Annotated in this window: 58 protein-coding genes and 2 tRNA genes (2 of these 60 running past the window's edge); 42 read left to right on the top strand and 18 right to left on the bottom strand. The window is 64.0% G+C overall.

All coding sequences use genetic code 11. The features are described from left to right. The 11 genes from DEM26_RS12925 to DEM26_RS12875 all read left to right on the top strand — a co-directional run. A protein-coding gene (locus DEM26_RS12925) for a helix-turn-helix transcriptional regulator (RefSeq protein WP_075775949.1) crosses the window boundary here: on the top strand, window positions 1-531 show its 3' portion. It extends 81 nt beyond the left edge of the window; 531 of the gene's 612 nt are visible here — the last part of the coding sequence; the start codon falls outside the window, past its left edge; it ends in the stop codon at window positions 529-531. Window positions 532-583: 52 nt separating this feature from the next. Next, entirely contained in the window at window positions 584-1,174 is a 591-nt protein-coding gene (locus DEM26_RS12920; RefSeq protein WP_075775950.1) for an acyl-homoserine-lactone synthase, read from the top strand. Window positions 1,175-1,261: 87 nt separating this feature from the next. Then, complete coding sequence (locus DEM26_RS12915; RefSeq protein ID WP_109172578.1) at window positions 1,262-2,578, top strand: replication-associated recombination protein A; 1,317 nt, start codon at window positions 1,262-1,264, stop codon at window positions 2,576-2,578. 44 nt (window positions 2,579-2,622) lie between these two features. Beyond that, entirely contained in the window at window positions 2,623-3,000 is a 378-nt protein-coding gene (crcB, locus tag DEM26_RS12910; RefSeq protein ID WP_075775952.1) for a fluoride efflux transporter CrcB, read from the top strand. Further along, window positions 2,997-4,037, top strand: coding sequence for an RluA family pseudouridine synthase (locus tag DEM26_RS12905; RefSeq protein ID WP_088720339.1), 1,041 nt, complete (start codon window positions 2,997-2,999; stop codon window positions 4,035-4,037). Before crcB ends, DEM26_RS12905 begins: the two co-directional genes overlap by 4 nt. Continuing rightward, window positions 4,034-4,699, top strand: coding sequence for an HAD-IA family hydrolase (locus tag DEM26_RS12900; RefSeq protein ID WP_109172577.1), 666 nt, complete (start codon window positions 4,034-4,036; stop codon window positions 4,697-4,699). The genes DEM26_RS12905 and DEM26_RS12900 overlap by 4 nt, the downstream gene beginning before the upstream one ends. After that, window positions 4,696-5,406, top strand: coding sequence for an ATP12 family chaperone protein (locus DEM26_RS12895; protein ID WP_109172576.1), 711 nt, complete (start codon window positions 4,696-4,698; stop codon window positions 5,404-5,406). The genes DEM26_RS12900 and DEM26_RS12895 overlap by 4 nt, the downstream gene beginning before the upstream one ends. A 218-nt stretch (window positions 5,407-5,624) precedes the next feature. After that, window positions 5,625-6,641 (top strand): amino acid ABC transporter substrate-binding protein, encoded by a 1,017-nt coding sequence (locus DEM26_RS12890; protein WP_075775956.1) that lies wholly within the window; start codon window positions 5,625-5,627, stop codon window positions 6,639-6,641. Between the two features lie 137 nt (window positions 6,642-6,778). Continuing rightward, window positions 6,779-8,041 carry an amino acid ABC transporter permease gene (locus DEM26_RS12885; RefSeq protein ID WP_075775957.1) on the top strand — a complete coding sequence of 421 codons (1,263 nt, stop codon included), beginning with the start codon at window positions 6,779-6,781 and terminating at the stop codon, window positions 8,039-8,041. Window position 8,042: 1 nt separating this feature from the next. After that, on the top strand, window positions 8,043-9,362 hold the full coding sequence (locus tag DEM26_RS12880) for an amino acid ABC transporter permease (protein WP_075775958.1): 1,320 nt from the start codon (window positions 8,043-8,045) through the stop codon (window positions 9,360-9,362). A gap of 16 nt (window positions 9,363-9,378) precedes the next feature. Continuing rightward, the gene (locus DEM26_RS12875; RefSeq protein ID WP_075775959.1) at window positions 9,379-10,170 is read left to right on the top strand and encodes an amino acid ABC transporter ATP-binding protein; all 792 of its coding nucleotides are present in this window, start codon (window positions 9,379-9,381) and stop codon (window positions 10,168-10,170) included. A gap of 131 nt (window positions 10,171-10,301) precedes the next feature. Here DEM26_RS12875 and DEM26_RS12870 read toward each other — a convergent pair whose 3' ends face one another. From DEM26_RS12870 to argB, 4 genes are all read right to left on the bottom strand, one after another. Further along, window positions 10,302-11,285, bottom strand: a complete 984-nt coding sequence (locus DEM26_RS12870) for a malate dehydrogenase (protein ID WP_075775960.1) — start codon at window positions 11,283-11,285, stop codon at window positions 10,302-10,304. A gap of 106 nt (window positions 11,286-11,391) precedes the next feature. Further along, entirely contained in the window at window positions 11,392-11,910 is a 519-nt protein-coding gene (locus tag DEM26_RS12865; protein ID WP_075775961.1) for a SixA phosphatase family protein, read from the bottom strand. After that, a complete protein-coding gene (locus tag DEM26_RS12860; RefSeq protein ID WP_233243099.1) occupies window positions 11,907-12,557 on the bottom strand; it encodes a ferredoxin in 651 nt (216 codons plus the stop codon). The genes DEM26_RS12865 and DEM26_RS12860 overlap by 4 nt, the downstream gene beginning before the upstream one ends. Next, entirely contained in the window at window positions 12,550-13,428 is an 879-nt protein-coding gene (gene argB / locus DEM26_RS12855; protein ID WP_075775963.1) for an acetylglutamate kinase, read from the bottom strand. Before argB ends, DEM26_RS12860 begins: the two co-directional genes overlap by 8 nt. Window positions 13,429-13,577: 149 nt before the next feature. Between argB and DEM26_RS12850 the strand changes: the two genes are divergently transcribed. Further along, the gene (locus tag DEM26_RS12850) at window positions 13,578-14,309 is read left to right on the top strand and encodes an SDR family NAD(P)-dependent oxidoreductase (RefSeq protein ID WP_075775964.1); all 732 of its coding nucleotides are present in this window, start codon (window positions 13,578-13,580) and stop codon (window positions 14,307-14,309) included. Between the two features lie 6 nt (window positions 14,310-14,315). Here the strand turns inward: DEM26_RS12850 and plsY are convergent, their stop codons facing one another. The 4 genes from plsY to DEM26_RS12830 are packed head-to-tail and all read right to left on the bottom strand — an operon-like array spanning window position 14,316 to window position 17,678. Next, a complete protein-coding gene (gene plsY / locus DEM26_RS12845) occupies window positions 14,316-14,924 on the bottom strand; it encodes a glycerol-3-phosphate 1-O-acyltransferase PlsY (protein WP_075775965.1) in 609 nt (202 codons plus the stop codon). Between the two features lie 19 nt (window positions 14,925-14,943). Further along, the gene (gene pyrC / locus DEM26_RS12840) at window positions 14,944-16,224 is read right to left on the bottom strand and encodes a dihydroorotase (protein WP_109172575.1); all 1,281 of its coding nucleotides are present in this window, start codon (window positions 16,222-16,224) and stop codon (window positions 14,944-14,946) included. A 10-nt stretch (window positions 16,225-16,234) separates the two neighbouring features. Continuing rightward, complete coding sequence (locus tag DEM26_RS12835; protein WP_077701094.1) at window positions 16,235-16,720, bottom strand: hypothetical protein; 486 nt, start codon at window positions 16,718-16,720, stop codon at window positions 16,235-16,237. After that, window positions 16,713-17,678, bottom strand: a complete 966-nt coding sequence (locus DEM26_RS12830; RefSeq protein WP_075775967.1) for an aspartate carbamoyltransferase catalytic subunit — start codon at window positions 17,676-17,678, stop codon at window positions 16,713-16,715. The genes DEM26_RS12835 and DEM26_RS12830 overlap by 8 nt, the downstream gene beginning before the upstream one ends. A gap of 98 nt (window positions 17,679-17,776) precedes the next feature. Between DEM26_RS12830 and DEM26_RS12825 the strand changes: the two genes are divergently transcribed. The 3 genes from DEM26_RS12825 to DEM26_RS12815 all read left to right on the top strand — a co-directional run bounded on the left by DEM26_RS12825 (window position 17,777) and on the right by DEM26_RS12815 (window position 23,594). Beyond that, window positions 17,777-18,601 (top strand): uracil-DNA glycosylase, encoded by an 825-nt coding sequence (locus DEM26_RS12825; protein ID WP_088720334.1) that lies wholly within the window; start codon window positions 17,777-17,779, stop codon window positions 18,599-18,601. Between the two features lie 162 nt (window positions 18,602-18,763). Then, on the top strand, window positions 18,764-20,224 hold the full coding sequence (locus tag DEM26_RS12820) for an efflux RND transporter periplasmic adaptor subunit (protein WP_109172574.1): 1,461 nt from the start codon (window positions 18,764-18,766) through the stop codon (window positions 20,222-20,224). 1 nt (window position 20,225) lies between these two features. Further along, window positions 20,226-23,594: an efflux RND transporter permease subunit gene (locus tag DEM26_RS12815; protein WP_109172573.1), complete on the top strand. Its 3,369-nt coding sequence runs from the start codon at window positions 20,226-20,228 to the stop codon at window positions 23,592-23,594. 24 nt (window positions 23,595-23,618) lie between these two features. On the opposite strand, the gene DEM26_RS12810 is transcribed toward DEM26_RS12815, so the two are convergent. Next, complete coding sequence (locus tag DEM26_RS12810) at window positions 23,619-24,476, bottom strand: protein-disulfide reductase DsbD domain-containing protein (RefSeq protein WP_109172572.1); 858 nt, start codon at window positions 24,474-24,476, stop codon at window positions 23,619-23,621. Window positions 24,477-24,650: 174 nt separating this feature from the next. Between DEM26_RS12810 and DEM26_RS12805 the strand changes: the two genes are divergently transcribed. Then, window positions 24,651-25,211 carry a YqgE/AlgH family protein gene (locus tag DEM26_RS12805; protein WP_075776024.1) on the top strand — a complete coding sequence of 187 codons (561 nt, stop codon included), beginning with the start codon at window positions 24,651-24,653 and terminating at the stop codon, window positions 25,209-25,211. 83 nt (window positions 25,212-25,294) lie between these two features. Here DEM26_RS12805 and DEM26_RS12800 read toward each other — a convergent pair whose 3' ends face one another. After that, window positions 25,295-26,257, bottom strand: a complete 963-nt coding sequence (locus DEM26_RS12800; protein WP_109172571.1) for an L-threonylcarbamoyladenylate synthase — start codon at window positions 26,255-26,257, stop codon at window positions 25,295-25,297. A gap of 114 nt (window positions 26,258-26,371) precedes the next feature. Here DEM26_RS12800 and DEM26_RS12795 point away from each other — a divergent pair, with 114 nt between their 5' ends. From DEM26_RS12795 to DEM26_RS12775, 5 genes are all read left to right on the top strand, one after another. Continuing rightward, window positions 26,372-28,063, top strand: coding sequence for an acyl-CoA dehydrogenase (locus DEM26_RS12795; RefSeq protein ID WP_109172570.1), 1,692 nt, complete (start codon window positions 26,372-26,374; stop codon window positions 28,061-28,063). Beyond that, entirely contained in the window at window positions 28,060-29,112 is a 1,053-nt protein-coding gene (locus DEM26_RS12790) for an MBL fold metallo-hydrolase (protein WP_109172569.1), read from the top strand. Before DEM26_RS12795 ends, DEM26_RS12790 begins: the two co-directional genes overlap by 4 nt. Continuing rightward, window positions 29,109-29,603, top strand: a complete 495-nt coding sequence (locus DEM26_RS12785; RefSeq protein WP_075775974.1) for a DUF6173 family protein — start codon at window positions 29,109-29,111, stop codon at window positions 29,601-29,603. The genes DEM26_RS12790 and DEM26_RS12785 overlap by 4 nt, the downstream gene beginning before the upstream one ends. A 62-nt stretch (window positions 29,604-29,665) precedes the next feature. Further along, window positions 29,666-29,800 carry an aa3-type cytochrome c oxidase subunit IV gene (locus tag DEM26_RS12780; RefSeq protein ID WP_075775975.1) on the top strand — a complete coding sequence of 45 codons (135 nt, stop codon included), beginning with the start codon at window positions 29,666-29,668 and terminating at the stop codon, window positions 29,798-29,800. A 46-nt stretch (window positions 29,801-29,846) separates the two neighbouring features. Beyond that, window positions 29,847-30,482 (top strand): hypothetical protein, encoded by a 636-nt coding sequence (locus DEM26_RS12775; protein WP_233243098.1) that lies wholly within the window; start codon window positions 29,847-29,849, stop codon window positions 30,480-30,482. Between the two features lie 5 nt (window positions 30,483-30,487). On the opposite strand, the gene DEM26_RS12770 is transcribed toward DEM26_RS12775, so the two are convergent. Further along, window positions 30,488-31,510 carry an AbrB family transcriptional regulator gene (locus DEM26_RS12770; RefSeq protein WP_369907842.1) on the bottom strand — a complete coding sequence of 341 codons (1,023 nt, stop codon included), beginning with the start codon at window positions 31,508-31,510 and terminating at the stop codon, window positions 30,488-30,490. A 312-nt stretch (window positions 31,511-31,822) separates the two neighbouring features. On the opposite strand from DEM26_RS12770, the gene DEM26_RS12765 reads away from it, so the two are divergent. The 4 genes from DEM26_RS12765 (at window position 31,823) to DEM26_RS12750 (ending at window position 36,024) form a co-directional block, all read left to right on the top strand. Beyond that, complete coding sequence (locus DEM26_RS12765) at window positions 31,823-32,773, top strand: TAXI family TRAP transporter solute-binding subunit (protein ID WP_075775976.1); 951 nt, start codon at window positions 31,823-31,825, stop codon at window positions 32,771-32,773. Between the two features lie 90 nt (window positions 32,774-32,863). After that, complete coding sequence (locus tag DEM26_RS12760; RefSeq protein WP_088720327.1) at window positions 32,864-34,945, top strand: TRAP transporter permease; 2,082 nt, start codon at window positions 32,864-32,866, stop codon at window positions 34,943-34,945. After that, window positions 34,942-35,307 carry a DUF1850 domain-containing protein gene (locus tag DEM26_RS12755; protein WP_088727937.1) on the top strand — a complete coding sequence of 122 codons (366 nt, stop codon included), beginning with the start codon at window positions 34,942-34,944 and terminating at the stop codon, window positions 35,305-35,307. The genes DEM26_RS12760 and DEM26_RS12755 overlap by 4 nt, the downstream gene beginning before the upstream one ends. Before the next feature lie 138 nt (window positions 35,308-35,445). After that, entirely contained in the window at window positions 35,446-36,024 is a 579-nt protein-coding gene (locus DEM26_RS12750) for a helix-turn-helix transcriptional regulator (protein ID WP_088720326.1), read from the top strand. On the opposite strand, the gene DEM26_RS12745 is transcribed toward DEM26_RS12750, so the two are convergent. From DEM26_RS12745 to DEM26_RS12720, 6 genes are all read right to left on the bottom strand, one after another. Beyond that, entirely contained in the window at window positions 36,011-37,225 is a 1,215-nt protein-coding gene (locus tag DEM26_RS12745) for a surface lipoprotein assembly modifier (RefSeq protein WP_109172568.1), read from the bottom strand. The genes DEM26_RS12750 and DEM26_RS12745 overlap by 14 nt on opposite strands. A gap of 46 nt (window positions 37,226-37,271) precedes the next feature. Then, window positions 37,272-37,964 carry a hypothetical protein gene (locus tag DEM26_RS20205; protein ID WP_146194461.1) on the bottom strand — a complete coding sequence of 231 codons (693 nt, stop codon included), beginning with the start codon at window positions 37,962-37,964 and terminating at the stop codon, window positions 37,272-37,274. A 405-nt stretch (window positions 37,965-38,369) separates the two neighbouring features. Beyond that, window positions 38,370-39,896 (bottom strand): ferredoxin--NADP reductase, encoded by a 1,527-nt coding sequence (locus tag DEM26_RS12735; protein ID WP_109172566.1) that lies wholly within the window; start codon window positions 39,894-39,896, stop codon window positions 38,370-38,372. Continuing rightward, window positions 39,893-40,639: an FAD:protein FMN transferase gene (locus DEM26_RS12730; protein WP_109172565.1), complete on the bottom strand. Its 747-nt coding sequence runs from the start codon at window positions 40,637-40,639 to the stop codon at window positions 39,893-39,895. The genes DEM26_RS12735 and DEM26_RS12730 overlap by 4 nt, the downstream gene beginning before the upstream one ends. A 7-nt stretch (window positions 40,640-40,646) precedes the next feature. Then, window positions 40,647-41,057, bottom strand: a complete 411-nt coding sequence (locus DEM26_RS12725; RefSeq protein ID WP_075775981.1) for an FMN-binding protein — start codon at window positions 41,055-41,057, stop codon at window positions 40,647-40,649. 307 nt (window positions 41,058-41,364) lie between these two features. Then, window positions 41,365-41,439: transfer RNA gene (locus tag DEM26_RS12720), tRNA-Thr, on the bottom strand. A gap of 118 nt (window positions 41,440-41,557) precedes the next feature. On the opposite strand from DEM26_RS12720, the gene DEM26_RS20580 reads away from it, so the two are divergent. The 14 genes from DEM26_RS20580 to DEM26_RS12655 all read left to right on the top strand — a co-directional run bounded on the left by DEM26_RS20580 (window position 41,558) and on the right by DEM26_RS12655 (window position 50,091). Continuing rightward, on the top strand, window positions 41,558-41,728 hold the full coding sequence (locus DEM26_RS20580) for a hypothetical protein (RefSeq protein WP_167733383.1): 171 nt from the start codon (window positions 41,558-41,560) through the stop codon (window positions 41,726-41,728). Between the two features lies 1 nt (window position 41,729). Continuing rightward, window positions 41,730-42,998 (top strand): UDP-N-acetylglucosamine 1-carboxyvinyltransferase, encoded by a 1,269-nt coding sequence (murA, locus tag DEM26_RS12715; RefSeq protein WP_075775987.1) that lies wholly within the window; start codon window positions 41,730-41,732, stop codon window positions 42,996-42,998. A 51-nt stretch (window positions 42,999-43,049) separates the two neighbouring features. Continuing rightward, window positions 43,050-43,529 carry a DUF2948 family protein gene (locus DEM26_RS12710; RefSeq protein WP_088720320.1) on the top strand — a complete coding sequence of 160 codons (480 nt, stop codon included), beginning with the start codon at window positions 43,050-43,052 and terminating at the stop codon, window positions 43,527-43,529. A 137-nt stretch (window positions 43,530-43,666) separates the two neighbouring features. Then, window positions 43,667-44,980 carry a histidinol dehydrogenase gene (hisD, locus tag DEM26_RS12705; RefSeq protein WP_109172564.1) on the top strand — a complete coding sequence of 438 codons (1,314 nt, stop codon included), beginning with the start codon at window positions 43,667-43,669 and terminating at the stop codon, window positions 44,978-44,980. After that, window positions 44,980-45,456: a UPF0262 family protein gene (locus DEM26_RS12700; RefSeq protein ID WP_075775990.1), complete on the top strand. Its 477-nt coding sequence runs from the start codon at window positions 44,980-44,982 to the stop codon at window positions 45,454-45,456. Before hisD ends, DEM26_RS12700 begins: the two co-directional genes overlap by 1 nt. Window positions 45,457-45,461: 5 nt before the next feature. Next, window positions 45,462-45,914, top strand: a complete 453-nt coding sequence (locus DEM26_RS12695) for an arsenate-mycothiol transferase ArsC (RefSeq protein ID WP_075775991.1) — start codon at window positions 45,462-45,464, stop codon at window positions 45,912-45,914. A gap of 4 nt (window positions 45,915-45,918) precedes the next feature. Continuing rightward, entirely contained in the window at window positions 45,919-46,326 is a 408-nt protein-coding gene (locus DEM26_RS12690) for a ketosteroid isomerase-related protein (RefSeq protein WP_075775992.1), read from the top strand. Further along, a complete protein-coding gene (locus tag DEM26_RS12685) occupies window positions 46,326-46,907 on the top strand; it encodes a GNAT family N-acetyltransferase (protein WP_109172563.1) in 582 nt (193 codons plus the stop codon). The genes DEM26_RS12690 and DEM26_RS12685 overlap by 1 nt, the downstream gene beginning before the upstream one ends. A gap of 8 nt (window positions 46,908-46,915) precedes the next feature. Continuing rightward, window positions 46,916-47,809, top strand: a complete 894-nt coding sequence (locus DEM26_RS12680; protein ID WP_109172658.1) for a carbon-nitrogen hydrolase family protein — start codon at window positions 46,916-46,918, stop codon at window positions 47,807-47,809. An 82-nt stretch (window positions 47,810-47,891) separates the two neighbouring features. After that, entirely contained in the window at window positions 47,892-48,110 is a 219-nt protein-coding gene (gene infA, locus DEM26_RS12675; RefSeq protein ID WP_010397442.1) for a translation initiation factor IF-1, read from the top strand. Beyond that, entirely contained in the window at window positions 48,107-48,676 is a 570-nt protein-coding gene (locus tag DEM26_RS12670; protein WP_075775994.1) for a Maf family protein, read from the top strand. Before infA ends, DEM26_RS12670 begins: the two co-directional genes overlap by 4 nt. Continuing rightward, window positions 48,676-49,728, top strand: a complete 1,053-nt coding sequence (locus DEM26_RS12665) for a ribonuclease E/G (RefSeq protein ID WP_109172562.1) — start codon at window positions 48,676-48,678, stop codon at window positions 49,726-49,728. The genes DEM26_RS12670 and DEM26_RS12665 overlap by 1 nt, the downstream gene beginning before the upstream one ends. Further along, a complete protein-coding gene (locus tag DEM26_RS12660) occupies window positions 49,725-49,916 on the top strand; it encodes a DNA gyrase inhibitor YacG (protein WP_088720315.1) in 192 nt (63 codons plus the stop codon). The genes DEM26_RS12665 and DEM26_RS12660 overlap by 4 nt, the downstream gene beginning before the upstream one ends. Window positions 49,917-50,015: 99 nt before the next feature. Continuing rightward, a tRNA-Phe gene (locus DEM26_RS12655) sits at window positions 50,016-50,091 on the top strand. Window positions 50,092-50,559: 468 nt separating this feature from the next. On the opposite strand, the gene DEM26_RS12645 is transcribed toward DEM26_RS12655, so the two are convergent. Further along, on the bottom strand, window positions 50,560-51,213 hold the full coding sequence (locus tag DEM26_RS12645; RefSeq protein WP_146194460.1) for a hypothetical protein: 654 nt from the start codon (window positions 51,211-51,213) through the stop codon (window positions 50,560-50,562). A gap of 177 nt (window positions 51,214-51,390) precedes the next feature. Here DEM26_RS12645 and DEM26_RS12640 point away from each other — a divergent pair, with 177 nt between their 5' ends. The 3 genes from DEM26_RS12640 to DEM26_RS12630 form a co-directional block, all read left to right on the top strand. Beyond that, window positions 51,391-52,743, top strand: a complete 1,353-nt coding sequence (locus DEM26_RS12640) for a sigma-54-dependent transcriptional regulator (RefSeq protein WP_109172560.1) — start codon at window positions 51,391-51,393, stop codon at window positions 52,741-52,743. A gap of 3 nt (window positions 52,744-52,746) precedes the next feature. Further along, entirely contained in the window at window positions 52,747-54,687 is a 1,941-nt protein-coding gene (locus DEM26_RS12635) for a sensor histidine kinase (RefSeq protein WP_075777246.1), read from the top strand. A 247-nt stretch (window positions 54,688-54,934) separates the two neighbouring features. After that, window positions 54,935-55,144, top strand: the 5' portion of a protein-coding gene (locus tag DEM26_RS12630; protein ID WP_075777247.1) for an OFA family MFS transporter. The gene runs 1,512 nt beyond the window's last position; 210 of the gene's 1,722 nt are visible here — the first part of the coding sequence; it begins with the start codon at window positions 54,935-54,937; its stop codon lies off the right edge, out of view.

The following is a 55,144-nucleotide window of genomic DNA, read 5'->3' as shown; positions in this document are numbered from 1 at the left end:
ATTCGTTTTACGGCGCCGCTGATGACGTTCCAGACTTACGACAAGGCTTGGCTCGATCATTACACCGCAAACGGCTATGTGCTCCGCGACCCAATGACTGCTTGGGGGTTTAGCGAGACCGGCGCAATCCGGTGGAGCGACCCGCGGCTACCCGATCCTTTCCGTCTCTTCGATGAGGCCAAGAAATACGGTCTTATCTACGGGGCGACAGTCTCATGCGGCCCGATCCGGTCCCGTACTATCGCAAGCATGGCGCGCGATGATCGGGAATTCGACCTTACCGAGATCGAGACCTTCGAGCTTATCGTGCGTGAAATGCACGATATGACTCAACCGCCTGAGGAACTCACGCGAGCTCAGATCGAAGCCCTGCGCTGTGTTGCTGGGGGTGACCGACACGCGGCGGCGGCCGCGAAACTTGGAATTTCGGAAAGCGCGCTCAAGGCGCGGCTGAATTCTGCGCGCGCAAGACTGATGGCTCGGACGACCGCCGAAGCTATTCAGCGCGCAAAGGATTTCCGCCTGTTATAGTGTTGTTGACCCTCCGCACGGCTGTACTGTGTTAAACCTGCAGGAGGAAGACATGCAGACCACTACGCTTTCGTTCACCAATTTCCATAATCATGGTGAGCTATTCGCAAACATGCTGCGCGCACGTCGCGAGCTCTTCATCGTCCAGAACAAATGGGACCTCCCTGAAGCGATGGGCATGGAATATGATCAGTATGACACCCCGGCGAGCCGCTGGGTGGTGGTCCATGACGAACTGGGCAAGGTGCTGGCAGGCAACCGTCTCACGCCCACGACGGCAACCTGCGGGATCTACAGCTACATGATCCGCGACGCGCAGCGTGGGCTACTCGCGACGATCCCGTCCGATCTTCTCTATGACGAAGCTCCGGTCAGCGAGACCGTGTGGGAAAGCTCGCGTCTCTTCGTGTCGCATGACGTTCCGATGGCGCTGCGCCGCAAGGTCCATGCGCGTCTCGTGCAGGAAATCGGCAATTCCGCCCGGCAACTCGGCGCAAGCTCCGCCCTTACTCTTCTGAACGCGAATTGGCCGCGTTGGGCGGGTCGGGTTGGAGTGGACATGACGGCGATGGGGCCGGTCATGGAGATCGACGGGATCAAGAACCAGGTCGTGTCGATGGACTTTTCCCAGAACCTTCATTGAAAGCGTGGGGGAGATCAGAGCTCCCGTGCGACCCCACACGCACGGGGGCTTTTCGTGAGCCGAGCTAATCACTAGGTTCACGCCATCATGGCCGACCTATTCGACACGCCCCCCGATCCCTCCGCGCCTGCGCCCGAAGCGCCGCGCCCGCTCGCCGATCGCATCCGCCCCAAAACGCTGGGTGAGGTGATCGGTCAGGAGCAGGTGCTTGGCCCCGATGGGCCGCTGGGTGCGATGCTGGCCGCGGGCTCGCTTGGCTCGCTGATCCTTTGGGGGCCGCCCGGCGTCGGCAAAACGACCATCGCGCGACTGCTGGCCGATGCCTCCGACCGCGCCTTCGTACAGATTTCCGCAATCTTCACCGGCGTGCCGGAACTGCGCAAAGTTTTCGAAGCTGCCAAGCTTCGGCGCGGGCAGGGCAGGGGCACGCTCCTCTTCGTCGACGAGATTCACCGTTTCAACAAGGCGCAGCAGGACAGCTTCCTGCCGCATATGGAAGACGGCACGATCATGCTGGTGGGGGCCACCACCGAGAATCCGAGCTTCGAGCTGAACGCCGCTGTGCTGAGCCGGGCGCAGGTCATGGTACTCGAGCGGCTCGCCCTCGCCGACCTGGAACGCCTCGCGCAGCGCGCCGAGAAGGCGCTCGGCCGTCCCCTGCCGCTGAGCGGCAAGGCGCGCGAGGCGCTGCTGGAGATGGCCGATGGCGACGGGCGCGCGCTTCTGAACCTGATCGAGCAGGTCGCGGCATGGAAAGTGACCGGCAATCTCGACACGGACGCGCTCTCGACCCGACTGATGCGCCGCGCGGCGAAATACGACAAATCGGGCGACGAGCATTACAACCTGATCTCGGCGCTCCATAAATCTGTGCGCGGATCGGACCCGGATGCCGCGCTCTATTGGTTCGCGCGGATGCTGGAGGGCGGCGAGGATCCGCGCTACCTCGCGCGGCGCTTCGTGCGCATGGCGGTGGAGGATATCGGGCTCGCCGATCCGCAGGCCCAGACGCATGCGCTGCACGCGTGGGAAATCTACGAGCGCATCGGCTCGCCCGAGGGGGAGTTGGCGCTGGCGCAGACGGTGATCTATCTCGCACTCGCGCCAAAATCCAACGCGGGCTACGTCGCCTACAAGGGCGCGCGGGCGCAGGCGCAGAAGACCGGCTCGGAGCCGCCGCCGAAGCATATTCTGAACGCCCCGACCAAGCTGATGTCGGAACAGGGCTACGGCGCGGGCTACGCCTATGACCACGACGCCGAGGATGGCTTCTCGGGGCAGAACTACTTCCCCGACACGATGAAGCGCCCGGTCCTCTACCAGCCGGTCGAGCGTGGCTTCGAGCGCGAGTTGAAAAAGCGGGTCGACTGGTTTGCCAAGCTGCGCGAACAGCGCAAATCTTGACATTCAGGCCCGTGACCGCTCTTACGGCGCCAAAGGAGACAGCGATGCTTTCTACGATCTTGCAGGTCGCGCTTGGCGGCGCGATGGGCGCATCGGGGCGGTACCTCGTGGGCGTCGGGATGATGCGCAGCTTCGGCCCGCAGCCCTTCCCGCTGGGCGTGATCACGGTGAACATCCTCGGCTCGTTCCTGATGGGCGCGCTCGTGGTATTCCTTGGTGACAAGCAGCTGACCCATTGGAACGCCTTCCTCGCGACCGGCTTTCTCGGGGGCTTTACGACCTTCTCCTCCTTCTCGCTCGAAGCCTATCGCTTGATCGAGAAGGGCGACGTCACATTGGCAGTCAGCTATATCGGACTGTCGGTCGGCGCGGGGCTTCTAGGCCTCGTCGCGGGCATTCTACTTATGAGGGCCATGCTATGAGCGGCGTCCAGCATATCACCGTCACCGAGGAAGAGGGCGAACAGCGCCTCGACCGGTTCCTGAAAAAGCGGTTTCCGCATCTGTCCCAAGGCATGATCGAGAAGTTTTGCCGCAAGGGCGACCTGCGCGTGGACAAGGGCCGGGTAAAGGCCAATTCGCGCGTCGCGCCGGGGCAGGAAATCCGCGTGCCGCCGATCCCCGATTCCGCGCCCGCGCCGAAGACCGAGGGCATCTCGGAGGCGGATGCGAAATTCATCCAGAGCTGCGTGCTGTGGAAGGATGAACACATCATCGCGCTCAACAAACCGCCGGGGCTGCCCTCGCAGGGCGGCTCGGGGCAGGGCAACCGTCATGTCGACGGGCTGAGCGAGGCGCTGAAATTCGGCTACAAGGACAAGCCGAAGCTGGTGCATCGCTTGGACAAGGACACCTCCGGCGTTCTGCTGCTCGCGCGCACCGACCGCGTCGCGCGCCGCCTGTCAGAGGCGTTCCGCGGTAAGACCACCCGCAAGATCTATTGGGCGGCCGTCGCAGGCGCACCCGAACCGAAGACCGGAACGATCCGCTTCGGCCTCGTGAAGGCGCCGGGTCATGGCCGAGGTGGCGAGGGCGAGAAGATGATCTGCGTGCATCCCGCGAAGGTCGACAAGACCGAGGGCGCCAAGCGCGCGACTACCGATTATTTCACGCTGCACATCCTCGGGCAGCGGGTCAGCTGGGTCGCGCTGGTGCCGATCACCGGGCGCACCCACCAGCTGCGCGCACATATGGCCGAGATCGGCAACCCGATCATCGGTGACGGCAAATACGGCGGCTCGGGTCAGGAGAATCTCGGCGATGGCTGGGGCGCGCAGCTGGGAGGAGAAATCTCCCGCAAGCTGCATTTGCACGCGCGCCAGATCAGCTTCGATCATCCGATCAGCGGCAAGCGGATCACCCTGACCGCGCCGCTGCCAGAACATATGAAACGGACATGGGACCTGCTGGACTGGCACGAGAAAGACGTGCCCGCCGACCCGTTCGAGGATCTGGCATGAAACTTGCGATCTTCGACGTCGACGGCACGATCTCGGACAGCCAGAATCATATCACCCACGCGATGACGCTCGGGTTCGAGGCGGCAGGCCTTCCCGCGCCGGCCGCGTCCGAAGTGCTCCAGATCGTGGGCCTGTCGCTGCCGCTCGCGGTGGCACGGCTCGCGCCCGAGCACGATGCCGAGACGCAGGCGCGCATCGTCGAGGGCTACAAGCAAAGTTACATGACCACCCGCGCCGCCTCTCCCGCACCGCTCTATCCCGGGGCGGAGGCGCTCCTGCGCAAGCTCGCCGCGCGCGATGACATGCTGCTGGCGGTCGCCACCGGGAAATCCCGCCGCGGGTTGCGCGCGCTGATCGAGCATCACGGGCTGGAAGGGCTGTTCGTCAGCCTGCAGACGGCGGACGATCACCCCTCCAAGCCGCACCCGTCGATGATCGGCGCGGCGCTGAGCGAGACCGGCGTGGACGCACGCGACGCGGTGATGATCGGCGATACTAGCTTCGACATGGCGATGGGCCGCAGCGCGGGCGTCGCGACGATCGGCGTGCGCTGGGGCTACCACGCGCCGCACCTGCTCGAAGCGGCGGGCGCGCATCAGATGGTCGATGATTTCGACTCGCTGCAAACGACACTTCTGGACCTGTGGGAGATGAGCGCATGAGCGAATGGGCGGCGAAACGGTTCTGGAAAGAAACCACCGTCACCGAGCGTCCGGAAGGGTTCGGCGTGGCGCTTGACGGGCGTGCGGTGAAGACGCCGGCGAAAGCCGCGCTGACCGTGCCGACCCGTGCCTATGCCGAGGCGATCGCCGCCGAATGGGACGCGCAAGAGGGCGCGATCCAGCCCCACAAGATGCCGGTCACCCGTTCGGCCAACGCCGCGATCGACAAGGTCGCGCGCCAGCATTCCGAGGTTGTCGCCCATGTCTGCGAATTCGGCGGCACCGATCTTCTGTGCTACCGCGCCGAGGCGCCGGCGGAGCTGGTCGATCTTCAGGCCGAGAAATGGGATCCGCTGTTGGAGTGGGCCGCGCAAACCTATGGCGCAGCGCTCAAGGTCACGACGGGTATCCTGCCGGTCGATCAGCCTGCGGACCATCTGGCACGGCTGGAAGCGGAAGTCGCAGCCCTCGATCCGTTCGCGCTCGCGGCGCTCCACGATCTCGTGGGCATCACCGGCTCGCTCGTTCTGGGGCTGGCGGTAGCCCGCGGTCGGCTCTCGGCGGAAGAGGCGTGGGCGCTCTCGCGGCTCGACGAGGATTGGCAGATCGCGCAATGGGGGGAGGACGAAGAGGCGGCCGAGATCGCCGAACACAAGCGCGAGGCGCTGTGTGACGCGGCTCGAATCTGGTCGCTCGCCGAAAGGTGACCGCCCGGGATTCTTACGCCGCTTACGGACCTGCCAAAAGCATCATCACTTGCCGATGATTTGCGCAGCTACCCTCACGAAATCCGGAAACTAGCCTTGACCTTCTTTGATCGGATGGACCAAACTTTCGTTACTCCGTGTCATGGGACACGATCGACCAGGTCCGTGAGGGACCAAGAACCGCTCTGTCAGAGCGGCGACAACAGGAAGAGGTAAAAATGAAGAAATCCGTCTTTTTCGGCGCGCTGACGGCTGCGACGCTGACTGCCGGTCTGGCTGGCGCGGCCACGCTCGATGACGTGAAATCGCGCGGAGAGCTGATCTGCGGCGTGAACACCGGTCTCGTCGGCTTCGCCGCGCCGGATGCCAACGGTAACTGGTCCGGCTTCGACGTCGCGGTCTGCCAGGCCGTCGCCGCCGCTGTGCTGGGCGACCCCTCGAAGGTTAAGTATGTTCCCACCTCGGGCCAGACGCGCTTCACCGCGCTCGGTTCGGGCGAAGTGGACCTGCTGGCACGTAACACCACCTGGACCTTCTCGCGCGACACCGACCTCAAGCTCCAGTTCACCGCGACCAACTACTACGACGGTCAGGGCTTCATGGTGCGCAAGGACTCGGGCGTGACCTCGGCCAAGGAACTCGACGGCGCGTCGATCTGTATCCAGACCGGCACCACGACCGAGCTGAACCTTGCCGACTACTTCAAGGCCAACAACATGTCCTATCAGCCGATCACGGTTGATTCGAATGCCGAAGGCGAACAACAGTTCCTCGCTGGCGCTTGTGACGCCTACACGACCGACGCGTCCGGCCTCGCTGCCACCCGCGCCGCTTTCGCGAACCCGTCGGATTACGTGATCCTGCCGGAAATCATCTCGAAAGAGCCGCTGGCTCCCGCCGTCCGTCAGGGCGACGATCAGTGGACCGACATCGTCCGCTGGACCGTCTTCGCGCTGATCGCGGCCGAAGAATACGGCGTGACCTCGGCCAATATCGACGAACTGGCCAAGGGCACCGACAACCCGGAAGTCAACCGCCTGCTCGGCACCGAGGGTGACCTCGGCGCGATGATCGGCCTCGACAAGACCTGGGCCGTCAACGCCATCAAGGCCAACGGCAACTACGGCGAGATCTTCGCTGCGACCATCGGCGAGCAGACCCCGATCGGTCTGGCCCGTGGCCTGAACGCACAATGGACCCAGGGCGGTCTGATGTACGCTCCTCCTTTCCGCTAAGGAGGGCCCGGCAGGGGCGCGGTTCAATCCGCGCCCCTGATCCGTTTTCAAGAGACCGTGCGTAGGGGAGACATCCCCGCAAGGGCCCGTAAGAATGGCCTGACAAAAACAGCGACGCGGCAACAGGGGAAATAAGAATGACAAGCGCGCCCGACGCGCCGGAGCAGGGCTTCCGGCTCAGCCAGCTTATCTATGACACGCGTTATCGCTCCCTGACGATCCAGGTGGTCGTCTTCATCCTCGTGATGGGCGGCGCGGCATGGCTGGTGGACAATGTGATCCAGAACCTCAACGATCTCGGGAAGGATTTCAATTTCTCCTTCCTCGGGCAGAGGGCCGGTTACGATATCGGCAATGCCATCATCCCGTATAACAACGACATGAGCCACGGCCGCGCGCTGCTGGTCGGTCTGATCAACACGCTCTGGGTGTCCTTCCTAGGCTGCGTCGCGGCGACGATCATCGGGATCTTCGTGGGCGTGCTGCGCCTCTCGAAGAACTGGCTCGTGGCGCGGCTGATGACCGTCTATGTCGAAGTCTTCCGCAACATCCCGGTGTTGCTCTGGATCCTCGTGGCGATCGCGCTGCTGACCGATGTGGCCCCGTCGCCCAACGCCTACAAGGTGAACCAGCAGACCGGCGAGGCGCAGGCGTCGATGATCCTCGACTCCGTCGCCTTCACCAACCGCTATACCGCGATCCCCGCGGTGCATTTCGACCGCTCGCTTGGATCGCTCGACACGGCGCTCGCGCCGATCTCGCTCGACTTCCTCGCGCTCGTGATCGTGCTGATCGCCTCGATCTGGGTGAACAAGCGGCTTATGACCCATGCCGCCAAAGTACAGGAGGCGACCGGGAAGAGGCCGACCACGTGGTGGAAGAGCATCCTCATCATTCTCGGGCCGGTGCTGATCCTCGCAATCGCGCTCGGCATCAATCCCGAAGAGCCGCAGATCAAGGGCTTCAACTTTACCGGCGGCACGAACGTGTCGAACTCCTTCGTGGCGCTCTGGCTGGGCCTGTCGCTCTATACGGCGGCCTTCATCGCCGAGATCGTCCGCGCCGGTATTCTCGCCATCTCGAAAGGCCAGACCGAGGCCGCCTTTGCGCTGGGTCTGCGGGCCAATCGCACGATGAGCCTCGTGATCCTGCCGCAGGCGCTGCGGGTCATCATCCCGCCGCTGATCTCGCAATATCTGAACCTGACGAAGAACTCCTCGCTCGCGATCGCCGTGGGCTACCTGGAACTGCGCGGCACGTTGGGCGGCATCACCCTGAACCAGACCGGGCGCGAGCTCGAGGCGATCACGCTGATGATGCTGATCTACCTCGCGATCTCGCTGACGATCTCGGGCGTGATGAACGTCTACAACAATCGCGTGAAGCTGAAGGAGCGGTGAGATGAGCGATACCGAAGCCCATTCCGTCGCCTATGTCCGCGACTCGATGCTGCCGCAGCAGCCAGCCCCCGCGGGGCAGTCCGGCGCGGTCCAATGGCTGCGCGAGAACCTGTTCTCGGGCTGGCTGAATACGCTGCTGACCCTTGTGGGCGTGGCGGTGATCTACACGCTGGTCATGCATTTCCTGCCGTGGTTCCTGCATGGCGTCTGGGACGCCAACTCGATCAAGGAGTGCCGCACGATCATCACCGACCGTTACGGCGAAGGCGCTACCGGCGCCTGCTGGGCGGTGATCCGCGAGCGGTGGCACCAGTTCATCTTCGGCTTCTACCCGCCGGAGCTCTACTGGCGTCCGATTCTCGCCTTCCTGCTGCTCTTCGTGGCGGTCGGCCCGCTTCTCTTCACCTGGGTGCCGCGTGCGCTGGCGTGGTTCACGCCGGTCTACCCGTTCCTCGCCGTCTGGCTGCTCTGGGGCGGCACCGGCTGGGCCCCGGTCATGGTGTTCGCGGGTTTCTTGCTGGGCGGGGCGATCTTGATGCTGCTCGCATCGCGCATCGGCTCCATCGCGGCCTTCTCGGTCGGTGCTTTCGTGACGATCCTCTATTTCCTCTTCGTGGTTGGCCCGCTGATCGGCGGTCTGCAGGCGATCCTCCCCTGGGGAATCGAGCCGGTGGAATCCGCCAAGTTCGGGGGCTTCCTGCTGGCGATCACGCTGGGCGTGGGCGGCATCATGATGTCGCTGCCGCTGGGGATCATCCTTGCACTCGGGCGTCAGTCGGACATGCCGCTGGTCAAGGCCTTCTCGGTGATCTTCATCGAGTTCATCCGCGGCGTCCCGCTGATCACGCTGCTGTTCGTAGCCTCGCTGCTGCTGAACTACTTCCTGCCGCCGGGCACGAATTTCGACATCATCCTGCGGGTGATGATCCTCGTGACCTTCTTCGCCGCGGCCTATATCGCCGAGGTGATCCGCGGCGGTCTCGCGGCGCTTCCGCGGGGCCAATACGAAGCGGCGGATGCGCTGGGTCTCGACTACTGGAAGGCGCAGCGGCTGATCATCCTGCCGCAGGCGCTGAAGATATCGATCCCGGGCATCGTCTCGACCTTCATCGGCATGTTCAAGGATACGACGCTGGTCGTGTTCGTGGGTCTCTTCGACCCGCTCAAGGGCATCCCGGACTTCATCCGCGCCGACTTCAACTGGAAAGGCATCTACTGGGAGCCCTTCATCTTCGTCGGTGCCATCTTCTTTATCCTGAACTTCGCAATGTCGCGCTACTCGATGTCTCTCGAGCGTCGACTGCAGCGTGATAACCATTAATCGGGGACTAGACACAATGACCGAACCGCATTTCGAACGTCAGGTCGACCGCAGCCACATGCAGGTCTCCGACGAGGTTGCGATCCAGATCGAGAACATGAACAAGTGGTATGGCCAGTTTCACGTGCTGCGCGACATCGATCTGACCGTGCAGCGCGGCGAGCGCATCGTCATCGCCGGGCCCTCCGGCTCGGGGAAATCGACGCTGATCCGCTGCATCAACCGGCTCGAGGAACACCAGCAGGGCAAGATCATCGTCGACGGAATCGAGTTGACCAACGACCTGAAGAACATCGACAAGATCCGCCGGGAAGTCGGCATGGTGTTCCAGCACTTCAACCTGTTCCCGCATCTCACGATCCTCGAGAACCTGACGCTGGCCCCGATCTGGGTGCGCAAGACGCCCAAGAAGGAAGCCGAAGCGACGGCGATGCATTACCTCGAGAAGGTGAAAATCCCCGAACAGGCGGACAAGTATCCCGGCCAGCTCTCGGGCGGCCAGCAGCAGCGTGTGGCGATCGCGCGTTCGCTGTGCATGAAGCCGCGCATCATGCTCTTCGACGAACCGACCTCGGCACTCGATCCGGAGATGATCAAGGAAGTGCTCGATACGATGATCGAGCTGGCCGAAGAGGGGATGACCATGCTCTGCGTGACCCACGAGATGGGCTTCGCGCAGGCGGTGGCGAACCGGGTGATCTTCATGGCCGACGGTCAGATCGTCGAGCAGAACAACCCGCATGACTTCTTCAACAACCCGAAATCCGAGCGGACCCAGCAGTTCCTGAGCCAGATCCTCGGGCACTGAGCCAAGGCTGCGGGCAGAGGCTGGGGGGGGCATACCCCCAGACCCCCATGGGATATTTCCGCCAAGGCGAAGAATTAAAAAGGGGGCGGCGCGAATACTCGTGCCGCCCCTGTTCTATATTCAGGTCTGATTTAAAGCAGGTCGGAAACCGCTTCGCGCTCTTCTTCCAGTTCGCCGACGGTGCGCGCCATCATCTCTTTCTGGAAGTCGTTGAACTCGAGCCCTTCGACGCGCTCGTAATGGCCATCCTTGCAGATCACCGGCAGACCGACCATCAGCCCCTCGGGGATGCCGTAGAGGCCGGTCGACGGCACGGCCATCGACACCCATTTGCCATCGGTGCCGTGGATCCAGTCATGCATGTGATCGATCGCGGCATTCGCGGCGGAGGCGGCTGAGGAGGCGCCGCGCGCTTCAATGATCGCCGCGCCGCGGGTGGCGACCTGCGGGATCAGCGTCTCGCGATACCAGGTCTCGTCGCCGATAATCTCGGAAAGCTTGCGGCCCTTCGCTTCGGCTTCGGTCCAATCGGCGAACATCGTGGGCGAGTGGTTGCCCCAGACCACGAAGCGCTCGATGTCGTCGACATGCAGATCGGCTTTCGACGCGAACTGGGTCAGCGCGCGGTTATGGTCGAGCCGGATCATCGCCGTGATGTTCTCGGTGGGGAAGTTCGGCGCGTTGGCCGCGAGGATCATCGCGTTGGTGTTGGCCGGATTGCCGACGACCACGCATTTCGCGTCGCGCTTGGCAGCCTTGTCGAGCGCTTCACCCTGCACGCGGAAGATCTCGGCATTGGCCGACAGCAGGTCGCGGCGCTCCATGCCTTTGGTGCGGGGGCGCGAGCCCACGAAGAACGCGGCATCGATATCGGTGAAGGCGGTCACCGGGTCATCGGTCACGACTGTCCCTGCGAGCAGCGGGAAAGCGCAGTCTTCCAGTTCCATCACGACGCCGCGCACCGCGTCGAGCGCCTGCGGCAGGTCGAGAAGCTGCAAGATCACCGGTTGATCGGGACCGTAGACATCCCCCTTGGCGATGCGAAACAGCAGCGCGTAGCAGATCTGACCGGCAGCCCCGGTGACGGCGATGCGTTTCGGCGTTTGAGCGGACATGGAAACCCTCCTGTGATGATTACGCCCGAGAGATAGGGCACCGGCGCGCGACTGGCCACAGAAAACCGTGTCCCGACGTCACGATCATGGGAGAGAAATGCCGCGATCAGCCGCGCCGGGTCGGCGTGAAGAAATCGAGCACCGATCCCTGTCCCGGCTGCACCTCGTCCCAGCTGTCGATCTGGAAATCGACGATCAGCGTGGCACAGGTGGGGAAACGGCGGAAATCGGGGTCGTGCAGGGCGCGCGCGGGCAGGCGATGGGCGAATTCCGCGATGCCCGGGTTGTGGCCCAGCATCATCACCGTCGGCGCGGAGGCGGTGCGCAGGACCTGCAGCATCATCTCGGGGGCGGCGTGGTAGAGGTCTTCGACATAGCTCACCTGCGGCCGCGTCTCGATCACCGCGCGTTCGACCCGGTCCCACGTCTCGCGGGTGCGGGTGGCCGAGGAGCAGAGCACCTCTTCCGGCTCCAACCCGCGCGAGGCGAGGAAATCGCCGAGTTCCAGCGCGGCGGCTCGGCCACGCCCATTCAGCGGGCGGTCACGATCCTCCATCGCCGGGTCATCCCAGCTGGATTTCGCATGACGGGTCAGGATCAGGCGGCGATAGCCGAGCGGGGTCATGGGTGAAACTGCCTCATATGCCATGCGGATTGCTGGGGCAGCCTGCCATAGCTTTCACCTGCCGGGCAAGCGCGTCTTGCAAGGCAGCCGAGATCGCGACAGGTCGCACCCTCGGGGCGGTCGAGATGCGCGTGACAGCTTGCCGTGTCGTAACCGTCCGCCGTGAGCGCGTCGACCGGGCAGGCGGTGGCGCAGGGCGCGGGGCAACCGAGGCAGGGATTGGCTGCGGCTGCGGGCAGCGGAAGCAAGCCGGGCAGGGCCAGCGCGCCCCGTACCGAGGCCCAGAGGCCCATATGCATATGGCACATCAGGTGGACCGGCGAGGCGAAGCTCTGTCCGCTTTTCAAGGCCCAGCTTACGAATGGCTGCCAGGGCGGACCGGTGAAGGGGAAAAGCGCGCGGGCTTCAAATTGCCGTGCGATGGCGCCGATCACCCGTGCCGACCAGCGATCCAGAGGATCGAGAACGTCCTCGGCGAATTCCGGCTGAGCGGTGACATGCGCCCAAAACCCCGGCTCGTCGGGGGAGATCAGCGCGATCGTCTCGCTGCCCTCATGCAGCAGCCCCGATACGAACAGCCGATGCGGGGCGAGCGCCTCCGCGAGCGGCTCGATCGCCGGAAAAGTCACCGGCGGCGTCTCACTCACCGCGCGGTTTCACGCGCGGCTCGGTCGAGCGGATCATCGAGCCCGCCCCATGTTCGGTGAAGAGTTCCAGCAGGCAGGCATTGGCAACGCGCCCGTCGACGATGACAACCGCGCGCACGCCCTCTTCGACCGCTTTCAGCGCGGTCTCGACCTTAGGGATCATACCGCCCGCGATGGTGCCATCGGCGATCATCGCTGTGACGTCTTCCGGCGTCAGCTGCGTCACCACTTCGCCGGCCTTGTTCTTGACGCCCGCTACGTCGGTCAGCAGGAGCAGGCGATCGGCGCGCAGCGCGCCCGCGATGGCGCCAGCCGCAGTGTCGCCATTGACATTGAATGTCTCGTTATCGGCCATACCGGTCGCGACCGGGGCGATCACCGGGATCATGCCCGCGTTGTAGAGGTCGCGGATCACCTGCACGTTCATCTCGACCGGACGACCGACGAAACCGAGTTCCGGGTCGTCCGCCTCGCAGACCATCAGGTCGTCGTCCTTGCCCGAGATGCCGACCGCACGACCGCCCTGATCGTTGATCGCCTGCACGATGCGCTTGTTGACGAGGCCCGAGAGGATCATCTCGACCACCTCGACGGTCGCCTTGTCGGTGACGCGCTTGCCGCGGACCCACTGGCTCTCGATGCCGAGCTTGCCCAGCATCTCGTTGATCATCGGCCCGCCGCCATGCACCACGACCGGGAAGATACCGACCTGGCGCATCAGCACGATATCGCGGGCGAAATCGGCCATCGCCTCTTCGTCGCCCATCGCGTTTCCGCCGAATTTCACCACGACCACGGCGCCGGAATAGCGTTGCAGGTAGGGCAGGGCTTCGGAGAGGGTGCGGGCGGTGGCAATCCAGTCACGATCCATGGTCTGCTTTCTCATCTGGCTGGTCCTCGGGCAGGGTGATCCCATCTTGCTAGACCGTTCGCGCCGGGTTTGGAAGGGTGCAATCGGGGCCGTTGCGCTCGGACCAAAACCGACTAGGGTCGGGAACGCGCTGACGGGGAGTTCGAGTGATGGACGATCGCAAAGTAATGCTGCTGACAGGGGCGAGCCGCGGGATCGGCCACGCCACGGTGAAACGTTTCGCAGCCGAGGGGTGGCGAGTGATTACCTGTTCGCGCCAACCGTTTCCCGAGCAATGCCCGTGGGGCGGCGGCCGCGAAGACCACATTCAGGTCGATCTCTCGAAGCCCGACGAGGTGATCGACGCGATCGCAGATATTCGCAGCCGGATCGACGGGCGGCTGCATGCCTTGGTGAACAATGCCGGGATTTCGCCCAAAGGGCCCGAGGGCGAGCGGCTCAATACGCTCGACACCGATCTGCGTACCTGGGGGCAGGTGTTCCACGTCAATTTCTTCGCCTCCATCGTGCTTGCGCGCGGGTTGGTCGAGGAACTGTCGGCGGCGCAGGGGGCTGTGGTCAACGTGACCTCCATCGCCGGGCTGCGGGTGCATCCTTTCGCGGGGGCGGCCTATTCCACGTCGAAGGCGGCACTGAAGGCGCTGACGCGCGAAATGGCGCATGATTTCGGGCCGCTCGGCGTGCGCGTGAACGCGATCGCGCCGGGCGAGATCGAAACCTCGATCCTCAGCCCCGGCACCGAGAAGATCGTCGAGAACCTGCCGTTGCGCAGGCTCGGCCAACCGTCGGAAGTGGCGGATGTGATCTGGTTCCTGTGCTCGGACGCGTCGAGCTACGTCACAGGCACCGAGATCGAGGTGAACGCGGGCCAGCACGTCTGAGGTGGCTCAGGTCTTCTTGCCGATCTTCGGCTCCGTGCCCATTGCAAGGCGTGCGATATTGGTGCGGTGGCGCCAGAAGATCAGCACCGACAGGCCCGCCGCCAGCATCATCAATTCGCGATAGCCGAGGAAATAGGCCAACGGTACCGTCGCCGCCGCCGAAACAAGTGCGGCGAGCGAAGAAATCCGCGTTACCACCGCGGTCACCAGCCAGACGGCGCAGGTCGCGAGACCCACAGGCCAGGCCAGCGCGATCATCGTGCCGAGGAAGGTCGCGACCCCTTTGCCGCCCTGAAAGCGCAGCCAGACCGGGTAGATATGACCGATGAAGGCCGCAGCGCCCGCCACCTGTGCGGCGGTTTCTCCCAGCACATAGCGCGCGATGAGAACCGCGATCGCGCCTTTGCCGCTGTCGAGGAGCAGGGTCGCGAGCGCCGCGCTCTTGCTTCCGGTGCGCAGGACGTTCGTCGCGCCGATATTCCCGGAGCCGATCTTGCGCAGGTCGCCCAGTTTGAAAAGCTTGGTGATAACGAGCCCAAAGGGCACGGATCCGAGCAGGTAGCCCAGTGCAGCCACCAGCCCGAGCCATGCGGACCCGTTCTCAATTCCCGGCATGTGCCTGCCCTCGCCTCATTTATGAGTCGTTATTGTTGCTATAAACCTGCACCCCTGCGACGAATGTGGCAAGCGTTTTGCCTTCCATTCGAGCAGTATCGAAGGGGGTATTCTTCGATTTTGAGCGCAATTTAAACCTGTCGAGCACGAACGGCGCGTCCGGATCGAAGAGCACAAGGTCTGCCGGAGCTCCCTCGGAAAGCCGCCCCTGCGGCAGTCCGAGCCGCTTTGCCGGGTTCAGCGACATCGCCCGGAACAGCTGCGGCAGGGTCAGCTGACCGGCATGATACAGGCGCATCGCAGCGGGCAGGATCGTCTCTAGCCCGACCGCGCCAGAGGCCGCTTCCTCGAAGGGCAGGCGCTTGGATTCCTCGTCGGCGGGCGTGTGGAGCGAGCAGATCACGTCGATCGTTCCGTCCGCCACCGCCTCGATCACCGCGAGCCGGTCTTCCTCGTCGCGCAGCGGCGGCGTCAGTTTGAAAAAGGTTCGGTAATCGCCCACGTCGAGCGCGTTCAGAGTCAGGTGGTGGATCGAGACCCCGGCGGTGACATCAAGCCCCGCCGCCTTCGCACGGCTCAGCGCGGGCAGGGCCTTCGCGGTGGTGATCTGGTCGGCATGATAGGCGAGGCCCGTCATCTCCACCAGCGCCAGATCGCGGTCGAGCCCCATCCGCTCGGCCATCGGGGACACGCCGGGAAGACCGCGCAGTGAGGCGAATTTGCCCGAGGTGACGGCGGCGCCTTTCGACAGGACCGGTTCCTGCGGATGGCCGATCACCAGAGCGCCCAGATGGGCCGCATAGGTGAAGGCGCGTTGCAGCACCTTGGTCTGATCCGAGACGCGCGTGACATCGGTGAAAGCCACCGCGCCGGCATCTTTCAGAAAGCCGATCTCGGTCATTTCCTGCCCGTCGCGGCCCTTGGTCAGCGCCGCCATATGGAGGATACGCACCGGCGCATCCGCTGCACGGCGGGTGACGAATTCCAGCGTCTCGGGATTATCGATGGCAGGCTGCGTGTCGGGACGGGCGATGATGGTGGTCACGCCCCCGGCTGCGGCCGCCAGCGCCGCCGTGCGGAAGCTTTCCATGTGACGCTCGCCCGGCTCACCGATCTTCACCCCCAGATCGACGATCCCCGGCGCGAGGCATTTGCCGCCGCAATCGATCACCTCGGCATCGGCGGGCGCGGACATGTCGCCGATCGCCGCGATCCGGTCGCCGTCGATCACCACGTTTCCGGTAGTTTCGGTCAGTGCCTCGGGGTCGATCAGGCGGGCGTTTTCGAGGAAAAGGGTCATGCTTCGTGCCTCACTTCGCCACCAGTTTGCGCGCGGCCCGCGCGCTCTCGATTTCGCGCACCACCGGGCCTGCATCGGCGAGGTGGCGGATCAGATGCTTGTCGCCGCTTTTCGTCACGACCTGCACGTCGCCCATCAGCGAGCGTACCGCGTCAATCTGCAGAAGCATCACCTGTTTGCCCTGTGGTCCGATCAGGCGGCGGTCGGTCAATTGCCAGCGCCGCGCGAAGGCCTCCGAGCGGAAATAGAGCCCGCGGGCAGCCATGCCGACCACGATGGCGAAGCTCGCGATCACCACCTGATCGGGTTTGCCGAGCCAGAACAGCACCGCCGAGACCAGCACCGCACCGATCACCGCCAGAACCGCATGGTCGGTCCAGTAGCGTTTCTTGTCCGCCGTGAAGACGGCCAGAACTTTCTCGCCCTCTTCCAGCGGCAATTCGCTTTCGGGGCCGGGGCGGTAGTTGAGAACCTCGTCGCGCTTGATCTCAGACATAGGTACCCTCCGTCAAAGCGCGCCCGCGCTCTGCCCGCAGGTTGCGCGCCAAGAGGTCCATCACCGCCATGCGCACCGCCACGCCCATCTCGACCTGTTCCTGAATGACCGAGCGGTTGATGTCGTCGGCGATGGTGCCGTCGATCTCCACGCCGCGGTTCATCGGGCCCGGATGCATGACGATCGCGTCTTCCTTGGCATAGGCGAGCTTCTCGGCATCCAGCCCGTAGCGGTGGAAATATTCGCGCTCCGACGGGATGAAGCCGCCATCCATCCGCTCTTTCTGAAGCCGCAGCATCATCACCACATCGGCGTCGCGCAGGCCTTCGCGCATGTCGTGATAGACTTCGCAGCCGAATTCGCCCACGCCCGAGGGCATCAGCGTCGGCGGCGCCACGAGGCGTACGCGGTTCTCCATCTTGCCCAGGAGGATCAGGTTGGAGCGCGCCACCCGGCTATGGGCGACATCGCCGCAGATCGCGACCGTGAGGCGCTTGATCCGGCCCTTCTCGCGCCGGATCGTCAGCGCATCCAGAAGTGCCTGCGTGGGGTGTTCATGCTTGCCGTCGCCCGCATTGATCACCGCGCATTCGACCTTCTGCGCCAACAGATCGACCGCGCCGGACGAGCCGTGCCGCACCACCAGCAGATCGGGATGCATCGCGTTCAGCGTCAGCGCGGTGTCGATCAGGGTTTCGCCCTTCTTCACCGAGGAGGTCTGCATCGACATGTTCATCACGTCCGCTCCGAGCCGCTTGCCCGCAAGCTCGAAACTCGATTGGGTCCGCGTCGAATTCTCGAAGAACATGTTGATCGCGGTCATCCCGGCCAACGCGTCGGTCTTTTTCACCGTGCGACGGTTCAGATCCACATATTGTTCGGCGAGGTCGAGAACGGTGAGGATATCCTCGGGGCTCAGATGTTCGATCCCCAGCAGGTGCCTTGGGCGAAAAGCCATTGCGCGATGCTCCGGTTAGACTGCGACGCTTATGGCAAACGGGGGGGCGGGCGTCCAGCCGCTTTACCGTCGCAGCGCCCATGAGGTAGGGTCGCGCAATGGAGACTCAGCCGACCCCGGAAATCGACTATCACGCTGCTCTGGCCGCCCTCGAATGGCAGCTGGAAATGGGCGTCGACACCGTCATCGGTGACACGCCGGTCGACTGCTATGCGCTGCCCGATAAATCCGCGCAGGCCAAGGCGAAGGCGCCCGAGGCGGCGCCCGTGGCGGACCGGGATTTGCCGCCGGTGGCGCAGATGGCAAAGATCGAGGGCCCCGATCCGGTCGTGGTCGCGCGTGATGCAGCGGGCAAGGCCGAGACGCTCGAAGCTCTGCGGGCCGCAATCGACGCCTATGAGATGTGTGATCTGAAGCTCGGCGCGCGCAATACGGTCTTTGCCGATGGCAAGCCTGCCGCGCGGGTGATGATCATCGGCGAGGCGCCGGGGCGCGAAGAGGACCAGAAGGGCCTGCCCTTCGTAGGCCGCGCCGGTCAACTGCTCGACAAGATGTTCGGCGCGATCGGTCTCTCGCGGCAATCGCCCGATGCCGAGGCGGCGCTCTATATTACCAATGTCCTGCCTTGGCGTCCGCCGGGCAATCGCGACCCCGCGCCTGCCGAGATCGCGCAGATGCTGCCATTCCTCGCCCGCCATGTCGATCTGGCCGATCCTGACCTGATCGTTCTGATGGGCAATGCGTCCTGTGCGGCGGCGCTGGGCAAACGCGGCATCCTGCGGCTGCGGGGCACATGGGCCGAGGCCTTCGGGCGGCCTGCGCTGCCGATGACCCACCCGGCCTACCTGCTGCGCAATCCGGCGGCGAAGCGCGAGGCATGGGCGGATCTGCTGCAAATCCGCGCCCGTCTCGATCAGGTGTAAACCGCGCCAAACGGTCGCGCTTTCGTGAAAAAGTGACGGACGCGGCCCCGTGACGCGTAGAGATAACCATTCCCTGCGCCTATTTCGGCAAGGTAACATGGAAATCGCGCGACCGTGGGCAATCGCGAGCGCCCGCGCCACTGATGACTGATCGGAGATGCCATGCGCTTTCTCACCCGCTCCCTGATGGGGCTGTTTCTTTTGGCGCTGACCGTCGGCCTGCTGGCGATGGGCGGCTTCTCGATCTTTCAGGCGATGCAGGCCCGCAATGCCGAGAGCGGGCGTGCGCCCACTGCGCGCGAAAGGATTTTTGCTGCCAATGTGATCCCGGTCACCTTCAAGACGATGTCGCCCGTGCTGACCGCCTATGGCGAGGTGCGCTCGACCCGCGAGCTGGAACTGCGCGCCTCGGCGGCAGGCACGATCGTCGAGCTTGCCCCCGATTTCGAGGATGGTGCGGAGGTTGAGAAGGGCGCGCTTCTGGTCAAGCTGGACCCGGCGGAGGCGCAGGCGGCACGCGACAGCGCGGCTGCGACCGTGGCCGAGGCCGAAGCCGCGCTTGCGCAGGCCGAGCGCGCTTTGACCATCGCGAGGGACGACGTGACGGCGGCGCAGCGGCAAGCCGATCTGCGGCTCAAGGCGCTCGACCGGCAGCGCTCGCTCTCGGAGCGGGGCGTCGGCTCTGCTGCCAATCTGGAGACTTCGGAACTGGCGGCCTCGGCGGCCGATCAGGCGGTGTTGAACCGCCGCTCGGCATTGTCGACTGCGCAGGCGCAGCTCGATACCGCGCGCACCTCGCTGACCCGCGCCAAGATCGGCCTGACCGAAGCCGACCGGAAACTGACCGATACCGAGATTCGCGCCGAATTTTCCGGGCGACTGGCCGAGGTGAACGCGGTCGCTGGTGGGCTGGTGTCGAATAACGAGATGCTGGGCAAGCTGATCGACCCCAACGCGCTGGAAATCGCCTTCCGCGTCTCCACCGCGCAATTTGCGCGCCTGATCGACGCGCGGGGCGCGCTGCGCGATCTTCCCGTGGGGGTGGAGCTGGTCGCGGGCGAAGAGACGCTGACCGCCAAGGCAGAGCTTTCGCGCGTGTCGGCGGCGGTCGATGACGGGGTGACGGGGCGCCTGCTGTTCGCGCGTGTCACCGACGGTCTGGGCAATCTGCGTCCGGGCGATTTCGTGACCGTCCGGCTGGAGGAGCCCGCGCTCGAGAATGTCGCCGAGATTCCCGCCGCGGCGGTCGATGCGGATGGCACGGTTCTCGTGCTCGGCCCGGAAGACCGTCTGGAAACCGCCGATGTCACCGTGCTGCGCCGTCAGGGCGACGCCGTCATCATCCGCGCCGAATTCGCGCCCGGCACCGAGATCGTCGCCGAGCGCACGCCGCTTCTGGGCCGTGGAATCAAGCTGCGTCCGATGCGCCCCAGTCAGTCGCAGGCGGCCGCCGGACCGGAGACGATCAATCTCGATCCCGAGCGCCGCGCCAAGCTGGTAAGCTTCGTCGAAACCAACAAAGTCATGCCCGATACTGCCAAGCAGCGGTTCCTTGCCGAGCTGAAGCAGGACGAGGTGCCCGTCGCCACCGTCGAGAAGCTCGAATCCCGGATCGGAGGCTGAGATGCGCTCCGACCTCGATCCGCGCGAATTGCCGCCCGCCCGCGGGCTGATCGGCCTCTTCACCCGCCACGCGACGCTGGCGAATATCGTGCTGGTCGTGATGATCTGCGCGGGGCTCGTTGCCCTGCCGCGGATGCGCGCGCAGTTCTTCCCGGACTCGGTCGAGGAATCGATCACCGTCTCGGTGAAATGGGACGGCGCTGGCGCGGAGGAGGTCGACCGGGCGATCGTTCAGGTGCTGGAGCCGTCACTGATCTCGGTCGAGGGGGTGGAAGCCTCGGACAGCCGAGCCTCGGAAGGCTCGGCGCGGATCAGTCTCGATTTCGAACCCAGCTGGGACATGTCCCGCGCGGTGAACGATGTCGAGAACGCGTTGGCCTCGGCAGGCGATCTGCCCGAGGGGGCCGAAGACCCGGAAGTCGCACGCGGCGTCTGGCGCGAAACGGTGACCGACATGGTGATCACCGGGCCGCTCTCGCCGGAGCAGTTGGGCCGGCTGGGCGACGAGGCGGTCGTGCGGCTCTACCAGCAGGGCGTCACGCGCACCTCGCTCGCCGGGATCGCCGCGCCCGAGACGGTGGTCGAAGTGCCGACCGTCTCGATGATGGCCCATGACGTGACGCTGACGCAGATCATCGATGTGATCTCCGCCGAGGCGAATACCGATCCGGCGGGCGAAGTGGCGGGCGGTGCCACGCGGGTACGCACGGGCGAAGAGCGCCGCTCCGCCCCCGAAATCGAGAACCTCGTGATCCGCACCGAACCGGATGGTTCGCAGCTGACCGTGGGCGACGTCGCAAATATCCGGGTCGAGGGCGGGGACCGCAATCAGGCCTATTTCGTCGGCGACAATCCGGCGGTGGTGATCAATGTCGCGCGCTCTGCGGCTGGCGATGCGATCGCGATCCAGCGCAAGGTCGAAGGCGTGATCGACCAGATGCAGCCGACGCTGCCGGCGGGCACCTCGATGGATCTGGTGCGCACGCGCTCCGACGCCATCACGCAGCGCCTCGATCTGCTGGTGGGCAACGGGGTACTGGGGCTGGGCCTCGTGCTGGTGCTGCTGTTCCTGTTCCTCAATGCGCGCACGGCCTTCTGGGTGGCGATGGGGATCCCGACCTCGATGGCTGCGGCTCTGGCGGTGATGTATTTCACCGGGATGACGCTCAACATGATCTCGATCTTTGCGCTCATCCTGACGCTGGGGATTGTCGTCGACGATGCGATCGTGGTGGGCGAGCATGCCGATTTCCGCGCCCGCCATCTGGGAGAGCATCCCACGCTCGCCGCCGAGAATGGCGCGCGGCGCATGGCCGCCCCGGTCTTCGCCTCGACCTTGACCACGGTGATCGCCTTCGCCGGGCTGACCGTGATCGGCGGGCGCATGGGTAATATGATCGTCGATATTCCCTACACGGTGATCGCGGTGCTTGCTGCCTCGTTGATCGAGTGCTTCGTGATCCTGCCCAACCATATGAGCCACGCGCTGCGGCATACGTCCGAGGGCAAATGGTACGACTGGCCTTCGCGGCAGGCGAACCGAGGCCTCGACTGGTTCCGCCGCGTGGTGATGAAGCCGTTGACCCGCCTCATCGTCATCGGGCGCTACCCGGTGATCGCGGCGGCAATTGCGCTTCTGCTGTGGCAGGTCAGCTTCGTGATGTCGGGCAAGGTACAGTGGCGCTTCTTCAACCCGCCGGAACAATCGACGGTGAACGGCGCCTTCTCGATGGTCGAGGGCGCGACGCGGGCCGACACCGAAGAGATGATGCGCGCGATGCAGGCGACCGTCACCAAGGTCGCGAAGGAGTTCGAGGATGAGTACGGGGTGAACCCGGTCGAATACGCGCTGGGACAGATCGGTGGCGCGTCGGGGCGCGGGTTGGCCTCTGCCGATACCAAGGATGCCGATCTTCTCGGCTCGATCTCGATCGAGGTGATCGACCCCGATTACCGGCCCTATTCCAGCTTCGACTTCGTCTCGCGACTGCAGGCCGAAACGCCGCGCATGCCGCTGGTCGAGGAGATCAGCTTCCGCCGTTTCCGCTCCGGCGGGGCAGGGGACGGTATCGCGGTCCAGTTCTCGGGTAGCGAGACGCGCATCCTGAAGGAGGCCGCCGAAGACCTGAAGACGCAGCTTGCGCAATTCCCCGAAGTCTCGGCGGTGGAGGACAACCTCGCCTATGACAAGCAGGAGTTGATCCTTGATCTAACCCCGCAGGGCGAGGCGCTGGGCTTCGATATCGCGACGCTGAGCCGAGAATTGCGCGCGCGCCTGAACGGCACCGAGGCTGCGAGCTTCCCCGACGGGGTGCGCTCGGCCACGATCCGGGTGGAGCTTCCCGAGCAGGAACTAGCTGCGGATTTCATCGACCGGATGCAGTTGCGCGCACCGGGCGGCGAATGGGTGCCGCTGGCCGATATCGTCTCGGTGCGCAGCCAGACGGGCTTCTCGACGATCCGGCGCGAGGATGGCGTGCGGCAGGTCTCTGTCACCGGCGATGTCTCCGAGGACGACCCGGCGCGGGCCAACGAGATCATGGCGCGGATCAGCGACGACATCCTGCCCCGCATCGCCGAGGAGCGCGGCGTGGCCTATACGCTCACCGGGCAGGCCGAGCAGGAGCGCGACTTCCTGAGCGACGCCATGATGGGCCTGATCATGTGCCTGATCGGCATCTACATCGTGCTGGCGTGGATCTTCGCGAGCTGGACCCGGCCGATCGTGGTGATGTCGGTGATCCCCTTCGGCGCGGTCGGCGCGATCTGGGGCCACTACATCTGGAACCTGCCGATGTCGATGTTCGCCGTTGTAGGCGGAATCGGCATGGTGGGGATCATCATCAATGACGCGATCGTGTTGATCTCAACGGTGGACGAATATGCCGAACGACGCGGCATGGTGCCCGCGATCGTCGACGCGGTCTCGGATCGTCTGCGCCCGGTGCTGCTGACGACGCTGACGACGGTTCTGGGCCTCGCGCCGCTACTCTACGAACAGTCGAGTTCGGCGCTGTTCCTGAAATCCACTGTCATCACGTTGGTCTACGGTCTGGGCTTCGGGATGGTGATCGTGTTGCTGGTCGTGCCCGCGGTGCTGGCGGTGCAGCTCGATTTCGGGCGGCAGGTGCAGGCGGTGCGTCACGGCGTGCGGGTCCTGCGGCTGCGCGCTGTGCTCGCCGGGGTCGCCGCGCTGATGGCGTTGGGCTTCGCGCTCACGCTGGGCCGCGCGATGTGGAAGGGTGAGGTGCTGATGCCCGCCTTCGGAGGCTTCGCGCTGATCGCGGCGATGGTGGCGATGGGGGCGGGGCTGATCGCGCCGCGGCTATTGCGCGGCCATATCCGCCACAGGCCGCCGCCCGAAGTCTGAGAAGCCCGACGCCTGAAGGGGTGATTACTCGGTGCAGCCCATGATCTCGACCGCGCCGCGATCGGAGAGCACGGTGATGCGTAGATCGCTCGGATCGAGGTCGAAGGGCTTCGCGTCGGGCGGCACGAAGTCGGCGCTCGTCACGAGGGTGTCGCCCTCGCGGTGGCTGTCGGCCTCGGACACCCAGACCGGGCGCGAGGCCAGTTCCAGAAGGGTATTTTCCTTGCCGATCGCGGGCGGCAGGTCGATCCGCGCCGTGAGTCGCACCCCGTCCTTCTTCGGCTCCGTCTCGCAGCGCGTCGGCGGGTCGATCTGGCGTGGTTCGCGTGCAAGCGCCGCCTGAATCTTCGGATCGGTGGTGCCGTCGACGGTGACCTCCGTTTCCAGCTGCAGGCTGACCGGCACGCAGATATTCTCGCAGATCCCGATCATCACATCGGCTTTCAACTGCACCGGCTTGTCCGGGTCTTTCGGCGTCACCGAGATCGGCAGCACGACGCCGTCGTGATAGCCGACGGTGCGCATCCCGGAGGACAGGAACACTTCCGGTGCGGGCCAGTGGACCACGGCGGAGGCGAGATTGCTCGACCCGGTGAACTGAATATGCGGCGGGATGCCTGCATCGCCCGGCGAGCGCCAATAGGTCTTCCAACCGGGAGCGAGCGCGATCTCCAGCGCCGCCATACGGGCGCCATTCGCGCCTTTTCCGCCTGCGCGCAGCTGCGCCTGTTCCAGCCCCGGGGGCGTCGGCAGTGCGGGCATTGATGCCTCCTGCGGCGCGACCTGCTCCTGCGCTGCGATCTGCGCAACAGCTTCCTGCGCCGCCACGCCAAGCGGGCAACAACCGAGCAGAATTCCCATCACTGGTAACAAACGTGTCATATCTTTTACCTAGTCGCTTCCCTGCACGTTCAGAAGTCACAAACGCGACAGAAGCGTGCAACATTTTGTCCAGGCGCGTCACAATACCAAACAATTCCTGCGTCCGGCTTGAATCGACGTCTTCCCCGCGCCACCTTGAATAGAGACGGGATGCATTTTGCGAAGGGGATCGAGATGGACCTGACAGGCAAGTTTCTGATCGCGATGCCCGGCATGGGCGATCCGCGATTCGAGCATTCGGTGATCGCCGTATGCGCCCATTCCGATGAGGGTGCGATGGGCTTGATCATCAACAAGCCCTTGCCTTCGCCGGCCTTCTCGGACCTTCTCGAAAGCCTCGATATCGACCGGCCCGGCGCGGATATCCGCCTCGATCAGCCGATCCTGTTCGGTGGCCCGGTCGAGACCGGGCGCGGCTTCGTGCTGCATTCGCCCGACTGGACGACCGGCGAGGGCCAGATGGAGGTCACCGATCGCCTGCGCATGACCGGCACGCGCGACATTCTCGAAGACATCGCGCGGGGGCGCGGCCCGAACCAGGCGCTGATGGCGCTGGGGTATGCGGGCTGGGGGCCGGGGCAGCTTGAAGAGGAAATCCTCGACAATGGCTGGCTCACCGCCGACAGCGATGCCGATCTCGCACTCGATAGCGATCACGAGACGAAATGGGTGCGCGCGCTGGAAGGCATGGGGATTGACCCGAGGACGCTTTCGGCTGCAGCGGGGCATGCCTGAGGGCTGAATGGAGGAGGGGGCGCTGCCCCCTCGGCGCGTTTGCGCCTCACCCCCGGGATATTTTAGCCAAAACGAAGACGCGATCAGTCGCGCGGCGCCGCCGCGCGGCGCAGGCGGTCGTTGATCGCGCGACCGAGGCCGGTTTCCGGGACCGGGGCGAAGGCGAGCGTGTCGAGGCCGCGCGTCTTCGCCAGCGCATCGCCTTTGCGCAGCATAGCGAAAAGATTTGCGGCGGCTTCGGTCAGATCGCCTGAAGGCGACAGGTTCAGATCGGCGGTCGGGCAATCGCCGCCGAAGCCGATCCAGACCGCGTCGGGGCGCGGGGCGGTCACGTCCAGCAGCACGGCCGCGCCCGGCGCGTAATGCGATTTGAGCTGCCCCGGTGCATTTGGTTTGGATGCGTCACCGCCGGTGGGCAGTGGCTGGCCGATCAGTGCCTCGATCTCTTCGGCCGCGACCCCGCCGGGGCGAAGCAGCGCGGGCGGGTCGAGCGCGAGAATGGTGGATTCCACCCCGACCACGCAGGGCCCGCCGTCGATCACCGCCGCGATCTTGCCGTCCAGCCCGTCAATCACATGCTGCGCTGTGGTCGGGCTGATCTTGCCGGAGGGGTTCGCGGAAGGCGCGGCGAGCGGCCCGCCGAATTCCGTCAGCAGCGCGCGGGCGACCGGATGCGCGGGCAGGCGGATCGCGACCGTGTCATGCCCGGCGGTCACCAGATCGGAAAGCCCGGCATCGGGGCGCAGCGGCAGCACCAGCGTCAGCGGTCCCGGCCAGTAGCGCGCGGCGATCTGGCGTGCATCGTCAGAGACCACGGCGATCTCTTCCGCCGCCTCGATCGAAGGCAGATGCACGATCAGCGGATTGAATTTCGGACGTCCCTTCGCCGCGAAGATGGCCGCCACCGCGCGGTCGTTGCGCGCATCGCCTGCAAGCCCGTAGACCGTCTCAGTCGGCATCGCGACCAGTTCGCCCGCGCGCAGCAGGGCGGCTGCCTGTGCATAGCCCTCGGCATCGGCGGAAAGGAGTTTCGTGGCTTGGCTCATGCAGTCGTGACGCAGCGTTGGAGTTGAAGGGGGCTGCCCTTGCGGTAGGGTATCGGCAACCCGACAGGACATAGACGCGCGCGCGGCAATTGCCAAGCTGCCCGGAGGAGACCCATGACTTACCGTTCCCCCGTCACCGACATTCGTTTCATCCTCGATCACGTCGTGCCGCTTGCGCCCGTCGCCGCCACCGAGATGTTCGCCGAGGCGACCCCTGATATGGTCGAGGCGATCCTCACCGAAGGCGGCAAACTATGCGACGAGGTGATCGCGCCGACCAATCGCGACGGCGACCTGACGCCCGCGAAACTGGAGAACGGCGTTGTCCGCTCGTCGCCCGGTTTCAAGGAGGCCTTCGCGGCGCTTGCAGAAGGCGGCTGGATTGGCATCGCGGCGACCCCGGAACATGGCGGGATGGGCCTGCCGCAGGCGCTCAACGTCGGCTTCAACGACATGCTATCGGGCGCGAACCTCGCGCTGCAGCTCAGCCCGCTGCTGACACAGGGCCAGATCGAGGCGCTGGAGCATCACGCCTCCGACGAGATCAAGGCACTGTATCTGCCCAAGCTGATCTCGGGCGAATGGTCGGGCACGATGAACCTGACCGAGCCGGGGGCAGGCTCCGACGTGGGGGCGCTCAAGACCAAGGCGGTGCCGAATGGCGACGGCACCTATGCGATCTCGGGCCAGAAGATCTACATCACCTGGGGCGACAATGATTGCGTCGAGAATACCTGCCACCTCGTGCTGGCGCGCCTGCCCGATGCGGCGCCCGGCACGAAGGGCATCAGCCTGTTCATGGTGCCGAAGCTGATCCCGGATGCCGATGGCAAGCCGGGCGTGGCGAACTCGCTGAAAGTGGTTTCGCTGGAGCACAAGCTGGGTATCCATGGCTCGCCGACCTGCGTGATGAGCTACGAGGGCGCGACCGGCTGGCTCGTCGGCGAAGAGAACAAGGGCATGGCCGCGATGTTCACGATGATGAACAACGCGCGTCTGAACGTCGGCGCGCAGGGCATCGGCGTGGCCGAAGCGGCCTATCAGCAGGCGCTGGCCTATGCGAAGGACCGGGTGCAATTCGCGCCGATCGTGGAGCATGCCGATGTGCGCCGGATGCTCTCGGGCATGAAGGCCGAAATCTTCGCGGCGCGGTCGATTGCGCTGGCCTGTGCGGTGGCGATCGACATGGGGCGTGCGACCGGCGATGCGAACTGGCAGGCCCGCGCGGCGCTGCTGACGCCGATCGCGAAGGCCTATGGCACCGATATGGGCATCCGCGTTGCCTCGACCGGGATCCAGATCCATGGCGGCATGGGCTTCATCGAGGAGACGGGCGCTGCGCAATATCTGCGCGACGTGCGGATCACCACGATTTACGAAGGCACCAACGGCATTCAGGCGATGGACCTCGTGGGCCGCAAAATGATGGACGAGGGCAAGGCCGCCTTCCGTCTGCTGCAGGAAATCGAGGACGAGGCGCAGGGCGCACGTGGCGATTTCCCGGTGCTGGCCGAAGACGTCTGGCAGGCCGCCGAGGAATTGCGCGAGCACACGGAATGGATGGTGCGCCAAGGCATGCAGGATCGTTTCGCGGGTGCCGTGCCCTATCTCGACGCCTTCGCGCGGGTGCTGGGGGGCTATTACCACCTGCGCGCCGCCATGGCCGAGGGGCGCGATTCCGCGCGCGGGCATCTGGCCGCCGTCTATATCCGCCGCCTGATGCCGGCCTATGCGGCCTCGCTGGCCGAGGCGAAGGAGGGGGCCGAGGGGCTCTACGCGCTCAGCGTCGAAGATCTCGAGGCATGAGGGGCGAGGACACCCCCGCGTCGACGAGCGGCATCCGCTATCCTTGGGCAGAGCCGCCAGATCCGGGCGGCGCGATCGAGGTCGCACCCGGCGTGATGTGGATCCGGCTGCCGCTGCCCATGGCGCTCGATCACGTCAATTGCTTTGCGTTGGACGAGGGCGATAACTGGGCGCTTGTCGATCCGGGCATCGACACGCGCAAATGTCGCGCGGCGCTGCAGGCGGCGATGGACGGACCGCTGGGTGGCAGGCCGGTCACGAAGGTTCTGGTGACCCATTACCACCCCGATCATATCGGGCTGGCAGGCTGGCTGCAGAAGCAGGGCGCGGAGCTGATAACCACGCGGACCTCGTGGCTGTTTGCGCGGATGCTGCAACTCGATCCGCAGGATCGGCCCGTGGCCGAGACCCTGACCTATTACCGCCGCGCCGGGATGGACGCGGCGCTTCTGGACAAACGCGCCAATGAACGCCCCTTCAACTTCGCCGATTGCGTTCATGCGATGCCGCTCGGTTTCACCCGGATCGTGGAGGGCGACGAGATCACCCTCGGTGGGCGGCGTTGGGCGGTGAAGATGGGCGACGGGCACGCGCCCGAACACGCGACGCTGTGGAGTTTGGACGACGATCTGGTCCTGGGCGGCGATCAGCTGCTCCCCTCGATCTCGGCCAATCTCGGTGTTTACGCGACCGAACCCGAGGCCGATCCGCTGGCGGACTGGCTTACCTCCTGCGCGCGGTTTGCCGAGATCGCGGAGGATCGCCATCTCGCGCTGCCCGGCCACAAGCTGCCTTTCACCGGGCTGCCGCTGCGGCTGCGTCAGATGATCGAGAACCACGAGGGTGCGCTGAAACGTCTGCGCAAGCATCTCGACACCCCGCGCACCGCTTGCGATTGCTTCCCGCCGCTGTTCAAGCGCCAGATCGACGAGAGTACCCACGGGCTTGCGATGGTCGAAGCGATGGCGCATCTCAACCATCTTTGGCACAAAGGAGAGGTGAGCCGTACCTTGCGAGAGGACGGCGCCTGGCTCTGGAGCCTGAAATGACCGAAATACGCACCACCGCCGAAGCCCATGAGGAAGCTGCCCTTCCGAATGCGAAGGTGGTGCATACCTCGGAGAACGCGCCGAAGACCGCCGAGGTCAAACCGCTTCCGCCCGAACTGGCTCGGGCGCGGCCCGAGGACAAGAGCCCGGCGCAATGGGCCTATGAGCGAGTGTTGCTCTATATCCAGAACTTCGAAGAGCAGCTGCAGGAAGACGAAGAAGTCGTGCTTGGCCTCACCGGCGGCGAGGCGGGCGTCCTGCAGATCGAGGGGATCGGTTTTTTCGATCCCGACATCCTCACTTTCTATGGCACCGACGAATACGGTGCGCGCACGCAGCTCATCCAGCATGTGAACCAGCTCAACGTGATGCTGATCGCGCAACCGAAACCCGCCGAGGACGAGGCGCCGCGTCGGATCGGCTTCCGGCTCGCCCGTGCGCTGGAGGAAGAAATTGCGCCGGAGACCAAGAACCCGCAAGACGAGACGTGACAGCCTGTCGCAGCTCGGCTAGTTTTCCCTCTGGGAGATCAGCGCAATAGGGAGAACGCGCAATGGCCGAGTACAAACCGGGCAACATGGACATTCGTGACCAAGAGAGAACATTCAACGGATTTGTTCGCTTCGTCACGGTTTCGGTGATTGTGATCATCTGTTTTCTGGTGTTTCTCGCATTGGTGAATGGCTGACGCGACCGGCGCAGCTGAGAGACACTCAGAACGGGAGATCAGGTAGATGATGCGCCTGCTTCTTGTCTGCCTGATGCTGCCGCTTTTCCTAGCCGGCTGCGGTGCAGACCACATTTACGCCTCGGATGCCGAGGTCGCCAAATATCGCTATGTTTCCGACGAGCCGCCTTCGGTCACGCTTTATACCGTGATCTCGACCAATACCGGGTCGGGCGGGCATTCGGCATTGCTGATCAACGGGCGCGAGCGGATCATCTTCGATCCGGCGGGCACCTGGAACCATCCCTGGGCACCCGAGCGCAACGACGTGCATTTCGGCATCACCGAGAAGATGCGGAAATTCTACATCGACTATCATGCCCGCAAGAGCTGGTACGTGCGCGCGCAGAAAATGCCACTGACGATGGCGCAGGCCGATCAGTTGATGGCGCGGGTGGAGCGCAATGGCTCGGTCAACAAGATGATGTGTGCGGATTCGGTGTCGAGCGCGCTGCGCGATATGCCGTGGCTGCACGATCAGATTCCCTTCACCTTCTCGCCGCTGAAGCTGTCGCGGGCGTTCGGGGAACTGCCGGGCGTCACCGAGAAGGATCATTACGACGACGATCCCGATGACAATTCGGGCGTGTTGATGATCCAGCAGCAGCCCTACAATCACGGTGAAACCCAGTTCAACGAGTGAACGGGTTACACATCACCTCGCCTGCGTGACAATGCGCGGGCGAGCGCGGGGCCCGCGACTAGCACCAGCAGGAATCGGGCGATCTGCATCGCCATCACGAAGGGCACATCGACCTGCGTGCCCGCCGCGATGATCGCCACCGAATCCGCGCCACCCGGGCTGGTGGCGAGATAGGCGGTCACCGGCTCGATCCCGGCGAAATAGACCAGCCCCATGGCAAAAGCGGCGCAGAGCGCGATCAGCGCGATGATCGAGCCGAGGATGCGCGGCAGAAGCCGTGCGGCATGGCCCAGCACGGCACGGGTAAAGCGCATTCCGATGCCCCAGCCGACGACCGCGTAGCTGATCGCGAGCACGGTCTGGGGCAGGGTGATCTCCAGCAGGCCCGTGGCGCTGGCGATCAAGCCGAAGGCCATCGGCAGCAGCAGCCCGCCGCCCGGAATGCGCAGCCGCACCCCCAGAAAGCCCGCCCCGATCCCGAGCGCAAGCGACTCCGCCGCGCCGAGGAAGTCGGTCGGACCCTCCTGAGCCATTGCCGTGCCAACCTCGCCGCCCTGTGCCACGCCGAAGAGCTGGACGACGGCAGTTGCGGCGATCGCGCAGCAGGCGACGCGGGTATATTGCATGACGGCGACAAGGCGCATATCGGCGCCGTAATCGTCCGACATCAGCGTCATCGCCGTCGCGGCACCGGGGGAGGAACCCCATATCGCCGTCGTGCCCGGTAACCCGCCCGCACGCGCCATCACCCAGCCGAGCGCGCTCGCCCCCAGCACGGTCGAGAGTGTCCCGGCAAGGAAGATCGGCCAGTCGCGGGCGATCTCGGGCAGGATCGAGGCGGGAAGCTTCGAGGCGATCATCACCCCCACGACACCTTGCGCGGCAACGAAGCCCAGAGGCGGTAAACGCACGGCCCCGCCGCTCGCGGCGAGCGTGATCGCGGCCGCCATCGGACCCAGCAGAAACGCAGCCGAGAGATGCGCAAGGCTCAGCGCGAAAGCCAAAACTGCGGAGCTCGCAAGCAGCACGGCCCAACGCAATGCTGCGGGCCAGCGGGCGGGGGAGTATCGGAAGGGAGGCAAAGAGCGCATAGGGGCTTTGAAGAAGAAAATCATCTGTTTCCGAGCAGATAGGGCTCGTAGCGTCAAGCGCATAGCGAAATTCGAAACTTCCGCTCGGGAACCCTGATTGCGATCGAGCGCGCCGTCGTTCACGTCAAGCGGAGAATTTTCCGCTTTCTGGTTTCATCGACGTGAATTGAATTGATCCCCGCGCAAAACCCGTCACTTTGGGGTCGGTCCCGCTTTTCACTGCGGGCAATGACATATGGGAGGATTACGATGTTCCAACACATCAAGCTCGGCGCGCTCGTCGCCGGGGCGATTGCTTTGAGCGCACCCGTGGCCAAGGCCGAAAGCTTCATCAACATCCTGACCGGGGGCACCTCGGGCGTTTATTATCCGCTCGGTGTGGCTCTGTCCGAAGTCTATGGCGAGAACATGAAGGACGTGCGCGTTCAGGTGCAATCGACCAAGGCGTCGGTCGAGAACCTGAACCTGCTGCAACAGGGCCGGGGGGAGCTGGCCTTCGCACTGGGCGACTCGGTAAAGGATGCGTGGGAAGGCAATGCGGATGCGGGCTTCAAGGCCAAGCTCGGCAAGCTGCGCGCGATCGCCGCGATCTACCCGAACTACATCCAGCTCGCCGCACTCAAGGATGCCGGCGCGACCACGATCACCGATCTCAAGGGGAAGAGCCTTTCGGTCGGTGCGGCGAAATCGGGCACCGAGCTGAATGCGCGCAAGATCTTCGACGCGGCGGGCATGAGCTATGACGATCTGGGCAAGGTCGAATACCTGCCGTTCTCGGAATCGGTCGAACTTATGAAGAACCGCCAGCTCGACGCGACCTTCCAGTCCTCGGGTCTGGGCAACGCGGCGCTGAAGGATCTGTCGACCACGCAGGACGTGACCTTCGTCGAGATCCCCGCCGACATCGCAGAGAAGCTCGGCGCGCCCTACAAGGCAGGCGTGATCCCGGCAGGTACCTATCCGGGGCAGGACGCGGATGTGCCGACGGTGGCGATCACCAACATCCTCGTCACCCGCGAAGGTGTTTCGGATGAAGAGGCCTACCAGATGACGAAGCAACTCTTCGAACATCTCGACACGCTCAAGGCCGCGCATTCGGCCGCGAACGGCATCTCGCTCGAGGCGGCGGTGCAGGGTCTTCCGATCCCGCTGCATCCGGGTGCGGAGAAATACTACAAGGAGCAGGGCGTGCTGAAATAAGCCGCTAGAGCTCAGGTGAGGGGCGGCGCGCTTTTCGGGTCGCCCCTGATCGTTCGGGCCAATGCGCCCAAACCGGGGGAGGAGACAGGCATGGACAACAAAGAAGAAGCAGCGGTCGACGCGGCGGTGCACGATCCGCTGGCTGGCGGCTTTCCGCAATCGCGCGAGGGGCGGGCGCTGTTCTGGCTCGCGGTCGCTTTCTCTGTCTGGCAGATCGCCTTCGCCGCCCATGTCATCAACCCCTCGAGCCAGATTGCGCGGGCCGTCCATGTGGGCTTCCTGCTCGCGCTCGGCTTTCCGCTGCTTGCCATCGCCCGAGGCTTCGGTCCGGTCGGACGCTCCATCGCCTATATCCTGGCCGCAGCCGGAGTCGCTGTCGCCGCCTATCAATGGATCGAATACACGCCGCTTCTGCTGCGCGCGGGTGATCCGAACACGCTCGACCTCGTGGTCGGCTGCGTGCTTCTGATCACCGTCTTCGTCGCCGCCTGGATGCTGATGGGTCCGGCGCTGCCGATCATCGCGGGCACGTTCTTCCTCTATGCCATGTTCGGCCAACACCTGCCGTCACCGTTGAACCATCGCGGCTACGCCTTCGAGCAGGTGATCGAACAGATGAGTTTCGGCACCGAAGGCATCTACGGCATCCCGACCTATGTGTCGGCGACATATATCTTCCTGTTCATCCTATTCGGCGCCTTCCTCGAGAAAGCCGGGATGATCAAGCTGTTCACCGATGTCTCGCTCGGTATGGTCGGGCACAGGATGGGCGGGGCCGCGAAGGTCTCCGTTCTGTCTTCGGGGCTGATGGGCACGATCTCGGGCTCGGGCGTCGCCAATGTCGTGACCACCGGGCAGTTCACGATCCCCCTGATGAAGAGCTTCGGCTACCGCTCCGCCTTCGCGGGCGGCGTCGAGGCCACGTCTTCGATGGGCGGGCAGATCATGCCGCCGGTGATGGGCGCTGTGGCCTTCATCATGGCAGAGACGCTGGGCGTCGATTACGTCGAGGTCGTCAAGGCCGCGCTGATCCCGGCGATCCTCTATTTCGCGGGGGCGTTCTGGATGGTCCATCTGGAGGCCGGAAAGCGCGATCTGCGGGGCCTTGCGAAATCCGAACTGCCGAGCCCGCGCAAGGCGCTGAAAGAGGGGTGGTATCTGCTGCTGCCTCTGGCCGTGCTCGTCTACCTTCTGTTCACCGGCTACACGCCGCTTTTCGCGGGTACCGTGGGCCTGTCGCTCACGGGCCTCCTGATTCTCGGCGGGTCGGTCGCGCTCGGCCTGCCCAATCAGGTGCTGCGTGTGATCTTCTGGGTCGTGCTGGCGCTGGTCGCGGCGGCTTTCTTCGAATTCGGCATCTGGGCGGTGCTGCTGGCCATCGCGGTGCTGATCGCGATCAACGTCTTCTCGAAGGGCGGGCGCGAAACCTTGGCGCTCTGTCGTGACAGTCTTGCCGATGGCGCGCGGACCGCGCTTCCCGTCGGCATTGCCTGCGCGCTCGTCGGCGTGATCATCGGCGTGATGACCCTGACGGGGGCCGCGACCACTTTCGGGCAGTTCATCGTCGGCGTCGGCAAATCGAGCCTGTTCCTGTCGCTGATCCTGACCATGATCACTTGCATCGTGCTGGGCATGGGGATTCCCACGATCCCGAATTACATCATCACCTCCTCGATCGCTGGCCCGGCGCTTCTGGACCTCGGCGTGCCGCTGATCGTCAGCCACATGTTTGTCTTCTATTTCGGGATTCTCGCGGACCTGACGCCCCCCGTGGCGCTCGCCTGTTTCGCGGCGGCACCCATTGCGAAGGAGAGCGGTCTGAAGATCAGCTTCGAAGCGATCAAGGTCGCCGCCGCAGGTTTCGTCGTGCCCTTCATGGCGGTCTACACGCCCGCGCTGATGCTGCAGGATGGTGGGCCACTCGCCGCCGCGATCGGCTATTGGCCGGCGGTCGCCTACATCGTGATCAAGGCGCTGCTGGCGCTGTCGCTCTGGGGTGTTGCGGTGATCGGCTGGCTGGGCCGCCCGCTGGCGATCTGGGAGCGCGCGCTGGCCATGGTCGCGGGCTTCACCCTGATCGCGGCGTTGCCGCTGACCGACGAGATCGGCTTCGCGCTCGTCGCCGCGTTCGGCGCGGCGCTCTGGCTGGGCCGCAAGCGGGCGATGGCATGAGCGCCTCCTGCCTGATGGTCGGCGCCGCGATGGTGGCGCTGGCGAGCGATGGTCAGTTCTCGCTCCAATGGATGCATTCGGTCGAGCATGAGGGCTGGCGCGAACATTGGCAGGTGACCGACCATGACACGCTGCGCCTCGTCGGCGCGGCGGTGAAAGGCTCGGGTGCCGGGATGGAGCCGGGTCCGGGTGGTCATTTCGAGGATGGCTGGTGGGTCTGGACGACCGATGGTCCGGATGTGCCCGCGCTGACCCTCGCGGCTTCCGGCGCCACGATCTCGGGCTGGACGCTCTGCTCGAAGAAATGCGAAACCATAGGTGCCGATCGCGAGGCCCCGATCCACATCGCCCCCTGCGACTGACCGGAGTTCCGAGTAGCGACTGGTCGGCCTCGACCGCGCCGTTTTTTTCGTGAGTTGTCGTGAATCGTATTGTGAACGGCGTCAGAAATCGGATACGAATGATTCATATATAGATGATTGTATTCATTCAGAGATTTCATGACCTATCCGTTTCAAAACGGCGCAGGGGTTAGCCAGTGCGCTGCGCTGGAGGCCGCCTGCGATATTTTTTCATCCGGGATAGTCGCCGGACCGAATGCGCCGATGCAAACCTTCCTCAAACGAGACCTCGGCATCACCGCGCGCGAACCTCTGAGCCTGTCAATGGTCCCGGGCGGACGCCTCTTGCGCGCGCCGGTCCTCTCGGCCACCGCCCGTTGGGCGGCGCAAGCCACCGTGCTCCGGCCTCGCGTCAAGCGCCTGCCGAACCTGAGGCAAATAAATCTCCTCCCGCTCGCGCCCGGACGCGCACGCTGTATCCTTTTTCTGAATACGGAGGAGTTCGCAGCGGAAGAAAACATTCCGAATATCACCCGCCGCGAGCGTCAGATCCTTGTCCGCGCCGTGCGTGGCGAACGCCGGGAACAGGTGGCTTTCGCATTGGGCGTTTCGGTTTCGACGGTCGACATGCATCTCCGGAATCTGCGCGAGAAATTCGGCCTTCGTACGACCAATGCAGTTGTCGCGCGGGTGGTGGAACTGGGGCTTTGCGAAGAAGACGCCCTCAGAACTGGGTGACGAAATGTACGCCGCAATCGAGCGAAAGATAGCTGTAAAGCGACACGTTCGACCGGTTGCGCCGCGCGGTGCAGCTCAGTTGAGGTGTCGTGCCCATCACTTTGAAGCTTTCCAGCCCGACTGAGGCGGTGAGGGAAATGTCGCGATCCACGCGTGGCTTTCCGAACAACGGAAAGTCCCCGTCGAAGTCGCGCAGCCCGGCTGTCGCTGAGAGTTCCGCGCTAAGCGTTCTCGTGATGCGGCGGCTCGCTCCTACGGTGAGAGCTGCGCGGGTGTAGCTTTGATAATCGCTACGCAAATCTGCGCGCTCGAGCCGCAGTGCGAGCTCGAGGCTGGAGCGGCGTGAAATGGCTCTGTCGTAGCCAAGGCTGAGTGCGTAGCGTGGCCCGTTGAGATAGCGTTTTGCCTCGAAGCGGCTTTGCGTGACGGAGCCGATGACCGTGAGGTTGGCGTCATGTGCGAGCCGCCAATGGCGGTCGAGGTTGAGACTCGTATCGGTCGCATCGGATCGCGTTTGACCATGTGCAGCGGCATAGAAGCTGTGCCCAGCCTCGATTGTCGCGCCCCAAGAGGCTCCTGCGATGAGACGCTCGTAGCGCACCGAAAAGCTCGGTTTCACGAAGCGCAGTTCCTTGGGCGAGTACCAGTTTCCCGACACCGCGCCGCGCAGGCGCAACCGCCAATCGAGCGCAGGGTGGATGTAATAGTCGACGCTCGCGCTGGCGCCGAGCCCCAACCCCGACGTTTCCCGGCCGCCATCCGTGATCTGGAAGCGCCCCGCTTTGGTTGCGAAAACCTTCTGCGAGGAGACATGACCGAGATTGCTCGTCGGCAGAAGCGAGATCTGCCCCGAGATCCGCCAAGGGTGCGATTGATCGAGTTGTCGCAAGGCCGCGTTGAAAGCCATCTCGCGATCCGGCGCGCGATCCGACACATAGCGCAACACCCGATCCGCGCCTTTCGGGGAGCCAATCTGGTCGAGGCTTTGCTCGAGCGCGATTTGCGCCGGCGAGTAGTGGGGCGCCTTCGCTGCGATCGTCCCGAGAATGGTGATCGCGGTGAGCGTGTCGCCCTTGGCGCTGAGGCGCGCGCCGATCTGCGTCCAATCCGCGAGGCTGCGTTCTTGGGGTGCGGCGGAGAGAGGGGTGGCGCAAAGAAAAATGGCTGCTGAGAGCAGTCGGCGCGAGGCGGATAGCGTCATGTAAAACCTATGGGTGTGCCGGGAGCGATGCTCCCGGCAACAATTTTTATTGTTCTACCGCCACATAGCCGCCGTTACTGACGGCAAGGCTCTCAGTTCCCGCAGAAACAGTGCCCGTCACCGAGCCGCTCGTCACCAAAGTTCCAGCATCGTCATAGACTTTGCCAGCGAGGTCGAGGTTCGTGTCCATATCGACGCCATCCTGAATCACGCCCTTCGCTGTCGCGCTGAGGCTCCCGTCATTCTGGAGCGTGCCGTCGACAGAAAGCGTGCCCGGGTTCTCGGTGCGGCGGTCCGAGGCGGAACCGTCAGCGGCTTGGTTGTAGAAGGCAAAGCTACCGGCATCGCCGGTCACCTTTTTGTTGTCGAAGTCGACATCCATCGACAACTTCCCTGCGACGATACGAGGCGTGCCTCCATCCCCTGGGAGTTCGAATTTCAAGGCACCATCCATGCGCGCAGTCCCCTGGGGGTCTTGTGCGACAGGAAGAGCGCCAGCCGACAGGGTGGAGATTGCGCCGAGCGCCGAGTTCACCGTCGCAACATCCATCGTTCCGGAGGTGGCAGTCTCGAAGGTCGAGCCTGTGGTGCTCCCGCCGCTCGACGACCCGCCGGACGTATCTCCGGGTACATTGTTAGTCGGCGTATCGGTGGAGAGGGATGTGTCGCTACCGCTACCCATGCAGCCTGCGAGTGCAAAACACACAGCGGTCGCGGCAATCGAAAATTTATAAGTCATTAATTCCCCTATTTTCCCAAAACGAGCCAGACCTTGGCTCTCACAGGTCAGGTGCAGGATTCTGGCGGATTTCGGCAATCTGAAGTAAACCACAGGTTGCGCCCGATCATGCCAAGGTTGCTTGAGCGGTCGAGTGTACGGCTCTCGCTCAAGCCTCTCTCGGTGGAAGGCGAGGTGTGGTTTCCGAGACACTCGCGGTAACGGTTCGTTAACCCTACGGCTCGAACGGAAAGGCGTCGTTATCCCGGTAAAACCTGAGAAAATCCCGACAGATTAGGCGGGGCCTGAAATTTGGCCCGGCGAACAGCGCAACCGTGGCGTTTGCTCAGCGAAACGACGGTTTCGCAGTCGGGCGCAAAACCACAGGTAATGGAGAGATTTCGCACGCGGACGACTCCGCGGAGATCAAAGCCCGGAAAAGGCATCCGTGTGAATCCGCCTGCGACGGACGCCGCAATTTCGAAGAGTCTTTCGGAAGCCGGCGACCATCGCGCTCGCTCCGGACACGTAGACACGCCGTTCGTCCAGATCGGGAACGCATTCGCGTAGTTTCGTCTCGTCCATTCGGCCCTCGACCACCGTGCCGGGGAGGGTCGAGGCGTCGCCGGGGGCCCCGGAAACCGCGTAGACAACTTTCATTCCGAGTTCGCTTCGCGCGCGCGTCAGAAGCTCTCGATATGCGACCTCGTCAGCCGACCTGTTCGCGTAGACCAGCACGATATCGCGTTTCTCGCCGCGTTCGAGGAGATCGGCGATCATGCTCCGGAACGGGGTGATTCCGATCCCTCCCGCGATGAAGAGGAGCTTCTTCTCACGTTGTCGGGGCAGGACGAAGGTGCCGGCGATCTGGGAGCCATAGATCGGGTCGCCTTCCTGCATCTCCAGGAGCCCACGCTTGAACTCGCTGCCGTCGGGGGTGAACTTGACGCCGACCCGCACCGAAGACGCTCCGGGGGCGGAAGCGATGGTGAAGGTTCGGCGATTGCCGCGCGTGTCGGATTTCGGCAGTCCCAGCGTCCAGTCGAGATACTGTCCCGCGCGGAATTTCAGGGCGCGGTCCGACTGAAAGACGAACTCGTAGCAGTTCGCTGCGATCTCCTCGACACCGATCAGCTTCATCTTGAAGCGTCCCTTCGGACTCGCGGCCCAGGCGTAGATATTGGCCACGAGGAAGGCCATTTCAGGAGAGAAATATAGCGTCCCGATATGGATGTTCGAGCAGGACAACACACCGACGATGGCTGCATAGACATGCCGCGACCAACGGCCATGGGCGGCTGTCAGGGGCTCGGTGAGCATCGCGAAGCCGGCGAAGAACAGCGGCGAGTAGAGGAGCGTTTGTTGCAGCGCCATGCCCATCATGCCGGGGGGCGTCGTCGCGATGACCGCCGCGAGGTTCGACAGGATGTAGACCGCGATCATGCCGAGACGCTCTATCTTGTAGCCGACGAGCAGCCCGCCGAGGATCACCAGAGGCAACAGTTGCGGCGTGCCGCCGACCCACCACAAGGCCGGGGTGTTGAGCCCGATCCCCGCGACGACGGCACCGAGCGCCACCGGGTTGAAGATGTGTTTGTGCCCGATCGTCAGGATGAATTTCGAGGCGATGGCTGCGACCGACGCGAGCACGATCGCGGCGAGCGTCGTCGGGTCGGCCATATCCGCTGGCGGCATGATGAGCGCGAGGATCAGGGCCGTAATATGCACGGATTCCGAATTCGTCGGCAGCTTGAGCACAATGCTGAAAAGCCGGTTCGTGACCCATGCGCTCGCGACCGCAAGCACGAGCGACAAAAGCAGACCGGCAGGGTCGAGGAATGTCGCTCCAGTCATCCCCGCGGCAAGTCCGCCGACGAACAGGAGCCCGAGATAATAGACCATCAACCGATACATGGTGACGCCATTCAACGCACGTCTGATCAGCCTCATCATGAGAAGACAAACTCCTTGAAACCGGTCGTTTGCACGGCCGTGCCATCGCGGTGGATCTGGTAGGCTTCGACGCCCTCGAGGTCTTCGATGTAGTAAATGCCCGCGTCACCCATCGCGAAGGCCGCCGTGGCATGCAGGTCCGCGACGAGGACGTCACTTCCGATTACGGTAATGCTGACGGGGCCTTCGATGCGGCGGGCGCGATCATGCGGGTCATAGATGTGATCGCCACGGATGTAGTTTCCCGAGGTCGCAACGCCTTGTCCCCTCGGCTTGACGGCTTTGACGATCTCCTGCGGCGCGAAAGGATTGCGGATACCGATCGACCATTCCTGTCGCGACGCATCGCGTCCGCCGACTTGTATATCGCCACCGGCGTCGATGCAGAAATCCGCGAACCCCTCTCGCTCGATCAATTGGGCCGCGCCGAGGATCGCCCACCCTTTCACGACACCCGAGGGATCGATGGTCCCGTCGTTGCGCCTTATGTCGAAATACCCGTCCGTGAACTCTCGCATGCGATGCGCAATTTCCAGCACGTCGCGCATTTGGGAACTGAGTGCGGACTCCCCGACCTCGCCCGCATTGAAGCGCGACACTTCGCTGTCCGGCCGGAACGGACTGAAGCGTATATCGACGTCGGTGAAGAAATCGAACACGCGCTCGTGAATGCCTGTGTGCTCTGAATTCGGGATGTCGAGCGTGATCGGCATTCCCATGATGAGCCGCGTCTCGACTGTCATGGCCGGGCTATTTCAGGGATTTCCGCAGCGCATCATGGACCGAGTTCAGAAAAGCCTGGCTCGTGAGCGTAGCGCCGGAGATGTAGGAGACGTTGGTATTCTGCGCCATGACGATCTCGCGTTCGAGCATCGGCAGGGCCTTGCTGTTGATATATCGGCTGGTCCTGCGATCCGTCGGTGCCCTCAGGATGTCGATGGAGGAAATTTTTCCGTTTTTCACATGGGCTTGGGCCTGCACATAGCCATAGTATTGACGGACGGGCGAGCCAGTCCATGTGCCATCCTGATACTGCGCTCCGTCAGGCAGCGCCTGAGGCTGCGAGAAGCTCGAGAAAAAACCTGCCGATGCCGCGGTCGAACTTAGCAGCACCGCGAGAATACTGGCTGAAAGAGCATTTGGTAACTTCCAACGCGTCATTTTGGACCTCCTGACGTACCTTTCGTTTCCGGCCCGGTGAATTCGATCTGACGGTCGCTCAAGTGACCCGTGGCCTATAGTAAAGATACGTCCTCGACCCCGATATTGAAGTCGCGCCCGTTCCCCTTTGCGTGAGGCGAACGTGCGTGAAAATGTGATGTGACATACCGACAGGCGCTGAGACGCGGCGCCTTCGATCAGGTGGTGGAAGACAAGAGGACCCTCTCGAAAACCCTCGCCCTAATGTGGGTCAGGATCTTGGTGCAGCGCTCGGAACGCTAACGGAATTCGATTTTCGAAGGGGAAGTGGTGCTGCTGGAGAGACTTGAACTCTCGACCTCTCCCTTACCAAGGGAGTGCTCTACCGCTGAGCTACAGCAGCGCCGGTTTCGGTCCGTCGCTTCGACCGTGGCGGGGATTTAGACGCAATCGCGCGGGGGTGCAAGGGCAAATCTTGCTCTCTCTCGACAGGATTTCGCAGGCGGGTTAAACGGGGCGCCATGACAGGCGGTAAGAAAGACGGATCGGGCACGTCCCGCGAGGCGGGGTTGAGCCGCGAAGAGCGTCGGGCGCAGGCGCTCCGGGCGAATCTGCAGCGGCGCAAGGCGCAGGCGCGCGCGCGCAAATCCGAATCCAAGCCGCCGAATAACAACGAATCCGAGGGCAGTTGAAATGGACAGCATCGTCGTACGCGGCAACGGGCCTCTTTCCGGCCAAATCCCGATCGCGGGGGCGAAGAACGCCTGTCTCGCGCTGATGCCGGCCACGCTTCTGAGCGATGAGCCGCTGACCCTGACCAATGCGCCGCGCCTGTCGGACATCCGCACGATGACCGAATTGCTGGCCTCTCTCGGCGCGGAAGTGACCGCGCTGCAGGAGGGAAAGGTGCTCGCAACCTCGTGCCATGGCGAGATCAACCCGGTCGCGGATTATGAAATCGTGCGCAAGATGCGCGCGTCGAATTTGGTGCTGGGGCCGCTGCTGGCACGTCTGGGCCATGCGGTCGTCTCGCTGCCCGGCGGTTGCGCGATTGGCGCGCGCCCGATGGATATCCATGTCGATGCGCTCGCGGCGCTCGGCGCGGAGATCGAGCTGAAGGACGGCTATCTGCATGCCGAAGCGAAGGGTGGACTGAAAGGCGCGACGCATGAGATGCGCTTCGCCTCGGTCGGCGCTACCGAGAACTTCCTGATGGCGGCCTCGCTCGCCAAGGGCACATCGGTGCTGAAGAACGCCGCGCGCGAGCCGGAGATCGTCGATCTCGCGAAATGCCTGCGGGCAATGGGGGCGCAGATCGAGGGTGACGGTACCTCGGAGATCGTGATCGAGGGCGTGGATCGGCTGCACGGCGCGACGCACCCGGTGGTCGCCGACCGGATCGAACTGGGCACATACATGCTCGCGCCCGCGATCTGCGGCGGCGAGGTGGAATGTCTGGGGGGGCGAATCGATCTGCTGGAGAGCTTCTGCGAGAAGCTCGATGCGGCGGGTATCTCGGTCGAGCAGACCCATACCGGCCTCAAGGTCGCGCGCAAGAACGGCCGCATTCGTGCCGTCGACGTGACTACCGAGCCTTTCCCCGGCTTCCCGACGGATCTTCAGGCGCAGATGATGGCGCTTCTTTGCACCGCCGAGGGCACCAGCGTTCTGGAAGAGAAGATTTTCGAGAATCGCTTCATGCACGCGCCCGAGCTTATGCGGATGGGCGCGAATATAGAGGTCCATGGCGGCCATGCGACGGTCCATGGCGTCGACAAGCTCAAGGGCGCGCCGGTGATGGCGACCGATCTGCGGGCCTCCGTGTCGCTGATCCTCGCGGGGCTGGCCGCCGAGGGCGAGACCGTCGTCAGTCGTGTCTATCACCTCGATCGCGGCTATGAGCGCGTCGAGGAGAAGCTGGCGGGCGTCGGCGCCCATATCGAGCGCGTGAAAGCGAATTGATCGGCTGGCAATCCCCGCCATCTCCCCCATATCGAATGCAGAGGTGACCGAATGACCCGTGACGCGAAATTCGAAGAGGGTGGCGAAGGCGCGATCGCGCTGCGCGCCGAGACCAAGGACGACCTGCCCGTGATTGCGGCGCTGGTGCAGGACGCCGTGCTGCCGATCACCGAGATCGCGTGGGAGGCGAAATCCCGTCGTCTCGCGCTGCTGATCAATCGCTTCCGCTGGGAAGACAAGGCGCAGGCGGAGGCCGAGAAGCGGCCCTACGAGCGCGTGCGCTCTCTGCTGGTGATCTCGGACGTCACCCATGTCGCGAGCATGGGCATCGATCGGTCGGATCGCGACGTGGTGCTCTCGATCCTCGACGTCACCTTCGAGGAGGCGGAAGACGGGGCGGGGCGTGTGACCCTGACGCTGGCGGGCGATGGTGCGCTGGCGGCGGATGTCGAATGTCTCGATGTCGATCTGCGTGATGTGGAGCGGCCTTATCGCGCACCCTCCGGCAAGGTGCCGCATCATCCCGAGTGAGCCGAGTTTTGCCGCCGGGGTTGCCTCCGGCGGAGATATTTTCGCCAAGTCGAATTGGAATTGCCTTTGCGGGCAGCGTCGTGCTTGCGGGGCAGGGCGGGAGTCTCTAATCCGAAAAGCGGAAAAGGAGACTGTCGATGCCGCATTTTCTGGACACGCGCGAAGATGGGTTTGAAGCCCGGTTTGTCGAACTTCTGGGGATGAAGCGCGAGGACAGTCCCGATGTGGATGCTGTCGTGGCCGAGATCATCGCAGATATCCGCAAGCGGGGCGATGCGGCGCTGATCGAGCTGACCACGAAATTCGACCGGCTGGAGCTGGCGCCCGAGACGCTGGCTTTCTCTCCCGACGAAATCGAGGCCGAGGTCGCGAAAGTGCCTGCCGAGGAGCGCGCGGCGCTGGAACTGGCGGCCGAGCGCATCCGCGCCTATCACGAGCGTCAGATGCCGCATGACGCGCGCTGGATCGATGCGAGCGGGGCGGAGCTTGGCTGGCGCTGGGGACCGGTTTCGGCGGCGGGGCTCTATGTACCCGGCGGATTGGCGAGCTATCCCTCTTCGGTGCTGATGAACGCGATCCCGGCGAAGGTCGCGGGCGTCGAGCGGCTTGTGGTCGCCTGCCCGACGCCGGGCGGGGCGGTGAATCCGTTGGTGCTGCTGGCGGCGCAACTCGCGGGAGTCGATACGGTTTACCGGATGGGCGGCGCGCAGGCGATTGCAGCGCTGGCCTACGGGACCGAGACGATCACGGCGGTCGACAAGATCACCGGGCCGGGCAACGCTTTCGTCGCGGCGGCAAAGCGCCGCGTGTTCGGGCGCGTGGGCATCGACATGATCGCGGGGCCGTCCGAAATCCTCGTGATCGCGGACGGCACGGGCGATCCGGACTGGATCGCGCTCGACCTGATGAGCCAGGCCGAGCATGACGAGAGCGCGCAGGCGATCCTGATCACCACCGACGAGGCCTTCGGCGAGGCGGTTGCGGCGGCGGTCGAAAAACGGCTCGAGACGCTGGAGCGCCGCGCCATCGCGGGCGCCAGCTGGCGCGATTTCGGGGCGGTGATCGTCGCGCGGGATCTGATGGAGGCAGCCGAGCTGTCGAACCGGGTAGCCCCCGAGCATCTGGAACTTTGCGTCGCCGATCCCGATTGGCTGGCGGAAGCGATCACACACGCGGGTGCCATTTTCCTTGGTGCCTACACACCCGAAGCGATCGGCGACTATATTGGCGGGCCGAACCACGTTCTGCCCACGGCGCGCTCGGCGCGGTTTTCCTCAGGCCTCTCGGTGATGGATTTCATCAAGCGCACGACCATGGCGAAGATGACGCCCGGCGCGCTGAAGGCGATCGGCCCTTCGGCGGAGATTCTGGCGAAATCGGAAAGCCTCGAGGCGCATGGGCTGTCGGTGCGTGCGCGGCTCGATGCGCTCAATGACGAAGGGGAGGGGTGATGGCCCGGATTTCGCATATCCAGCTGGACACGAGCGGCCTTCCCGCGCCCTCGCCCGAGATCGAGCAGGAGCGCAAGGTCGCGATCTACGACCTGCTCGAGGATAACAGCTTCGACATCCCGGGTCGTGACGGCCAACCCGCGCCGGAAGGGCCGTTCACGTTGACGCTGGCTGTGCGCGACCGGCGGCTGGTCTTCGACACCGAAACCGAGAGCGGCGCGAAAGTGGCAGAGTTCCATCTGTCCTTCGGCCCGTTCCGGCAGGCGGTGAAGGACTATTTCCAGATCTGCGAGAGCTATTTCGAGGCGGTCAAGAAACTGCCGCCCAGCCAGATCGAAGCTATCGACATGGCGCGGCGCGGCATACACAACGAAGGCGCGCGCATCCTGCAGGAACGCCTTGAAGGCAAGGCCGAGATCGACATCGACACGGCGCGGCGCCTCTTCACCCTCGTTGCCGTTCTCGCCCCGAGGTAATCGGAATGGGCGAGATCCCCAACTCCGTTCTTTTTGCGTGCGATCATAACTCCACGCGCTCCCCGATGGCCGAGGGGATGATGAAGAAATTCTACGGCACCGAATGTTACGTTCAGTCAGTGGGCGTGAAGGCCGATCTGGAGATCGACGGGTTCACCATCGCGGTGATGGCGGAGATCGGCGTCAATCTGGAGCGACACCGCGCGCGCTCTTTCACCGAGTTGCAGGAATGGGGCGACGATCTGTCGGCCTTCGATCTGGTGATCGCACTTTCGCCCGCCTCGCAGCGTCAGGCGTTGGAACTGACGCGGTTTTTCCATCTCGACGTGGAATATTGGCCGATTCTCGACCCGACCGGGATTGGTGAGACGCGCGAGGCCAAACTCGCCGCCTATCGCGATACCCGCGACCAGATCCGTCGTCATCTCATCGACCGTTTCGGCCCCCCTCAGGAGTAAGACCATGCCTCGCGCCCGCGCTCTCGACACGATCACGCGTTACTACGATGCCTTCAACGAAGGCGATACAAAGGCGATGGAGCGGCTGCTGGGCGAGCCCTTTGCGCATCATGTGAACGAGGGGAAAATCCGCCACGGGATCGAGGCGTTCCGCGAATTCAACGCGCATATGAGCCGCTGCTATCGCGAGCAACTGACCGACATGGTGATCATGGCGAACGATGCCGGCACCCGCGGTGCGGCGGAGTTCATCGTGAACGGCGTCTATCTGGAGACCGATGACGGGCTGCCCGAGGCGCATGGGCAAAGCTATGTCCTGCCGGCGGGGGCGTTCTTCACGCTCGACGAGGGCAAGATCACGCGCGTGGTCACCTATTACAACCTCGCCGACTGGATCGCGCAGGTTTCGTGATGGAGGTGCGGCGGTTGACCGGTGAGGCGCTGGATGCGGCGCTCGAAGACGTCGCGCGGCTGCGGATCGCGGTCTTCCGGGACTGGCCCTACATCTATGACGGCTCGCTGGAGTATGAGCGGCGTTATATCCAGAGCTACCGCGAGAGCGATGCGGCGGTGGTCGTCGGCGCGTTCGACGGGACGACATTGGTTGGAGCGGCCACGGGCACGCCGCTGGAAGATCACGCCGATGATTTCGCGGCACCTCTCGCAGGCACCGGGTTGCAGCTGGAAGACGTGTTCTACTGCGCCGAGTCGGTGCTGCTGCCCGACTATCGCGGGCAGGGGCTCGGTCACGCCTTCTTCGACCACCGCGAGGCCCATGCGCGCGAGCTGGGGCGCGGTCATTCGGTCTTCTGCTCGGTGATCCGGCCCGACGATCATCCGCTCAAGCCCGCCGATTACCGCCCGCTCGACGGGTTTTGGCGCAAGCGGGGCTATGCGCCGATGGAGGGCGTAATCGCGCGGTTCAAATGGACCGATTTGAGTGAGGATCAGCAGACCGAGAAGGCGCTGCAATTCTGGGGGCACCCGCTGTGAGCCGCGAGGTGACGATAGCCGCGGCGGCCTATCCGCTCGACTGGTTCGACGATTGGGCGGGCTACGCGGCGAAGGTTACGACTTGGGTGACCGAGGCCGCGGGGCAGGGCGCGCTGCTTCTGGTTTTTCCCGAATACGGCGCGATGGAGTTGGCGAGCCTCGGCGGTGCAGAGGCCGCGGCTGACCTGGAAGCCGCGCTGGCGCATGTCGCCGGATTACGCGCGGATATGGAGACGCTGTTCGCAAATCTCGCGGCAAAACATGGCGTGCATATCCTCGCCCCCTCCGGACCCGTCATCGACGGCACCAAACGCGTGAACCGGGCGAGCCTGTTCGGCCCCGGCGGGCTGATCGGGCATCAGGACAAGGCGATCATGACGCGGTTCGAGCGCGAGATCTGGCATGTCGATGCGGGCGAGGGGCTGGTGCTTTTCGACACCGCCCTCGGCAAGATCGGGGTCACCATCTGCTACGACAGCGAATTCCCCCTGCTGGCGCGCGCGCTGGCCGAGGCGGGGGCAGAGATCATCCTCGTGCCCTCCTGCACCGACACGCTCGCGGGCTATAACCGGGTGCGGATCGGCGCGATGGCGCGGGCGCTGGAAAACCAATGCGTGACCGTTCAGGCGCCGACGGTGGGCGATGCGCTTTGGTGCCCGGCGGTGGACGAGAACCGCGGCACGGCTGCGATCTTCGCGCCGCCCGATGGGCTCTGGCCCGAAAGCGGGATCGTGGCCGAAGGGGCCCCCGACTCACCCGGATGGACCTTCGCGACGGTGGACTTGGATCGCGTCGCACAAAGCCGGACTGCAGGAGCTGTTTTGCCCTACAAACATTGGTCCGAGCAGTCTGAGGCGGCCCAAATAATCCGGATCGCCTCGGAAAACCCCGCCCAGCCTTGACATTCCCCTTGAATTTCGCGGCTTACGGGCGCATTTAAACGCTCGCCCGCAGATGGCGCGGGTAACCATTTACGGAGTGACCATGGCCAAGGAAGAAATGCTCGAATTTCCCGGTGTCGTGAAGGAACTCCTGCCTAACGCGACGTTTCGGGTCGAGCTGGAAAACGGCCATGAGATCATCGCGCATATGGCAGGCAAGATGCGTAAGAACCGCATCCGCGTTCTGGCAGGCGACAAGGTTCAGGTGGAAATGAACACCTACGACCTCACGAAGGGTCGTATCAACTACCGCTTCAAGTGAAGCTGATCCTCGGCTCGGCGAGCCCGCGGCGGCGAGAGCTTCTGGCCCAGCTCGGGCTGGAGCCTTTTGACGTGCGCCCCGCCGATATCGACGAAACGCCGTTCAAAGGCGAGGCCGCGCGCGACTATGTCGCTCGCATGGCCCGCGAGAAAGCGATGGCGCTTGATGTGGCAGACGACGAGGTGCTGTTGAGCGCCGATACCACGGTGACCTGCGGGCGCCGCATCTTGGGCAAACCCGAAGACGAGAAGGAGGCGGCGGAGTTCCTCTGGCTGCTCTCCGGGCGTCGGCACCATGTGTTTACCGCCGTGGCGATCCGCACGGCGCAGGGCCTGCGCGAGCGGCTCGTCGATACGGTGGTGAAGTTCAAACCGCTTAGCGACGAGGACGTGAACGGCTATCTCGCCTCGGGCGAATGGCACGGCAAGGCGGGTGGCTACGCCATCCAGGGGCGCGGCGGCGCGTTCGTGCCGTGGATCCAGGGCTCGTTCACCGCTGTCGTAGGCCTGCCGCTCGCAGAAACCGCAACGCTGCTCGCAAGCGCGGGCATTCGAGGGGAAGTGTAATGCAGGGGCGTGTGGTTCTGCTGGACGAAATCGCCGGTCGCGAAGCGGCGGCGCTGATGGTCGACGGGCAGCTGGAAGACCTGATTATCGACACCTCGGAGGAGATCAGCTTCGCGCCCGGCGCGATCCTGCGCGGCACGATCGGCCGCCAGATGAAAGGGCAGGGCGGCGTCTTCGTCGATCTGCCCGAAGGCGCGCGCGGCTTTCTGAAAGAGGTGAAGGGGCTCGCCCCCGGCCAAACCGTGATCTGCATGGTCTCCGGCGGCACCGAGCCCGGCAAGGCGCTGCCTGTGACGCTGCGGGTGCTGTTCAAGTCGCGCTACGCCATCGTCACCCCCGGCGCGCCCGGCATCAACGTCTCCCGGCGGATCCATGAAGAGAATCTGCGCGCCGATCTGCAGGCAGCAGCCGAGGCGGTGATGGAAGGCTCGGATATGGGCGTGATCCTGCGCTCTGCCGCGGCCCATGTGGCGCTCGATGAGGTGGCAGAAGATGTCGCCGCGATGCGCGAGCTGGCCGAGGCCGTGACTAACGATACTGAAGGCGGGCCGGAGCTGCTCGTCGACGCGCCCGATCCGCATGAAGAAGCCTGGCGCGACTGGGCAGAACCGGTGCCCGACGAGGTGATCGAAGGCGGGTTCGACGATCACGGCGTCACCGACGCGATCGAAGCGCTTCTGCAGCCGCGGGTCGACCTGCCGGGCGGGGCGCATCTGATGATCGAGCCGACCCGTGCCTTGATCGCGGTCGACGTCAATACCGGCAACGACACGACGCCCGCCGCGGCGCTGAAGGCGAATATCGCCGCGGCCCGAGAGTTGCCGCGTCAACTGCGCTTGCGTGGCCTTGGGGGGCAGGTCGTGATCGACTTCGCCCCGATGCCCAAGCGCGACCGTCAGGCGCTGGAGCAGCAGCTGCGCCGCGCCGTAAAAGGCGAGCCAGAGACCTCGCTCGCAGGCTGGACGCCGCTGGGCAATTTCGAGATGCAACGCAAGCGCGACCGCGTGCCGCTCGCACGTCTCTTGCGGGGCCAGACGACGGAGGCGATATGAGCTGCCCAATCTGCGGCAAGGAGGCCGACCCGAAATACCGCCCCTTCTGTTCAAAGCGCTGTGCCGACGTCGATCTGGCGCGCTGGCTGAACGGCTCCTACGTCATTCCCGGCGATATCGCCGAGGAAGAAGAGCGCGCGCCGACCGGCCTCGCGGGCGATGATTTGCCCCCCGGCAAGCCGCACTGAAAACCTTTCGCAAGATCGCGGAAATTTCTGCGAAATCCCTCTGGACACCCCCCGCGCCCTCGTCTAGTAACCGCTCCACCAAGACCGAAAGGTCGAAGTGCCCGGATAGCTCAGTTGGTAGAGCAGCGGATTGAAAATCCGCGTGTCGGTGGTTCGAATCCGCCTCCGGGCACCACTTAAATACCTGATATTTAGCGAAGCTTTTGCCTTATCTTGCGTTGGGTCTGCTGGCATTTCGGTCGAAATTGGCCTGGGACCCCGCCGGGGCTCCTTTCCCCAAACTACCAGATATCCGACACGTCATGCGGGTCGGGCAGCGAATCTTCTGAGGAGTTCGCTTCCCTTGCGCGGCACGTCGAAAGCGAGATTGTCAGATAGCCGCCTGCTTCATTCGGCACGCATTCTTTCCGCCGGACCAAAGTTGCCCGGTTCCACCGTAAGACAGGAAATCAGCGCGCAGTTCGACTGCTCGGTCGCACGAAGATGGACGGCACTCGATAGTCTGGTTTCGAACTCGAAGAAGACCTCGCGATTTCCGAGGCTATAGCGATCTGATTATTTGGGCCGCCGTTCATAGCGCCCACAGCTGCCATGCGCCGAAGACTTCTAGGTTTCTATGGGCTGAACTTTCTGCGGCTTGTGGCTACTGCCGGATCAGGCGCACCGTGAACCCACCGGCACTCATGGCGAATGTGGCGAGCTTGCGGGCGGTATAAGCAAGCTGCACATCGAACGACTTGAAGTAAAACGGAAAGACATACCCAGGCCCCATCGCAACTTTGTAGGACATGTCGCAGATCACCGTGTCATCGTTTTGCTTCTTCGCCGTCGTGGCCATCTGAATCACGCGTCGGCCATCATACATGGCCATCGGCGAAGGACAGGTTTTACTGTTTGCCAGCTTTGCGAAGAATTCGGTCGGGGAGATCACACCGGGGGGGACTTTTCTGGCGTCCGTCATCTCGGTCATTTCAGAGTGTGGGGTAATCGTCACGGCCGTCACGGTGTCCGCTTTACGGACGATCGCGATATCGCGTGTTTCGCTGCCCCGACTCGTCCCAAGGTAATCGACCTCATTACCTTTGGCCTGCGTCACCGCCTCGAAGGTTCCGTCGTCCAAGCCGAACGGCGTGTTGTCGAGCGATAGCCGCAGCGTCGCATTGCTGCCTTGTCCTTCGAATTGCAGCGAGCCCAAGGGGCGGCGGCCCAGCGTCACATTGTAGATTTGCTTTTCGGCCGCAGCCGGTCCGGCCAGCAGGCCGGACAAAGCCGCAGCAAGAAGGAGAATACGTGTCATGAAATATCCGTAGTGTGCCGACATTCGCCGCGAAAGGTAAATCTTGCCGATAAATGCGCTTCCGAAAAAAGGAATGCCAGCCTTGAATTTCTGACCGTTTGGCGCATGAGATATAGTGTGCGGGAAAACTTGCAGGAAATTGCATAGTCTTCTGGCCGCAGCAATTGGGAGGAATGCATGCTGCAAGCGCCCGAGGACGGGAGCGATCCGCTCAGGGCGGCGCGTATTCTCATCGTCGATGACGAGCCGGGGATGCGACATTTCCTCGTCAACACTCTGAATCCCCTCGCACGCCATGTGGACAGCGCAGAAGACACCCGCGCCGCCGAAGCGATGCTCGCGGCGCGCCAATATGACATAATGGTTCTCGACAATATCATGCCGGGGCAGAAAGGTCTCGACTGGCTTCAGGCGCAGCGCTCCAAGGGCGGCTTTACCGATACGATCCTGATAACGGCCTATGCCGATTTGCAGACGGCGATCGAAGCCATGCGTGCGGGTGCCTCTGACTTCCTGATCAAACCTTTCCGCTCGAACCAGATCCTGAACGCGCTGCGCAAGTGTCTGGAACTGGCGAAGTTGAGACGCGAAAATGCACTTTTGCGGCGGGAACTGGAGACGGCCGCCAGCGGCAATCGCCGCAAGGAACTGATCGGGGCCTCGCCTGTAATTGCTGAGGTCCGGGCGCTGTTGGAGCGCGTGGCACCCTTGTCGACGCCGGTGCTCATCACCGGCTCGTCCGGGTCGGGCAAAGAAGTCGCCGCGCGCCATCTGCATGGCCGGTCCGGGCGCGGCGCGTCCCCATTCGTCGCGATCCAGTGCGGCGCCATCCCGGCGGACATGATCGAATACGAATTGTTCGGTCACGGCGCCGGAGCCTTTAACGGCGCACAGGCCGGACGCGAAGGATTGCTTGCTCAGGCCTCGGGAGGGACCGTTTTCCTCGACGATGTCAGCGAGTTGAGCGCAAACGCGCAGATGGCGCTTCTGCGCGTGCTCGAAGACGGCGTGATCCGACCCATCGGCACCGGCCGCGACGTGCAACTGGACCTGCGCTTTGTCATCGCGTCCAGCAAGTCGCTGCAAAAGGCTGTTCAAGAGGGTCATTTCCGCGAGGACCTGCTGTTTCGCATCAACGTCATCGAGGTGGCCATGCCCCCTCTCAAGGATCGCGGCACCGATGTTCTGGACCTCGCCGAGCTGTTCCAGACCGAAATCGCGGCAGCGCTCAACCTACCGATGGTCGAGATGACCTCCGCAGTCAGGTCGGCCATGCTGCGCCACGACTGGCCTGGAAATATTCGTGAGCTGCACAATTTCGTCGAGCGCGCGCTTATCTTTGGGCGGTTCCCGCTGGAAACGCTCGGGGACGCCATTGCGCCGGGCGAAATTGCGCCACTGGAGGACATGGAAAAGCGCGAAATTCTTCGCGCCCTCGAGGCGCTTGGCGGTAACAGGGCCGAGGCCGCGCGGCGTTTGGGTGTCTCGCGCAAGACGATTGACCGAAAATGCGCGGCCTGGGGCCTGTAGGTAATGCTGCGCGCGCCCAAAGCCTTGCGATCCGTCCGCGTGCGCTTGCTGGTGATCGCGCTGCTGCCGATGCTTGTGCTCTTGCCGGTCTTGCTGGGCGGCACCATCTGGCGCTGGTCGGGCAAGGTGGACGCGATCCTGCTCAATAAGGTCACCGGCGACCTGACCATCGCGGATCAATATCTCGGGCGGCTGGTTGAGACCTCTGGTGAGCATATCGATGCCGTCGCGCGGTCTGTGGCGCTGCAAACCGCGCTCGAGAACGGCACGACCGACGCCTTCCTGGAGCAGGAGCGTGCGCGGCTCGGGCTCGATTTCCTGCATATCACGCGGGATACGACGTGGCCCGTCGTAAAAGATGCGCTCGATGGGAAGTGGCAAAGCAAGATCGACGTGTTCGATGCAGATACCTTGGCAGCGATATCCCCCGATCTGGCTGCGCAAGCGGAAATTCCCTTGGTTCCCACCCGCGGCGCGGTGCCCACGGAGCGCACCGTCGAGACGCGCGGCATGGTCATTCATTCAGCCGCCCCGCTGACGCTTCCGGACGGGACGCGGGTGGCCTTGGCGGGGGGCGTCCTGCTGAACCGAAACCTCGGTTTCATCGACACGATCAACGCACTCGTCTACCGCGCCGAAAGCCTGCCCGAGGGCAGCCAAGGCACGGCGACGCTGTTTTTGGATGACGTGCGTATTTCCACTAATGTCCGCCTCTTTGAGAATGTGCGGGCGCTGGGAACGCGTGTCTCTGCCGCGGTTCGCGCACGGGTTCTGGGCGAAGGATACATCTGGCTGGATCGCGCCTTTGTCGTCAATGACTGGTATATCTCGGCCTATGAACCCATTCTCGACAGTTTCGGCACACCGGTCGGGATGCTTTATGTCGGCTTTCTCGAAGCGCCGTTCAGCGCGGCCAAGCGCAATTCGGTCATCACGCTGAGCCTTGCGTTCCTGTTCATCGCACTGGCGTCGGTTCCTGTTTTCCTGCGATGGGCCCGGCGTATCTTTCGCCCGCTCGAAGGAATGACCCGCACCATCGACCGGGTGGAAAGCGGCGATCTGGGGGCACGCAACGCTCCGGTCGAAACGGATGGCGAGATCGCACAGGTCGCGCGACATTTCGATAGCCTGCTAGACCGGCTCCAACAACGCGACCGCGAGTTGCGACAATGGGGTGAGACGCTGGAGCACCGCGTGGAGGAGCGCACCCGCGAGTTGCACGAGGCCAACCAGCGGCTGGAGCGAACTACCGAACGCCTGATCATCTCCGAGAAACTGGCCGCCGTGGGCGAGATCACGGCTTCTGTCGCGCATGAAATCAACAATCCGGTCGCGGTGATCCAAGGCAATTTGGACCTTGCGCGCAGCAACCTTGGCGAGGACGGCCGCCGGGCCGAAGAAGAGTTCCGCCTGATCGACGACCAAGTCTATCGCATCGGTGTCATCGTCTCGAAGCTGCTGCATTTCGCGCGCCCCGAGGAGTATTCCGGCGCAGACAGGCTGGTGGACCTCTCGCAAGTAGCCCGAGATTGCCTCGTCTTGACCCGGCACCAGATTCAGGCGGCGGGCATCACCAGTGTGGTTGAGACCGAGAGCAAGTCGCAAGTACATATGTCGCGGACGGAATTGCAGCAGGTCATCGTCAACCTGATTCTGAACGCAGTCCAAGCCATGCCCGGCGGCGGGACACTTCGCGTGGCCACGGCCGAGGAGGCCGGCGAGGTCATTCTGAGCGTAGAGGATACCGGCACCGGCATCGACCCGTCGGTCCTGCCGCGCATCTTCGACCCGTTCTTCACCACCAAGCAGGCGCAGGGCACGGGACTGGGCCTGTCGATCAGCCAGCAACTCGTGAGTCGCGCCGGCGGACGGATTTCCGTGCGCTCGATGCCCGGAGGTGGCAGCCGGTTTGAAATCGTCCTGCCCGCCGCTGTTGCCGATTGATCCGGACACAATGACCAGATTTCGCGGACCCGCGTCGCGTGGGTCGGGACAAAATGTCCAACTTATTCGAAAGCGAGAGAGCGCGGCAGGACATTGTGTCCTCATAAGTAACTGATAACAAATAATAATTTTCTTGACAACGCAAGGGCTGAATTGCCTGCTTATGTCCGCGCATGCCGTTGCATGCCGCCGGAGCGGCTCGGGGAGGAGACCGGGGCGTTCCGTCAAGAACATGGGAGGAAACTAAATGAGCAACGCTTCTGGCGGGGCGCTGGGCTTTTTGCACAAAAGCCACATCGTCGCCGAACCCGGTTTCAACCGCTGGCGGGTTCCGCCGGCATCCATCGCCATTCATCTGTGCATCGGCTCCGTCTACGCCTGGTCGGTGTTTAACCCGGCGCTGACCCGCGCGTTGGGCGTGGTCGCGCCCGCAGCCGAAGACTGGTCGCTGAGCTCG

Origin of the sequence: Thioclava sp. NG1 (assembly GCF_003122275.1) — a bacterium.
Taxonomy (GTDB): Bacteria; Pseudomonadota; Alphaproteobacteria; order Rhodobacterales; family Rhodobacteraceae; genus Thioclava; species Thioclava nitratireducens.
Note: the sequence above shows the minus strand (reverse complement) of the source record. Positions and strands in the feature narration are given on the sequence as shown.

Bases quoted from the DNA above. Each gene is read 5' to 3' on its own strand.
- DEM26_RS12685 (WP_109172563.1), top strand. From the start codon at position 46,326: ATGGAGGTGCGGCGGTTGACCGGTGAGGCGCTGGATGCGGCGCTCGAA.
- DEM26_RS12885 (WP_075775957.1), top strand. From the start codon at position 6,779: ATGACAAGCGCGCCCGACGCGCCGGAGCAGGGCTTCCGGCTCAGCCAG.
- DEM26_RS12915 (WP_109172578.1), top strand. From the start codon at position 1,262: ATGGCCGACCTATTCGACACGCCCCCCGATCCCTCCGCGCCTGCGCCC.
- DEM26_RS12790 (WP_109172569.1), top strand. From the start codon at position 28,060: ATGAGGGGCGAGGACACCCCCGCGTCGACGAGCGGCATCCGCTATCCT.
- DEM26_RS12665 (WP_109172562.1), top strand. From the start codon at position 48,676: ATGCAGGGGCGTGTGGTTCTGCTGGACGAAATCGCCGGTCGCGAAGCG.
- DEM26_RS12640 (WP_109172560.1), top strand. From the start codon at position 51,391: ATGCTGCAAGCGCCCGAGGACGGGAGCGATCCGCTCAGGGCGGCGCGT.
- murA (WP_075775987.1), top strand. From the start codon at position 41,730: ATGGACAGCATCGTCGTACGCGGCAACGGGCCTCTTTCCGGCCAAATC.
- DEM26_RS12905 (WP_088720339.1), top strand. From the start codon at position 2,997: ATGAGCGGCGTCCAGCATATCACCGTCACCGAGGAAGAGGGCGAACAG.
- DEM26_RS12815 (WP_109172573.1), top strand. From the start codon at position 20,226: ATGCGCTCCGACCTCGATCCGCGCGAATTGCCGCCCGCCCGCGGGCTG.
- DEM26_RS12780 (WP_075775975.1), top strand. From the start codon at position 29,666: ATGGCCGAGTACAAACCGGGCAACATGGACATTCGTGACCAAGAGAGA.
- DEM26_RS12795 (WP_109172570.1), top strand. From the start codon at position 26,372: ATGACTTACCGTTCCCCCGTCACCGACATTCGTTTCATCCTCGATCAC.
- DEM26_RS12805 (WP_075776024.1), top strand. From the start codon at position 24,651: ATGGACCTGACAGGCAAGTTTCTGATCGCGATGCCCGGCATGGGCGAT.
- DEM26_RS12830 (WP_075775967.1), bottom strand. From the start codon at position 17,678: ATGGCTTTTCGCCCAAGGCACCTGCTGGGGATCGAACATCTGAGCCCC.
- hisD (WP_109172564.1), top strand. From the start codon at position 43,667: ATGCCGCATTTTCTGGACACGCGCGAAGATGGGTTTGAAGCCCGGTTT.
- DEM26_RS12660 (WP_088720315.1), top strand. From the start codon at position 49,725: ATGAGCTGCCCAATCTGCGGCAAGGAGGCCGACCCGAAATACCGCCCC.
- DEM26_RS12865 (WP_075775961.1), bottom strand. From the start codon at position 11,910: ATGACCCCGCTCGGCTATCGCCGCCTGATCCTGACCCGTCATGCGAAA.
- DEM26_RS12645 (WP_146194460.1), bottom strand. From the start codon at position 51,213: ATGACACGTATTCTCCTTCTTGCTGCGGCTTTGTCCGGCCTGCTGGCC.
- DEM26_RS12895 (WP_109172576.1), top strand. From the start codon at position 4,696: ATGAGCGAATGGGCGGCGAAACGGTTCTGGAAAGAAACCACCGTCACC.
- DEM26_RS12835 (WP_077701094.1), bottom strand. From the start codon at position 16,720: ATGTCTGAGATCAAGCGCGACGAGGTTCTCAACTACCGCCCCGGCCCC.
- DEM26_RS12735 (WP_109172566.1), bottom strand. From the start codon at position 39,896: ATGATGAGGCTGATCAGACGTGCGTTGAATGGCGTCACCATGTATCGG.
- DEM26_RS12725 (WP_075775981.1), bottom strand. From the start codon at position 41,057: ATGACGCGTTGGAAGTTACCAAATGCTCTTTCAGCCAGTATTCTCGCG.
- plsY (WP_075775965.1), bottom strand. From the start codon at position 14,924: ATGCCGGGAATTGAGAACGGGTCCGCATGGCTCGGGCTGGTGGCTGCA.
- DEM26_RS12800 (WP_109172571.1), bottom strand. From the start codon at position 26,257: ATGAGCCAAGCCACGAAACTCCTTTCCGCCGATGCCGAGGGCTATGCA.
- DEM26_RS12765 (WP_075775976.1), top strand. From the start codon at position 31,823: ATGTTCCAACACATCAAGCTCGGCGCGCTCGTCGCCGGGGCGATTGCT.
- DEM26_RS12760 (WP_088720327.1), top strand. From the start codon at position 32,864: ATGGACAACAAAGAAGAAGCAGCGGTCGACGCGGCGGTGCACGATCCG.
- argB (WP_075775963.1), bottom strand. From the start codon at position 13,428: ATGGATCGTGACTGGATTGCCACCGCCCGCACCCTCTCCGAAGCCCTG.
- DEM26_RS20205 (WP_146194461.1), bottom strand. From the start codon at position 37,964: ATGACTTATAAATTTTCGATTGCCGCGACCGCTGTGTGTTTTGCACTC.
- DEM26_RS20580 (WP_167733383.1), top strand. From the start codon at position 41,558: ATGACAGGCGGTAAGAAAGACGGATCGGGCACGTCCCGCGAGGCGGGG.
- DEM26_RS12875 (WP_075775959.1), top strand. From the start codon at position 9,379: ATGACCGAACCGCATTTCGAACGTCAGGTCGACCGCAGCCACATGCAG.
- DEM26_RS12920 (WP_075775950.1), top strand. From the start codon at position 584: ATGCAGACCACTACGCTTTCGTTCACCAATTTCCATAATCATGGTGAG.
- DEM26_RS12635 (WP_075777246.1), top strand. From the start codon at position 52,747: ATGCTGCGCGCGCCCAAAGCCTTGCGATCCGTCCGCGTGCGCTTGCTG.
- DEM26_RS12785 (WP_075775974.1), top strand. From the start codon at position 29,109: ATGACCGAAATACGCACCACCGCCGAAGCCCATGAGGAAGCTGCCCTT.
- DEM26_RS12870 (WP_075775960.1), bottom strand. From the start codon at position 11,285: ATGTCCGCTCAAACGCCGAAACGCATCGCCGTCACCGGGGCTGCCGGT.
- DEM26_RS12820 (WP_109172574.1), top strand. From the start codon at position 18,764: ATGCGCTTTCTCACCCGCTCCCTGATGGGGCTGTTTCTTTTGGCGCTG.
- DEM26_RS12810 (WP_109172572.1), bottom strand. From the start codon at position 24,476: ATGACACGTTTGTTACCAGTGATGGGAATTCTGCTCGGTTGTTGCCCG.
- DEM26_RS12890 (WP_075775956.1), top strand. From the start codon at position 5,625: ATGAAGAAATCCGTCTTTTTCGGCGCGCTGACGGCTGCGACGCTGACT.
- DEM26_RS12695 (WP_075775991.1), top strand. From the start codon at position 45,462: ATGGGCGAGATCCCCAACTCCGTTCTTTTTGCGTGCGATCATAACTCC.
- DEM26_RS12850 (WP_075775964.1), top strand. From the start codon at position 13,578: ATGGACGATCGCAAAGTAATGCTGCTGACAGGGGCGAGCCGCGGGATC.
- DEM26_RS12755 (WP_088727937.1), top strand. From the start codon at position 34,942: ATGAGCGCCTCCTGCCTGATGGTCGGCGCCGCGATGGTGGCGCTGGCG.
- DEM26_RS12745 (WP_109172568.1), bottom strand. From the start codon at position 37,225: ATGACGCTATCCGCCTCGCGCCGACTGCTCTCAGCAGCCATTTTTCTT.
- DEM26_RS12750 (WP_088720326.1), top strand. From the start codon at position 35,446: ATGACCTATCCGTTTCAAAACGGCGCAGGGGTTAGCCAGTGCGCTGCG.
- DEM26_RS12730 (WP_109172565.1), bottom strand. From the start codon at position 40,639: ATGACAGTCGAGACGCGGCTCATCATGGGAATGCCGATCACGCTCGAC.
- DEM26_RS12690 (WP_075775992.1), top strand. From the start codon at position 45,919: ATGCCTCGCGCCCGCGCTCTCGACACGATCACGCGTTACTACGATGCC.
- DEM26_RS12700 (WP_075775990.1), top strand. From the start codon at position 44,980: ATGGCCCGGATTTCGCATATCCAGCTGGACACGAGCGGCCTTCCCGCG.
- DEM26_RS12775 (WP_233243098.1), top strand. From the start codon at position 29,847: ATGATGCGCCTGCTTCTTGTCTGCCTGATGCTGCCGCTTTTCCTAGCC.
- DEM26_RS12880 (WP_075775958.1), top strand. From the start codon at position 8,043: ATGAGCGATACCGAAGCCCATTCCGTCGCCTATGTCCGCGACTCGATG.
- pyrC (WP_109172575.1), bottom strand. From the start codon at position 16,224: ATGACCCTTTTCCTCGAAAACGCCCGCCTGATCGACCCCGAGGCACTG.
- DEM26_RS12900 (WP_109172577.1), top strand. From the start codon at position 4,034: ATGAAACTTGCGATCTTCGACGTCGACGGCACGATCTCGGACAGCCAG.
- DEM26_RS12825 (WP_088720334.1), top strand. From the start codon at position 17,777: ATGGAGACTCAGCCGACCCCGGAAATCGACTATCACGCTGCTCTGGCC.
- crcB (WP_075775952.1), top strand. From the start codon at position 2,623: ATGCTTTCTACGATCTTGCAGGTCGCGCTTGGCGGCGCGATGGGCGCA.
- infA (WP_010397442.1), top strand. From the start codon at position 47,892: ATGGCCAAGGAAGAAATGCTCGAATTTCCCGGTGTCGTGAAGGAACTC.
- DEM26_RS12710 (WP_088720320.1), top strand. From the start codon at position 43,050: ATGACCCGTGACGCGAAATTCGAAGAGGGTGGCGAAGGCGCGATCGCG.